Raw genomic sequence first — 57,671 nt, forward strand, 5'->3', positions numbered from 1 at the left:
TAACCGGCGCCTCGCCAAGGACTTCGAGAATACTCTCGAAAGCGCCACTGCCTGGATCTTCATGGCCTCCGTCCAGATGATCACCAGACGTGTCGCAACTCATTGAAAATGTTCAAGGGAATTTCGAGTCAGACTCTAAGGCGTAGCCGCCGACTTTGAGAAAGCCAGAACAGGGCGATTGAGCTGTTCCGCAAAATTCGGATGTACAGCGACCTGGAAGACCCGCTCGATCACTTCAGGCACCAGGACTTCATCAGGTTCACCGAAAGCGACCAGTTTCCCGCCATGCAACACCGCAACGCGATCACATGCAAACGCATGATTTAGATCGTGAACAGCCATTGCCACCGTCGATTTGTGGCGTATCACCCAGTCGATGATTGCTATCTGGTGGCGTATGTCCAGATGATTGGTTGGTTCATCCAGGAGGAAAATTTGCGGCGTTTGGGCCAGCACGCGCGCGATATGCACCCTCTGCTTTTCGCCGCCTGAGAGCGTGTTGAATTGCTTGTTGCGATAGGTGCTGATCGCCATCTCGGCCATGGCCGTCTCGACAATCCGGCGATCTTGCCGCCCAAAAGGTGACAAAAGCGACAGCCACGGAGTGCGACCAAGTTTGACCGCGTCTTCGACAGCAATTGCATCCGTTGTACTGGCCTCTTGAGAGACAAACCCCAACCGCTGAGCCAGGTTTCTGGGCGACAGATCAGTCAACCTCTCACGGCCTATCATCACCTGTCCCCTATCGGCGCGGATGTGTCCCGCCATCACGCGCAACAACGTCGACTTGCCAGAGCCGTTTGGTCCGATCAGCGCCAAGGACTGACCGGATGCGACATCAAGCGAGATGTCCTGCAGGATCGGCTTTCCCTGAATGGACACGGAGATATTTTCAACCTGAATGCGCACGGGAACTCCGAACCAGAATGACGGCAAAGGCCGGCGCACCGACCAGGGCAGTCACCACCCCGATCGGCAGCGTTTGACCGGGAATCAACACACGGGAAACGATGTCAGCCATGATGAGAAAGACGCCGCCCGCCAGAGCCGCCGCGGGGATCAAAAGTACATGACGCACGCCAACGAGAAACCGCACAGCATGAGGGATAACAAGGCCAACAAACCCGATCGCGCCGGAAAGTGAGACCATAATCGCGGTCAAAAGTGCAGTTGTACCAATGAGAACGGCCATCACCGCACCGGTTCGAATACCCATGGATTGGGCAGCTTCCCGGCCAAAAGTCATCGCGTCAAGGGCACGAAAGTGGCTGAAGATAATTCCCAAACCAAGCGCGGCGACCGGTACTGCGAGATAAACGTCTGGCCATCTGCTGCCGGACAAGTTTCCCATCATCCAGAAAATGATTGCGCGCGCCTGGTTGGCGTCGGCTGACTTGGCGATGATCAGGGCGGTCAATGCATGAAATAGTTGAGCACCCGCCACACCGGCAAGCAAAAGCGCAAGGCTTGATGTCGAGCTCGCGCCCTCACCTCGCGCCATGCGGGCAAGCCAGGCAACAAACCCGAACGCCAACAACGCGCCGATAAAGGCTCCGCCAGACAAGGACAGGACGCCTGCCCCAAAACCAAGGATCGCGACGCTGACTGCGCCCGTTGAGGCGCCGGCCGACAAACCCAAGATATATGGATCGCTCAACGGATTGCGCAAAAGCGCCTGCAGAACGACCCCGCTTAGCGCAAGTGATGCGCCACAGGCCATTGCCAGGATTGCGCGTGGGAGCCGGTAGCTCCAAAGTATGCCTTGGTCAATCGGATTGACCTGCGGCGCGGAGTAGCCGAACTCCAGTTTCAGCACATTCCAGATTGTCGACAATGGGATAACGGTTTCGCCAATCACAAGGGCAGAGCTAACCGCCGCGAGCAGAATTGCCATTGCTCCGACAAGCGAAACGGCGGGCGTGAGCCCGCCGAAGGTCATTCTGTTCACTGGGATGCGGCCTGCTTTTCCATGACTTCAGCAAGCAGTTCCAAGCCGGACACCGTGCGAACGGTCGCATCCATCGCATGGGCGTCGAGGATAAGGACACGGCCATTCTTCACGGCGTCCATCTGGCTGGCAACAGGATCGTTTTTGAGAAACTCCATCTTGGCCTCAATCGAGTCCGCAGGGAACTTCCGTCTCTGCAAATCGGCCAGAACGATGTAAGTCGGATTTGCCTTTGCCAACGTTTCCCACCCCACGGTTGGCCATTCTTCGTTTGAGGTCACGACGTTCTCAACCCCTAACTTCGCCATAATGTAAGCAGGAGCCCCTTTTGCGCCCGCGACATAGGGGTCTGCGTCCATTTTCGAACTCGAGAACCAGAACATCGCGGAGACGTCTTCAAGCTTCAAGGCGCTCGCGCGTTCAATGGCGGCCTGCTCTCTTGCCTTGAGGTTTGCAACGGCCTCAGCCCCGGCTTCTGGCACGCCGAAAATTTGCGACAGCTCCGTCAGCCCCCTATAGATGATTTCGGTCGAGATCAGCTCTTCGCGAGTCCCATCGACACCAACGGTGTTGTCTTTCCCAACGCAATCAGCTGGCCAGATGTAGGTCGGAACGCTGAGATCATGGAACTGCTCACGCGTTCCTACAGAGCCCTTCGGGCCGACATACCACTCATATTGAGACGCAACGAGCCCCGGACGCTTGTTCACAACAGCTTCGAAACTGGGTGTATTGTCTGCAAGCCGTTCAATCTTGGCGTTGGCGTCGGCAAACTCTGGCAACACGTCAGTGAACCAGACAGCGGTTCCCTTTACCTTCCCGGCGAGACCCAGCAGATACATCGCCTCTGTGGTCGCCTGCCCGATGGTGACAGCACTCTCCGGAGCGCTTTCAAATTTCACCTCATGCCCACAATTTTCCAGGGTAAGTGGAAAGCTCTGGGCGGCGGCACCGGTTGTGGTGATTGCGGCAAGCGCCAGGGCGACGGAAAAACACTTCATTTTTGGTGTTCCATTTGGCTTGAAATTGCGTTGGTGGCGACCGTTCAAACATATGAACCAGCCTTCCGTCGAAATATGTTATAACGTTACATTAATGTACAGTCGGAAAGATGCGCGTTTCGCATTTTTTTGATCAAAGTCGTGCCCCTCAATACCAAAAGGCCGATGCCTTCAATCAGAGCGTGAGATACCTGTCAGACACACTGAAGGCGACCAATTTCAGGACGGAACCGCGGATAGAAAGCAAGGTCTCTGACGTTTGTTTGCCAAGCAGGTCTTCTCAGATGTAAAAAACCGCTTCCGGGGATTTCGATGCGCCTCGCTCAAGCGCCGAGATGGCTTTGGAATTGTGTGCGAGCGTCGTCCATCAAACCTCGGCAACCCGGTCCTCAAGCCTGAACCGGAAAATGCGGGCAATTTGCGTGAGTGCAGCAGCAAACTCCTGTTCAGGCGCATTTTCGACCCTTTGCTCGAATGCGTGCAGGATCATGTGCTTGTCGGCGCCCTTAACCGCAAAGATGAAGGGAAAGCCAAAGCGTTGCTGGTAACGATCGTTGAGATCGGTGAAACGGGCAAATTCGTCGGGTGACAGGGTGTCCAGCCCTGCCCCGCTTTGCTCTCTCTTGGAGTCTTCTGCCATTTCTCCAGCAATAGCGGCCCTGCCGGCAAGGTCCGGATGGGCACGTACGAGCTCGAGCTGACCTTGCTTCGGAGCTTCGAGCATTGTCGCCTCAAATGCCGCAATCAGATCCTCGCGGGTTGCAAATCCGCCTTTCGAAAACGTTCCTGCGGCGACCCAAGGACTGTGTTCGGCGACATCGCCAAAGGCTGCGACGAATTCTGTCTGGCTCATTTCATTGATGGTACCGACGGATATCATCACCTGCCTCACTTCATCTGACTGATCCAGGTTCCGAGCCTAGCACGCTCCGTGTCCGTCATGCCGGTTTCATTCCCCAGCGGCATTGCATTTGATTGCACAGCCTGGGCCATAATCTGATCCGCGTAGCGCTGAAGGTCCCCGAGGGTTTCCAGATGGATTTCCTTGGGCGCCTCGTCAAATGCTTCATGGGTGGGCACCGCCGCGTGACAGCTCGCGCAATGGGTCCGTGCTAGGGCGACAGCCTCAGCATCGGCAACCGCTGCGCCCCCACTGTAGTCCTTCGGTGCAGTCATGATGATAGCTACGACAAGCCCCACCGCCGCAATGGGCAGCGACCACCAGAACTTAGCAAATGGATCGCCGGCGTCATGCCGGTTGAGGAAATGGCGCACCATGCCGCCGATCACCAGAATCAGAGCAACAAGGAGCCAGGACTGGGGATGGCCGGTCAACATGGGATAATGGTTGGACACCATCATCAGGAGCACAGGGATCGTGAGGTAATTGTTGTGAACAGAGCGCTGTTTGCCCATGGCGCCGAGGGCTGGATCAGGCGCTTCACCTGCAAGCAGACTTGCCGTGATCTTTTTCTGGTTCGGAATGATGATACCGAAAACATTCACGGCCATGATGGTTCCGACAAATGCGCCCACATGGATCAGCGCACCCCGGCCGGAAAACACATGGGTGAATAGGTATGATGCGGCCAGGATCAAAACGAATAAGCAGGCAGCAAGGAGCGGAACATTGCGTCCTATCGGCGACTTGCACAACCGGTCATAGATCAGCCAGCCTGCGACCAGTGACACCACCGAGATCAGGACCGCCTCTCCTGGCGTCATGGTGAGGACGTTCGGGTCAATCAGGTAGGACGTCGCGTTGAAATAGTACTGAACCACCAGCAGGGCGAAGCCCGTCACCCAGGTGAGATAGGCTTCCCACTTGTACCAGATCAGGTCCTCCGGCAGCTCCTTGGGAGCGACCAGATATTTCTCGACATGATAGAACCCCCCGCCATGCACCTCCCAGGCAGTGCCAGCAACGCCTTCTTTCATATCGGTCCGTTTGCGCAGGGAAAGATCGAGCGCGATGAAATAGAAGGACGTGCCGATCCAGCCGATCCCAACGATCAGGTGGGCCCACCGAAAAAGCAAGTTTAGCCAGTCCATTGCAAAGGCAAGGGTCATCGCAGCGCGTCCATTTTAACAAGATGAGGTCGCACCCGGGACATGCCCGGGTGCGGTTTTCGTGTTGGCGTTAAGCGCCTTACTGGGGCAGCTTGTCGTCGACGCCCTGCACGTACCAGTTCATTCCGAGAATGGCGCCGTCATCGAGACGCACACCGTCGGCGGCAGCTTCCGAGCCATCCTGCTTGGTCAGCGGGCCCGTGAAGGGTTCCCAGCCGCCAACGATCTTGGCTTCGGTTTCCTTGGCCATCGCAACGACATCATCCGGCAGGTTTGTGTAAGGAGCCATGACGACATGGCCTTCCTTCAGCCCGTGCCAGGTCTGTGCGCTTTCCCAATTTCCATCGAGCGCCGCCTGAACGCGTTCGATGTAGTAAGGGCCCCAGTCATCGATGATTGCCGTGTACTGGGCGTCCTTAGCGAAGGCGATCTGGTCGGAAGCCTGACCGAAACCATGCACGCCACGTTCTTGAGCAACCTGCAAGGGAGCGGTGGAATCGGTGTGCTGGGTGATGATATCGGCACCCTGATCGATGAGCGCCTTTGCTGCGTCGGCTTCCTTGCCCGGGTCAAACCATGTGTTGACCCAAACCACCTTCACCTTGAAGTCCGGATTGACCGACTGTGCACCAAGGAGGAAGGCATTGATGCCGGAAACAACTTCCGGGATCGGGAAGGACGCGATGTAGCCCGCAGTGCCGGTCTTGGACATTTTGCCGGCGATCTGGCCGATGATGTAGCGGCCCTCGTGGAACTTCGAGTTGTAGGTGGCAACGTTATCAGCGGTCTTGTAGCCAGTCGCATGCTCGAACATGACATTCGGGTACTTCTTCGCGACCTTGAGAGTCGGGTTCATGTAGCCGAAGGAGGTTGTGAAGATGATGTTGCAGCCATCACGGGCGAAACGTTCGATGGCACGCTCGGAATCGGGACCTTCCGGCACATTTTCAAGATATGCGGTTTCGACCCGGTCGCCGAACTTTTCGACGACGTCCAAACGGCCCTGGTCGTGCTGATAGGTCCAGCCGAAATCACCGACCGGACCGATGTAGACGAAACAGGCTTTGATGTCTGCGGCAGTCGCTGCCGAGGAGGCCGCTGCAAAGGCAACAGCTGCGACTGTCGCTTTCAAGATGTTTTTCATAATCCAAATCCCCTCAGGATTATTGGTTTCATGCGATGCTCTTGGAATTTGCCGGAACCGCATCGCAACGATCCCGGCCATTTTGGACCGACTGGCGCTGTGCCTATCGGTCCGGAACGAACGGCTTGCCGAGACAGGCCGGCGTATTGACAAGCGTCAGCCTGCGATTTGCCGAGATGAGCACGAGGACTGCAATCGTTGCAAGATATGGCAAGCTGGACAGCAATTGAGAGGGCACGCCGACGCCCTGAGCCTGGGCGTGGAACGTCAGCACGGTAACCGCGCCAAACAGGTAGGCCCCGGCAATGACACGGAACGGCAGCCAGGATGCAAAGACAACGAGCGCCAGCGCGATCCAGCCGCGCCCTGCCGTCATGTTCTCCACCCACTGTGGCGTGTAGGCAAGGGACATATAGGCACCAGCAAGTCCGGCGCATCCGCCGCCGAAAAGCACAGCCAGGTACCTTACCTTGATAACGGAATAGCCGAGCGCATGCGCAGACCCGTGATTGTCGCCGACCGCGCGCAGGATCAGCCCGGTGCGGGTTCGGAAGAGCACAAAGGCCACAAGCGCGACGAGAGCAAAGCCAAGATAGACGACTGCATCCTGCTGAAAGAACACCGGTCCGATAAACGGAAGCTCGGACAGACCCGGAATGTAGAGTTCAGGAAGGCGCAACCCGGGAACGCCGATGTAGGCTTCACCGATCATGCCGGACACGCCAAGACCCAGGATCGTCAGCGCGAGGCCTGTTGCCACCTGATTGGTGACGAGGCTGAGCACGAGAACGCCGAAGATCAGCGACATGCCCATGCCCGCGACAATGGCTGCAAGCACTCCCAGAGTGCCGGATCCGGTCTGGTTGGCGACGGCAAAGCCCACCACGGCGCCCATGATCATCATGCCTTCAACACCCAGGTTGAGGACGCCTGAACGCTCGACGACCAACTCGCCAATGGCAGCAATCAAGAGAGGCGTTGCGGCGGTGATCACGGTCAGGAGAACGGCTTCAAACATGATCAGATCTCCGAACCGGTTGCCGGGCGACCCGGTACTATCCGCGGTCGGTACAAAATGAAGGTGTCGCAGGCGAGCACAAAGAACAGCAGAAGGCCTTGAATCACGGCCGCAATCTTGTCGGAGACGCCCATCGAGGCTTGCACGCCTTCTCCGCCAATATAGGACAGAGCCAGAACCAGACCCGCGATGAGGATGGCAGCCGGATTCAAGCGGCCAAGGAAGGCAACGATGATGGCGGTGAAGCCATACCCGGGCGAGATCGTTGGCAGAAGCTGCCCGAGCGACCCGGAGACCTCCATGATTCCGGCCAGCCCTGCCAATCCGCCCGCCAGTGCAAAGGCAAAGAGTGTCAGACGCTTTTTGGAGAAGCCGGCAAAGCTGCCCGCCCTTGGACTTTCGCCCATGACCCGGATTTCGAAACCCTTGAGCGTTTTCGCGAGCACGATCGTCAGGACGATGACCACGAGGACAGCGATTGGCGCGGCGATGCTCATACGGCCATCACCGATCAAAGGAAGCGTCGCGGCGTCGGTGAACAGGCGTGATTCCGGGAAATTATAGCCGTCCGGATCGCGCCAGGGGCCACGAACCAGATAGTCAAGGATGAGGCTGGCCACATAGACCAGCATCAGGCTTGTCAGGATCTCGTTGGTGTTGAATCGGGTCTTCAATATTGCCGGGATCAGCCCCCAGGCGGCGCCGCCAAGCGCCCCCATAAGAAGCATCAGAGGCAAGGTCAGAACGGTCTCGAAATCGGGAAAGACGATCGGAATGAACGACCCGCAGAGGGCTCCGAAAACAAACTGCCCTTCAGCGCCAATGTTCCAGTTGTTGGAGAGATAGCAAACCGCCAGCCCGCAAGCGATCAGGACAAGCGGCGTTGCCTTGACGATCATCTCCTGCAAAGACCAGGTATCCGTCAAAGGCTCGATGAAGAAAGTGAAGAGGCCCAGGAGAGGATCTTTACCCGCAAGCTTGAAGAGAATCGCAGCGGCAATCAGTGTCAGAAAGACAGCGATGACGGGCGACAGAACGGCCATCAGACGGCTGTGTTCCTTGCGTTTGACCAGTTCGATCCGCATTAAACTGCCTTCCTGTCATTGCCTTTAGACCGCTCCGCGCTTCCGGCCATAAGCAAACCGACCCGTTCGCGTGTCATGCCGGAGGCAGCCTCCGCCTCGGACAGGAACCCTCTGGAAATTACCGCGATCCGGTCGGCTATTTCGAAAATCTCGTCAAGGTCCTGGCTGATCACCAGAACAGCAGATCCGGAGCGTGCCAGATCGATCAACGATTGCCTGATCAGCGCTGCAGCGCCCGCGTCGACGCCCCAGGTCGGCTGGTTGACCACCAGAACGCCGGGCTTTCGATCCAGTTCTCGCCCGACCACGAACTTCTGCAGATTGCCACCGGACAGCGAGCGCGCTTCGGGGTTGTCATGGGACATCCGGACGTCGAAATGCGTTTTGACCTTTTGCTCAAGCTCACCGGATTGCCCGTCGGACACAAAGCCTGCCGAAACAAGTCCGTCATTGGTTCCATGGCGTGTCAGGACGATATTGTTCGTCAAGGTCATGCCGGGAACGGCGCCATGGCCGAGGCGCTCCTCTGGCACAAAAGCCGCATTTTTCTGCCGACGCCAGTTGATGCTTTTCGCGCCGCACGCCTGGCCGTCGATTTGGATCATCCCGGGCGCAACCTGTATTTCGCCAGACAATGCATCAAAAAGTTCGCCCTGCCCGTTTCCGGCTACACCGGCGATGGCAACAACCTCACCTGCGTGAACAGCAAGATTGAGGTCATTCAAGGTGGTGGCAAATGGATTTTGAGCCGGCGCGCTCAAGTCGGTGACTTTCAAGCGAGCCGGGCCGAGTTCGGGAGCCTTTGCGCCATGGGACACACCAATCACTTCGGTTCCGACCATCATGTTGGCGAGGCTGGACGGCGTCTCCCTTGAAGGATCGCACTCAGCAACAACCTTTCCATGGCGCAGGATCGTCGCGTGGTGACAGATCCTCTTCACCTCCTCCAGGCGATGCGAAATGTAGAGGACAGCACAGCCTTCACTGGCGAGACGCTCCAGCGTCTTGAACAGACGGTCGGCTTCTTGCGGGGTAAGCACCGACGTCGGCTCATCCATGATGATCAGTGCCGGTTCCTGCAGCAGGCACCGCACGATCTCGATGCGCTGACGGATGCCGACAGGAAGGTCAGCGACAATGTCCTGGGGGTTGAGCGGCAGGCCATATTCGCTGGAGATGCTTTCGATGCGTTTGGCGAGCGCTTTCATGTTTCCCGGGTCAGGCAGGGCGAGCGCGATATTCTCGACAACCGTCAGGGCTTCAAAAAGGGAGAAATGCTGGAAAACCATGCCGATCCCGAGCGATCTGGCGGCGGCAGGGTTATCGATCTGCACTGGCCGGCCCTGCCAAATGATTTCGCCGGCGTCGGGCTCAAGTGCGCCGTAGAACATCTTCACAAGCGTCGACTTGCCGGCTCCGTTTTCGCCAAGAAGAGCGTGGATTTCACCCTTGTTGATACGCAGATCAACGCGGTCATTGGCAAGGATTTCACCGAAGCGCTTGGTCAGGCCCTTGCCGTCCAGAAGCACGTCGCCGCTCGCCCGCCGAACCGTTTGAGCGGTATCGCCACTCTTTTTTTTATTTTCCGCCAATGGCTTCATTCCCCCAACCATTTGCCGACTTATCGTCCAGAAGCTGATGCTTGTGCAAGTCTTGTTGAAACAAAGGTTCGCGCGGTCTCATCCGCGGCGAGAAGCTCCACAGTTACGCCCGCAGCAATCGCAGCAGGCAACTTTGACGCTACCAGGCTGGTGCCTATGGGGCAGACCAGCTCGGCTATGGCCGCCTGCGAAATGCCACGGGCACGCATTCTCTTTTCAAATCGTGCCCGTTTGGTCGCACTGCCGATGACGCCCACATATGGAAACCGTCCTTTCGCCAAGGCCGCGGCGACAATGGCTTCATCCATAGCATGCGAATGGGTCATGACGAGAATGAATGCATCATGCTCTGCGTCTTGAAGAAGGGTTTCCGGCGACGCGTCGCTAACCTTGGCGACATTGGACGGCACCGCAGCTGGAAAGGCGTCGGCGCGACTATCGATCCAGATGATGCGGAACGGCAGGTTCGCCAGTGCAAGGACAAGCGCACGGGCAACATGGCCTGCGCCAAACAGGTAAAGCGTTCTGCGATCCTGCCCAAATGTCTCGGTCAACAGGGTATTCGCCTCTAGGCGAAACGGCTCATCGGGCAAAATTGGCAAAACCTCGCGTGTGACAGCACAATCGTCCGAAATGGCTGCCTGGGTCGCAAACATGACGCCTGCCGACTCGAGAGTTGCAAGATGTCGAGCGTTCTGGGCCTGCGTCAACGAATGGACTTCCACGGCGACATCCACGCGTCCACCACAACATTGACCCAGGTCAGGACCGAGAGAGAATGTTCTGATCGACAGGCCTGTTGTACCGGCTTCGAGAGCAGCGACCGCCCATTTGATGGCTTGAAATTCCAGTGTTCCGCCGCCAATGGTGCCGTAAAAGCTGCCGTCCTGGCGAACCACCATGCGTGCACCCGCCTCGCGCGGCGTGGATCCGGCAGCACTCGCGATCGTTACCATCGCGCAGTTCTGCCCCGTCTGGAGAATATCGGAGATGTGCCTCCAGACACTCATTCAGCAGCACCTCTCGCCCCTGCCTGCGCCTGACGGATACTGCGCACCGCCTTCATGATTGCCTCTGGCGTGGTAGGCGCGTCTAGCTCCGGTACGACACCCGGATTGAGACTGGCGACTGCATCGGTGATTGCGCAGAACACGGCATTGGCCAGCATCACCGGCGGCTCACCGACCGCTTTGGAGCGATAGATCGTGTCCTGCGGGTTGCCCCTGGATTGGTAGAGCGCGACGTTGAAATCCTCTGGAATGTCGGAAGCAGCCGGGATCTTGTAGGTCGATGGTGCGTGGGTGCGTAGCCGCCCCTGTTCATCCCAGACCAGTTCTTCGGTCGTCAGCCAGCCCATTCCCTGGACGAAACCGCCTTCGATCTGGCCAATGTCGATCGCAGGATTCAAGGAGTGTCCGACATCGTGCAGCAGGTCCACGCGATCAACGGTCATCTCTCCGGTCATCGTATCGATCGTCACTTCGGCGCAGGCGGCGCCATAAGCGAAGTAGAAGAACGGTCGGCCGCTGGCACTGTCACGATCCCAGGTGATGTTTGGCGTGGCATAAAAGCCGGCATCTGAGAGATGAATCCGCGCAAGATGAGCCTGTTTTGCGACCTGTGCCAAAGAAAACTGTTGTTCTCCGACAAAGACCTTGTTGTCCTGAAAGGCAATCGCCTCCTCCCCGCACTGATGCGTCTTGCAGAGAAAACCGATCAACCTGTCTTTTATGGTCCTGGCTGCATTCTTGGCCGCCATGGCGTTGAGATCGGTTCCCGAGGACGCAGCTGTTGGAGCGGTATTGGGGACCTTTGACGTGTTGGTCGCAGTAATGCGCACCTTGTCGATGGTCATGCCGAATTCATCGGCCACAACCTGCGCAACCTTCTGATAGAGCCCCTGCCCCATTTCCGTGCCGCCATGGTTCAGATGAACCGAACCGTCAGTGTAAAGATGGACCAGGGCACCTGCCTGATTGAGATGCTTCAGCGTGAAGGAGATGCCAAATTTCACCGGCGTCAGGGCCAGACCTTTTTTCAAGACTGCATTGTGATTGTTGAAGTCACGGACATCATCCCGTCGCGCCCAATAGTCCGAACTTTCCACCAACTGCCCGAAAAGATCGTGCATGACTTCATGCTCTTCCACAGGCATCCCGTAAGGGGTCAGATTGTGCTCGGCGTCATAAAAATTCAATTGGCGGATTTCCAGTGGATCCTTGCCGACGGTGATGGCGATTGCATCAATCATCCGTTCCGCGGTCAGCATGCCCTGCGGCCCGCCAAATCCCCGAAACGCAGTATTGGAGCAGGTGTCAGTCTTCAAACGTCGGCTGCGTATGACTGCGTCGGGATAGAAGTAGCTGCTGTCCGCGTGGAACATCGTGCGGTCGTTAACGCCCAGAGACAGATCCGCCGAATAGCCGCAACGCGCGAGAAAATTGAGATCGACGGCGCGAATGCGACCCTCGCTGTCGTGCCCGATCTGCCATTCCACCCTAAAGTCATGCCGCTTTCCGGTCATAATCATGTCGTCGTCGCGGTCGAGACGGAGCTTGCAGGTTTCCCCGGTCGCGGCGGCAGCCAGAGCGGCAAGGCTCGCCCATTGATTGGCCTGGGATTCCTTGCCTCCGAAACCGCCGCCCATACGGCGCACTTCGGCCACAACGAGCGCATCAGGAACACCAAGAACCTTGGCAACCGTATGCTGCACTTCGGTCGGATGCTGTGTTGACGTGTAGACCATCACTCCGCCATCTTCCTGGGGACTGGCCATGGCGACCTGGCCTTCCAGATAGAAATGCTCCTGGCCACCAATCTGAAAGACGCCGGAGAGAACGTTTTCGGCTGCCGTCATGCCCGTTTCCGGCGACCCTCGCCGAAACTGGTAGTCCGGCAGCACCGTGATATCTGCCGCGACTGCGTCTTCAGCTGTGATGATCGGTGTGGTCGGCTGCGCTTCGATCCTGGCCAGAAGCGCGGCCTTGCGCCCGGCCTCACGCGAGGTCGCGACAACCGCAAAGACCACCTGACCGTAAAAGAGAACTTCGTCAGCAGCCAGGACCGGGTCATCGCCCATGGCGGCCGAGCAGTCATTGATGCCGGGAATATCGTCCGCTGTCAGAACCTTGACCACGCCCGGAGCCTTTCGGACGGCCTCCAGATCGACCGATGTGAGCTTGCCGCGCACGACCTGACGCGCCCAGCCCGGAACCACATGCAACGTTCCAATGGGCTCAGGCATGTCATCGATATACGTCGCAGTCCCCTGAACATGCTTGACCGCACTGTCGTGATTCAGCGGCTTGTGCACATGACGCATGCTCGCGGGCATTTCCTGGCGGGCGCTCTGGTCCGTCATTCGGCAGCCTCCATCACCGGCGCGCGCAGGCGCAGTTGTTCGGCTGCCGTACCGCTTGCCTCCATAAGGGCTTTGGCAAGGAGCGCTCTCGCAGTTTCCATCCGGTACTCTGCGCCAGCTCTCATGTCGCTCATCGGAGTGTAGTCACTCACAAGTGCCTTCATGGCCGCAGCCCAAGTGGAGGGATCCTCGAGCGACGCCCCAATGAGGGATGTTTCGGCGCCAGGTGCGCGCCTTGGCGTTGCTGCCATTCCGCCGAAGGCAATCCGCGCTTCGGTGATCTTCTGGTCCATCACCGTGAAGAGAAATGCCCCCATCACCGATGAAATGTCCTGGTCAAAGCGCTTGGAAATCTTGTAGCAGCGGAAGATCTGGTTGGCTGCAGGACGCGGGACAAAGAGCCCGGTCACAAACTCCCCGGCTCGCCGGTCTTGCTTTCCGTAATCGAGAAAATACTCCTCGAGTGGCAAGGTGCGCGATTCGTCCTTTGACTGAAGTTCGAGTGTCGTGCCGAGCACGATCAACGCTGGTGGCGTATCTCCGATCGGCGAACCGTTGGCGATGTTGCCTCCGACCGTTCCGGACGCACGCACCTGTTTGGATCCGATCCGCTTCCAGAGTTCGCCAAGGTCCGGCGAGAGCCTGCTCATCGCCGCCTCGGCTGTCTGATACGTCGCTGTTGCGCCCATCAGAACCCCTGACGGTGTTTCCTCCACCCGGTCCAGCCCCTCAATTCGCCCAAGCCAGATGACCTTCGGCAGATCCTTGAGGTGCTTCGTGATCCAGAGCCCGACATCGGTCGCTCCGGCCACAATCGTCGCGTCCGGGTTCTGCGCATAGAGCGCAGCCAGTCCATCAAGCGTTGCGGGAGACGCTACAAAACCATCGCCATTGCCAATGTAGATATCCCGGCTGTCGGCCAGTTCTCGCAGTTTTTCGCGGGTTTCGTTTGCGCGCCAGGCAAAGGCGTCGTCCGCGCTGTCGAAGCAGCTCTCGAGAGCTGCATCAACGATCGGCCGATATCCCGTGCATCGACAGAGATTTCCTGCGATCCATTCCGTGACGGCCTTGCGGCTCCGCGCCTGCCCTTCCGCGTGATAGAGCGTGAAAAGGCTCATCACAAAACCAGGCGTGCAGAAACCGCATTGCGATCCATTCAGTTCCGCCATCGCTTTTTGAACAGGATGCAAGCGGCCGTCAGAGGTCAGGTCCTCGACCGTGACGAGCTCGGCCCCATCGATCATGGCCAGAAGCTGAATGCAGCTGTTGACCGGCTGGTAGGTCAATTTGCCAGCAACCAGTCGCCCCACAGCGACCGTGCAAGCGCCGCAGTCGCCCTCGCCGCACCCTTCCTTGGTTCCGGTCTGTCTAGCTCTCAGCCGCAGATAGTCGAGCACCGTTTCCGTTGGGCGCACCTCGGACAGTTCGATGATTTCGCCATCCTTCAGGAAACGTATCGTGTCACGCATTCCTCAGCTCCCGCGATATGTCGAAAACCCGAAGGGCGAAAGCAGCAGAGGTACATGATAGTGACCGTCGGGCTCGGCAATGCCAAAGCGTATCGGGATGATGTCCAGAAACAAAGGGTCTGGCAGGTCTTTCCCGCAGGACTTGAGGTAGTCGCCGGCATGAAAACGCAGCTCATAAGTTCCGCATTTGAAGGCTGGGCCATCGAGTATGGGGCCATCGACACGACCATCGGCGTTCGTGGTATGGGTCGACACCATTTCTGGTGTCCCATCCATGGTCCACAGTTCAATCCTCAGACCACCGGCCGGACAGCCCAACGCTGTGTCCAGAACATGCGTCGTCAAACGCCCCATCGCTTATCTCTCCCAACTGCAGCGCCACAGCCACCACAGTCTCTTTCAATTGCAAATAAAAAGGGTGCCCTAAATCTGTCTCAATCCATAGCGCTCATTTTAGCACTTGTTGATGCCGTTTTGGCATCATTGTCTGGCAAACGGTCTTTTAGCGCGATCACAGCGTGATTGAAAAACATACCAGGCGACAGCGCAAGTGCTCGCCGGGCGCTTGTGACTATGCTCAATCGATCCGCCTGAAGTGGCAAGTCCGTCAGAGGCTTGAAGACCAATCGCCCGCTTTCGAGATCCTCCTCACAACCGATCTCCGTTTGAAATCCGATCACATTTTCTTCCCTTGCCAGCGCGCGCATGAACCGCAGTGAATTGGCCTCGATATAGGTCCGCAACGAACCCGGGATCTGTGCCATGGACGCATCAATCCGGCTTCGCAGAGAAAGACCGATGGCGGGAAGCGCCAGCGGAAAACGCAGGCACTCGGAAAGACTGAGGACTTCAGCCGTTGCAAGCGGGTGCTCGGAAGCCATCAACGCCCCGATCGGCAAGTCCTGATGATAGGAGACCGTCAATGCAGACGTTTCCGGCGGATCAAAGGTGAAACCGACGTCGGCTTCAGCCGCTTCGACAAGTTTGGCCGCTTCGAGTGCGCTGGTGACGGTGACGCTGACGTGGATGCCAGGATATTTCCGCCGGAAGGACGACACCAACTCTGGAAGGAGTGTCTCCGCGACGCTTTCCACGGAGGCAATGGCAACCGTTCCGCGGCGCAGCCCCTGAAGCGCGTCAAGTTCCGCAAGGGTGGCATCAAAATCCGAGTAAGTGCGCTTGACGTGAGCGAGCAGTATTTCGCCAGCCTGAGCGAGCCGCAGGCGGCGCCCGACCCTCTCAAAAAGTTGCAATCCAAAAGCTTCCTCTAGCCAGAGGATCTGACGGTTTATGGCCGAGGAGGCAACATTCAACTCACGTGACGCAGCACGGATGGAGCCGAGTTCGGCAACCTCCGCAAAATAACGCATGGCAGGGGCATAGAGATTGCGCGCCTTGTCGTTGCTCTTTGTACCAGACATCGCGTCACGTCCTTCAGGGAGTGAGAATTGTCGTCCCGATGGTCTCACGACCTGTCAGACCCTTATGAGTCTGTGGCGTCTCGGCCAAGTGATATTCCGGATGAATGCCGATTTTCACGATACCATTGCCAACGACGTCGAACAGATCGCCTGCCGTGATCTCCACGTCCCCGCGCGAAACGCAGTCGGAGACCGATACGAGACGGGCCGCGAACAGTGGTCCCTTGGCGCCGAGCAATTCGAGATTGAAATCAGCAATCGGGCCTGAGGATTGACTGCTATAGCCGAATACCAGTGCATGGCGTCAGAAGTAGCGATCGATCACTTGCTGCACGGCTGAGACCGAGAAAAGATAAACGCTCGCTCCGGTCAGGACCCACCCCGTAACCTCTGGCGTCTGCATGCCGTTCACGACCGCGTGGCCTGCTGCAATGAACCAGATTGCGGTGACAATCAGCGTCAGAACCCGCCAGCGCTGCACACGAACCGGATGCACGAATTTGACAGGCAGGAAGGTCAAGACGCAGCAAAAGAGAACAAAGCCGATGGTGAACCCCTGCGAAGGTGACAGGGCCATCAGACCAAAGACGACCATGTTCCAACCGGCCGGAAATCCCTTGAAGGATCCATCGGGCGTTTTCATCCCATTGTCGGCGAAATACAGAGCGCCGGTGAAAACAATAAGGCCGCCACAGATCCAGTTCCAGGGCTGTGAGAGCATCGTGCTTGCGGAGAGTGCGAAGGCCGGAAGGAACACATACGTAGCGTAGTCGATCACGAAATCGAGCGATGCCCCTGACCAGCGTGGCAAACGCTTAGCTATGTTGAAATGCCTAGCAAGCGGACCATCAACGCCATCCACCACAAGTGCCAACCCGAGCCAGGCAAACATCTCCGCCCAATTGCCACGTGCGCCGGCCAGCAACGCGACGAGAGCGATCGGTGCGCCGGAAGCCGTAAGGATATGGATCAGAAACAGCGCCGGCTCCGGAGCTTCCTTGTCTGGTGTAATTTCGGTCACGGCTGTCGGTGTCTCGCGGGGTTACAAAAAATACTGAATTTGCGGGGAAACCACCCGCCAATGCCCTGAACTCAGGTCAGCACCTATCGGTCAGACGATAAATGTATCGATTTGTATCGCATTATTCCAATTTTATGACGGAATGAACAGGCTTTTCGCGATGATTGACACGACTGTGCACCTCAAACTTGAGTTCAATGCATGAGGCCTGCTTGCATCAGTGCTATCAAAGCAAAACCCCAACCCAGAAAAACGATCCCAATCAACACGTGAAGCCAATTATTTGGGAGCGTTTTTTCAAGTGCCATGAGAACACCAAGGACAACGATCCAAATGACGTTCATCAGGCCGACGGCGAACATGACCGTCATGATGGCCCAGCAGCAACCAAGGCAGGCCAATCCCTGGACCAACCCTTCCTTGTAGGCGGCAACCACACCCGTACGATCAGCAAAAGCAAAGCGTGGGTACCAGCAGCGTATCAGGCAGGCTTTTTTTGCGCGGGTGAATTGATAGGCTCCAGCTGCGACAAGGATTGTTGCAGCGAACGCCATTGAGGCCGGCGCCATCATCGGCGTAACAGCAGAGGCAAGCGTCAGCAGCCATTGAGCACCTGTGGCGACAACCGCGTAGCCGGCCCAGATCGTCAGATAGCCGACCGCGGCCCAAAGCGTCTCAATTCCGTTCCGAGCGTTTCCTGACGGCTTGTCTACACGGCGGGTATAGGCATTCAACATGGGAAATGCGCTTGGCAGCATCATCGCCAAGGCCATCATCAACCACATGATAAAGACCTTTGCCAGATCGCTTGCCGCCCACGTTTCAGAAGGCATTCCAAAGGTCGCAACAGACGTTGGAAGGCAGAGCGCGGCGATGGCAGCGCGCGCCTCGGCAGGCAGACCCTGATAGATGTTGAAAGCGTTAAAAACACCCATTCCGGGCCCGGCCTCGGTCATGTCCATAACCTGGATCATGTCGGCGACCATCAGCGACAGATAGAGCCAACCGCCCAGTGTCAGTCCGACAAGACAGGCGAAAACCCATGGCCATCCGCGCACCATCGCGTGCGGTCGTGCTTCCTGACGCTCAACCACAGACGTCACTTGCATGTTTCCAAAGTCATGTTCCAACATCGGCATCTTGTCAAAGGACTGAAATCGCGTGATACGATAGCCGGTCTCGCAGAGATCGTCTTGATTTGGCGCAAAGACGCCGGTGAGATCCTTCACAAATAAGCCGGGATGGCCTATGCGGCATTGGACCGCGCCAGGTACTTCCGTTCTTTCTTGCTTTTCGGCTTCGGAACCCCATCCTTCCCTCCGAGCGGCAGCAATGGAGTCACGACGATGCCCGAGACCTCAGACAAGATCCACGATATCGTCGTTGTCGGCGCTGGTCCGTCCGGGATGACTGCAGCATTGCTGTTTGCCTCAGTCGGCTTTGAAACAGCCTTGGTTGCGCCCGCTGTGAACCAGGAGGACGGGCGCACGACAGCCTTGCTGCAGGACTCTGTCACGCTTTTTGAGCAGATTGGCGTTTGGGACAATCTGCGGAGCTTTGCGACGCCGCTCTCGAAGATGCGGATGATCGACGACACACGCAGGCTTGTCCGCGCGCCAGAGGTCACCTTCGACAGTGCAGAACTCAACCTTGAGGCCTTCGGATATAACCTGCGCAACAAGGATCTGAACCGTGTTCTGGCGGAGGCGGCTCAAGAGCAAGCCAATCTGACACTCTTCGAAGACCTTGCTGTTTCCTATGACTTTGGTGAAGAAAGCGTCTCGGTTTTCTGCCAGGATGGCGCCCCTCTCAAGACTCGCCTGCTTGTTGCCGCTGACGGCCGCAACTCCCAGGCCCGGGAAGCCGCCGGTATTGAGCTTCGCCGCTGGAGCTATCCGCAGGTGGCGGTGGTTCTCAATCTTGAGCACGACCGGCCTCACAATGAAACGTCCACAGAGTTTCACACGCCCACCGGGCCTTTCACTCTGGTTCCCCTGCCCGGCCGCACGTCGTCCCTGGTTTGCGTCGTGACATCAGAGCAGGCAGAAACGATCAAGACCATGTCGAAAGATGACCTGGCGCTAGAGCTTGAACATCGTGCTCATTCGATTCTCGGCAAATTCGGGATCGCAAGTAGTCCCCAGAGCTTTCCGCTGTCAGGCCTGTCAGCCAAGTCTCTCGTTGGCCCAAGGCTCGCTTTGATCGGCGAGACCGCGCATGTCTTCCCGCCGATCGGAGCACAGGGTCTCAATCTCGGCCTGCGCGATGTCGCGTCGCTGGGCAGACTGTTGACATCGGCACGCGATATGGGAGCGGACATTGGTGCCACTGAAGTGCTTTCCCGCTATGAAAGCGACCGACGAAGCGACATTTCCACGCGAACCTTTGCGGTCGATGCGCTGAACCGATCGCTTCTGACCGACTTTCTCCCGGTACAGATCGCTCGTAGCGCAGGGCTCTATCTGGCCGACAAGGTGCCTCCCCTTCGACGGCTGCTCATGCGCGAAGGTATTGCCCCTGGCACGAAACGGAAGACCCAGGCTGTTCGCGACAACGTCTACTAGCTGTTCTTGGCTTCGGCAGAGGACCTTTATCCGCCCAACGGAATGACGTTGTTGGTGATCGCCCAGATGAACCCGGTCACAGTCACGACGGATGCAAGCGTTCCAATCAGAACGAAACTCGCAGCCCGTTGGACATAGGTGTTGTACTGCTGTGCAATGACAAAAACGTTCGTCGCTGGCGGCAGGCAGGCCATGAGGATTGCCGTTGCGACCCAGATTGGGTCAAAACCACCGATCCAGGAGAGCATCAGGAAAACAAGCACCGGATGCACGATAAGCTTCACGACAAGAACTGCAGGCAGCTCGATTGGAACGCGGCCTGCGGGACGTAACGCCACGCCAACGCCCATGGCAAAAAGTGCGCAGGGAGCGGCTGCGCCACTGAGAATAGTCAGCATTGCGTCTATGGCTTCGGGCGGCCTGAAACCGATCGCCGCAGCTCCAACGCCGGCAATGGTCGCAAGAATGAAAGGGTGGGTGAAAACCCGCCAGAAGATCTTTGCAAGCGTCTTGCGCATCGGCTCCTTGTCGGTTCCACCCACGGCCATCATCAGGGGGGCGAGAATGAAAAGAAGCGTGTTGTCGAAACACAGAATCAGCGCAGTGGGGACGGTTGCAGCAGGCCCGAGAACAGCCAGGGTCAGGCCTGGCCCCATGTAGCCGATGTTGGAATAGGCTCCGGCGATCCCCAGAATGGTGGATTCTGGCACGCTGCCGCGTGTCGCCAATACGCCGATGCAAAAGGCGATGGCAAAGACTGTATAGGTCGTGAAGGTCGTTGCAGAAACGAAGGTAAGATCGGTGAGCTGTTCGATCGGCGTTTCGGACAGGAGCCTGAAGAACAGGGCCGGCAAGGCGATGTAGATGATGAAGAAATTCATCCAGGCAAGCCCGCTTTCCGGCAGCTTGCCGATCTTCCCCGATACGAAACCGAGGAAAATCAACCCGAAAAAGGGAAAGGCCAATGTGATGACGTCTTGCATTTTAGAGCTAACCGCAATCAATGATGGGCCATGACGGCAGGCGCCGCAGGCCGATAGGTCCCTGATGGCTTGCATCAGATGGACACCTTGGATAATCACCCCTGACAGGTTTGTTCTTCAACACTCCATATCAGGCTTAAACGTTAGAGACGGTCTTGTCGGCTCCTGCAAGTCTCGGTTTGTTACAAATGGTACTGTCGCCACGATGCCCTTCGCGAAAAGCTTGAAAAACCTTTGGTACCGGCTGGAAACAGTCGCTTTGCGCGTTGCAATCATTTTGTTTCGCATGATCCCTGTGGACATTGCTTCTGCTGTGATGGGTCGCCTATGGCGCGTCTTTGCGCCTTTGAATTCCAGGCATCAGCGGGCGCTTCGACATCTTGAAGCGGCATTGCCTCAAACGACAGCTGAAGAACGCGAAAAGATCGTGCGCGGCATGTGGGAGAACCTCGGGCGGGTTGCCGCCGAAACCTTCCATATTGCCGAGCTTCTCCCGCAGGACGACCGCTTCGTCGCCATTGCCGATGAAACGACAAAACGGGTTCTCGCAGGCGAACAGCAGGCAGTTTTTGTGTCATTCCATTCAGGGAACTGGGAAATGTGCGTTCAGCCTGCGGTGCGGGCAGGCCTTGATCTGGCGGGCGTCTACCAGGCCCTGAAGAACCCGTTTGCGGATGCCGCGCTGCGCGACATGCGAAAGGACCTCTATCGGCTGGGCTTGTTTTCAAAGAGCCACCAGACGGCCCGCAAACTCGTGAGAATTGTGCGCGAGGGCGGTGTTCTTGCAATCATGGGCGACCTGCGCGAGACCCGGGGTATAAAGGTACCGTTTTTTGGCCGTCCAGCCTATGCCAACCCGGTACCGGCGACACTTGCGCGTTCAGGCGGCGTGCCGATCATTCTTGGCCGTGTGGTCCGAACCAACGGTGTGCACTTCACCATTGAAGGCCGGGCGATCGAGGTGCCGGTCACCGACGATCGCAAGGCGGATATTCAAGCGGTTACCGAAGAGATCCATCGGGTTTTTGAGGAATGGATCCGGGAGCATCCTGAGCAGTGGATGTGGATCCACCGGAAGTGGGCCAACGCGTGACACCTCCAGAGCCGTTGCTCTCTGCCCCATGGCTTCTCCTTTCGGAGAATATGTGCAGCGCAACAAGACGGTTATAAACTTTCCGACATGCTGGTCGACCAGGGAGCGAGAGAGCCGTGAAAACACCCAAAGCCTTTTACCAGCCGCTGGCCATTGGTGCGCCTGCCCCTTTCCGTGACTTGCCGGTTGCCCTCGAGCGGATGATCCACTTCGTTCCGCCCCATGTCGAAAAGATGCGTGCCAAGGTGCCCGATCTCATCAGCAAGGTCGACGTGGTTCTCGGCAATCTTGAGGATGCAATTCCGGCGGACGCCAAAGTCGAGGCACGGCACGGTTTCATTCAGATGGCCAAGGACAATGATTTCGGCCAGACAGGTCTGTGGACGCGCGTCAACTGTCTGAACAGTCCCTGGTTTCTGGATGATCTCATGGAGATTGTGCCCGAGGTCGGCGACAAGCTTGATGTAATCATGCTGCCAAAAGTCGAAGGGCCATGGGACATCCACTACCTGGATCAGCTGTTGGCCCAGCTGGAGGCCAAATCCGGCATTTCGAAGCCAATCATGATCCATGCGATCCTGGAAACGGCAGAAGGCGTCAAGAACGTTGAGGCAATCGCCGCGGCCAGCCCACGAATGCATGGCATGAGCCTTGGTCCGGCCGATCTTGCGGCATCGCGAGGGATGAAGACAACACGTGTCGGTGGCGGACATCCGGACTATGCCGTCCTGTCCGATGACGGCAATGGCGCGGTGCGCACCGCATTTCAGCAGGACCTTTGGCACTATACCGTCGCCAAGATGGTTGATGCCTGCCTGTCCTATGGACTGAAGCCTTTCTATGGTCCCTTCGGTGACTTTTCCGACCAGGAGGCCTGCGAAAGCCAGTTCCGCAACGCCTTCCTGATGGGCTGCCTTGGCGCGTGGTCGCTTCACCCGAAGCAGATAGAGCTCGCAAAGCGTGTTTTCAGTCCCGATCCAGCCGAAGTTGCCTTTGCCATCAAGATCCTCGACGCAATGCCGGACGGCACCGGAGCGGTCATGATAGACGGCAAAATGCAGGATGACGCCACCTGGAAACAGGCCAAGGTGATCGTGGATCTGGCCAGACTGGTTGCCAGCAAAGACCCGGAGCTTGCTGAAGTTTACGGTCTTTAGAGACTTCGTGTACTATGTTTTGTCAGATGAGCGGCAGGGAAAGCGCTTGCCACACAATCACGCAAGCGCTATCCCGGCAAAATCCGTCTGATCAGGTTGACAAAATGCGTACGGCGAAATTCAGAATTGGTCAGGTCGTGCGGCACCGCATCTACCCCTTCCGCGGGGTGATATTTGATGTCGATCCGACCTTCAGCAATACCGAGGAATGGTGGGACTCCATTCCCGAAGACGTTCGGCCAAACCGCGACCAACCATTCTACCACTTGCTTGCTGAAAATGAGGAGACCGAATACGTCGCCTATGTCAGCGAACAGAACCTTATTCCCGATATCACAGGCGAGCCGGTCCGGCACCCTCAGGTCCATGAGATCTTCGAAGAACTGTCGGACGGCTCTTACGTGCCTTTGACTGTCGAGATCCACTAAAAACCCGCAGCTGAATAGCCATCAGAACTGTGCGAACGCTACGCCGCGCGGCGTGGGTGTGTTTTCTTACGGTACCCCGTTTCAAACAAAAACGCCGCCCCGAAGAGGAGCGGCGTTTGTGGTTTTGGTATTCAATTAAAACTTATTGAGCGCCCTTTTGAGCGTCGATCAGCTTCTGACGTGCTTCATCAGCGCGGCGCTGCAACTCGGACTGAAGCTCTTCCTGCTTTTTCTGCAGCTCAGCAACGTCCATTGGCTCGCCGTCGTAAACCTTGGTGAAGCCGATGAGTGTCAGCTCAAGCGGAATCGCCTTGGCCTGCTGGTTCAAGGTGGTGAGAACGAGCTTTCCGCCCTGCTTCATCGAGTTGACGAATGACTCGTCGATTACAAGCTCAGAGTAACAGGCGTTCGGGAAGCAAATGCCGTATTTGGCCTGGGTCTGCTTGCCGCTGTCGATCTGGACACGAAGGCCCGGTTGGATCAGCATGCCGGTTGGCACCGCAATAAGAAGGGTCTTGCGCGCTTCGCCGTCGATTTCACGGATGGCCACAGAACTCAGGAACTGGCCAGTATTTGTCCGCAGTTCCTGAGTGATCAGGCAGATTTCCTTGTTCACCTTGGGATCAACGTTGCACACCTTGACCCAGGGGGATTCTTCCTCGGCAGTCTGCGCGGAGACCGTACCTAAAGAAGAGGTCATTGACAGCGCAGCGAAGGCGCAGCCGATCAATCCTCTTTTGAAAACATCTTTCATTCGAACTATCCTCAATCGTACGTCCGCAAATCTTACGCCGTTCTGCGGCATTCGCGCGGCAACTTCAAGTGCCTCGCGCGCTGTTTAGCGTTCGGGGAAGCCTTGCGAGACGAATACGGCAAGAGGGTGACCGATATGCAACGCCCGGCAAAATCAAGAGAAACAGGAATATCTGGGGCTATTTGGCTGCGCATACATCGCAGTCTATTTACCATGTGATAGCATTCCGTTGAGAATCAAAATCTGCTCAGAGCCTTAAAGATGAATAAAGCCTCCGATTTGTGCATGCAGCGACTTTGCCGATCTGCGGCGGTAGTCTTGGTCTTCAGCCTGGCTTTCCTGCACCTTCAGGTTCGCGCAGAAGCTAGCGACAACAGCGTTCCCTCGGTCCACGCCATCTCCATGCACGGCGAGCCTGCGCTGCCACCGGATTTCGTCTCCCTGCCCTACGCCAACCCTGACGCGCCACAAGGCGGAACCCTGACGCTGGGCGTCCAGGGAACCTTCGACAGCCTGAATTCCTTTATTGTTCAGGGGGGCTGGACCAGCGCGCGCGGCATGAAAGAGCGCCAGTTCGGCAGCAACATCTTTGAAAGCCTCCTGATGCGCTCCTATGCGGAGCCCTTCACACTCTACGCACATCTTGCGGAAAGCGTGCGCATGCCGGACAGCCGGGAGTGGATCGAGTTCACGTTGAACCCAGACGCTAAGTTTTCTGACGGCTCGCCAGTAACCGTTGAGGACGTTGCATTTTCCTTCGACATCATTCGAGACAAGGGCCGTCCCCCCTATCGCAACTGGTACGCCAATATCGTCGCGAAGGAGTTTCCGGCCGAGCGAACCATTCGTCTGGTGTTTGAAAATGGCGACAACCGGGAGCTGCCGCTCCTGATCGCGCTCGCCCCGATCCTGTCAAAAGCCAATACAGACGCTGAAAACTTCGACAAGTCCACGCTGAAGGCTCCAATCGGGACCGGCCCCTACGTGTTTGCCGAGATCGATCCGGGAAAGCGCGTCGTCTACAAGAAAAACCCTGACTATTGGGCCCGGGACCTTCCGGTCAAAGCCGGTTTCGACAATTTCGACGAAATCCGGATCGAGTATTTTCGAGATGAAACGACGTTGCAGGAGGCCTTCAAGAAGGGCCTCATTGATGTCCTTCAGTTCCGCGATCCCGTCCGCTGGAAGACAGGATTTGATTTCCCCGCGGCCGAAGACGGACGCGTGATCCAGGAAGAGATCACGCTTGGAACCCCTGCCAACATGCAGGGAATCGCTTTCAACACCCGCCGTGCCGTGTTCTCGGACGTGCGTGTACGACGCGCGCTGGCGATGCTGTTTGACTTCGAGTGGGTCAACCGGAACATCTACTTCGGTCTTTACAAGAGAACAGGAGGGTATTGGGACAACTCCATTCTGTCCTCTCTGGGACGACCAGCCGACGAGCGTGAACGTGCGTTGCTTGCAGACTTTCCGGACGCAGTCACTCCGGAGGTTATGGAGGGAACATGGCGTCCTGCGGAAGCCGACGGATCAGGGCGTGATCGCAAGGTCATGCGGGCGGCGCTCGGTGAGTTCAAGAAAGCAGGGTTTGAGCTGAAAGACGGCAAGCTGGTCAACACAGGCAGCGGCGACGCGCTTGTATTTGAAATTCTCACCAAAAACGAGGATGAAGAGAAACTGGCGCTCGCCTACACGCGAAGCCTGAAGCTCCTCGGCATTGAAGTTACAGTGCGCACCGTTGATCCTTCCCAGTTCGAAGACCGTCGGATCAAGCGCGACTTCGACATGGTTTTCAACACCTGGTACGCCTCTTTGTCGCCCGGCGGCGAACAATACGGCCGATGGTCTCAAGCCGCAGCCGAAGCGGAAGGCTCTTTCAATATCGTCGGCGCGAGTGAACCCGTGATCGATGCGTTGATTGACGCAATGGTTGGCGCACGGAGCAAAGAGGACTTTGTTGCAGCGGTACGCGCATTTGACCGGGTGTTGATCTCGGGCGCCTATGCCGTGCCACTGTATCACGTCCCCGACATCTGGATGGCCCACTGGGACACGGTCGTCCCTCCAGAGCAGCATTCCCTCTACGGCGATGAAGTTGACACCTGGTGGTCAGCAGAAGCCGATAGAAACTGATCGGAAAAGCAAAGAACCATGAAAGCAATTTCCGAAACCCAGGCCGCTGAACACCACAAAGATGGCACTTGGTCCGATGCGACTCTCGACAGCCTGTTCAAGGCCACAGCATCGGCCCACCCGGACAGGTTGGCGATCGCCGACGCACCAGACCGCGCGGACTGGACCGGCGGCGATCCGCGACGCCTTACCTATGCCGAGGCGGACAAGGAAATTGACCGTCTGGCTGCCTTCTACGGCGCGGTTGGTCTGACGGCGGACCACGTCATTGGCATACAGTCGCCCAATACCGTCGATACGGTGATCGCGTTTTTGGCGGCCCTGCGTGCGGACCTGATTGTCTCTCCGCTGCCGCTTCACTGGCGCCAAAAGAATGTTCTTGAAGCTCTGAATTCTATCGGGGCAAAGGGTTTCATTGCTGCCGACCGTGTCGAAACACGCATGGTCGGGGCGGACGCGCGTGATGTCGCTGCGGACCTGTTTTCCCTCCGCTTTGTCTTTGGGCTGGGCAAGGATGTTCCGGACGGTCTGATCGAACTGGGCCCGATGCTCGCCGAAATGGGCGATGGCCTTACATTCACCGAAAGCGACAGAAGCGAGACTGCCGATCACACGGCGACTGTTTCCTGGAGCCGCAGCGGCGGCGAAACGGTGCCTGTCAGCCGTTGTCACAATCACTGGATTTCGGCAGCCAAGCTTGCTCTGGCCGAAACAGAGCTCGCTGATGGCGCCAAACTGCTCGTGCCTTATTCTCTTAGCGGACTGACCGGTCTCGGCGGAGGGCTCATGCCCTGGCTCCTGTGCGGCGGCAGTTTGCATCTGCATCACCCGACCTCTCTGGTACGCCTTGCCAAACATGCGAACGAGGTGGACGCCGACTATGTGCTGACACCAGGACCCTTGGCGCAAATGCTCGACAAGGGCGTTGCCAACAAGAGCACAACCATCGCTGCTGCCTGGAACATCGCGGCACCGCCGCCGTCAACCTTTGAGCCCATGCACCCCTTGGTGGATCTGCATATCGCGGACGAGTTTGCGCTTGTTGCGCGAAAGCGCAGCCACGCGACGAGCGTTGAGGCGGTGCCGCTGGGAAAGCAGACCGGGTCGAACGGGCGTGAAAGCGGACCAGCCCTTCTGGACATTGCCATAGACGCAGCGGCAGACGGCGAAACGCCCAAGTTGCTGGTCAAAGGCCCGGCAGTTCCTGGGACCGAGTGGCGGAACCTTTCCGACGACAAATGCCTATCCTGGACCAAAGAGGGCTATCTTGAGACGGGCATTCTGGTGGAACCGGTCGACGACGGCCTTGCCGGTTTTGGTATTCCCGGTGCATATGCACCAGGTGCGGGGCAGCTCGGCTCGATAGACGCGCTCTATATGACATATCCGGGTCTTCAGGAAGCAGCTGCATTTCTTGTTGAAGATGACATCATCGGCGCGCGGCTCTATGCGGCTCTCGTTCCTTCTCCTGGAAATGTGCCTGATGCCAAGGCCTTTTTTGCATTCCTGGACGCAGCCGGTGTTGACCTTGCGCAAATCCCATTCCGCGTTCTCATTCTTCAGGCGCTGCCAAGAGATCAGAACGGCGAGATTGACAGGAGCCGCTTGACCTTGCGCACGCAGCGGTTGGCGGCGCAAGTTGCGTGATCTTGAGCGACAGTTTGGTATTTTGGCGTAATGGACAGTGAAACTTCCCTGCTTTGGCATGGTCCGACCTGGTTCGCTGGGCGTCGTCTTCCCGGATCAGCCGGTCCCATACCCGGACTGACTTCCGACATTGACCTGATCACGGCTTGGCGGACGCAGCGCGTGTTCCCTGATACCCTTCCTTCGGTGATCCTTCTGGATACCGAGGCGTTTGATCAACTTGACCAGCGCGCCGAGTTCAACGCTTGGCTTTCGGCTGCTATTCAAGACCTTCGCACTGACGTTCCGATCCTTCTTCTTTGCAAGGCCGACGACGATCTGGCGGACCATGTTCGTGCGACGGCCATCGTCGATCGTGAGGTCCCGGACGATATTCTGTTTGCGACGGCTTGCGATCTCCAGCGTGCCTTGATGCGGTCAGAGGAAGCCCGGATCAGGCGCATGAGTTTCGGGCGCGTCCCAGGATATGGCTCCGCACCGCATCACAAGGGCACCAGCGGCCTGCTGATTGTTGGTATGGGGGGGCGCTTCCTGCAGGTACAGCAGGCAAGTCAACGCAACGTCGAGATCGTGGGTGCCTTCGACCAGCAAATGGGCGAGGAATACCTAGCACAACGCGCCTTCGATGCCGTGATCCTTGATGACACTTTCGACGAGAATCTCGAAAACCTGCGACGTATTCGCATGGACGCGCGGTTCGCGGCACTTCCTGTTCTTGCCGTTGCGGAGCAAGCCTCTGACGTCCCGACGCTGTTCCGCGCAGGCGCCAGCGATGTTCTCCGTTTGCCGTTGCAGGAAGCGAACCTGTCGATGCGGCTGGCAACGGCCATTCGGTTTGGCAAAAGACGTCGACTTGCAGACAAGGTCCTGGCAGAAAGCCACAAGTGGTTGACGGGTCACCTCAACACCGGCGGCGTTCCGCAGGCTTTTTATAGCCGATACAGCGACAAGGCAGGCGCGGCACTCGCCGAGCGCGGCCTTCAAATCTGGGAAATGAAGCTTCTCCCGGAGAATTTCAACACACCAGATGAAGCGACGCTTCTGGCCTCTGACCTTTATGGAACTGTTCTTTCGATCGCGGACGCAACCAGCCGCGAAGAGGACCTGGTTTGTTTTGTCCACGATATCGGCCCGATTGCAGTTCTCAAGAGCGAACGAGGCAAGGCCCGTTTACAGGCCCGCATTAACGCAATTCTCGGTCATACACGTCTTTGATCGCAGCAAGACTGGAATGTCGCCATCAAAATAACTAGGGTTGATGCAAAGCGGCATTAGAAGGAAAGCAATATGACGAGTGAGACTCCGATCTCTGTTGACGTGGTGTCCGATGTCATGTGCCCATGGTGCTATATCGGCAAACGCAGGCTCGAGAGTGCTCTCGCACAGATTCCGGATGTGAACGTCGCCGTGCGCTGGCATCCCTATCAGCTGGATGCGACCTTGCCGAAGGAAGGCAAGGACCGCCAAGCCTATCTCACCGACAAGTTCGGCGTCGAAAGAGCGAAATCCTTCTATGAGACAATCCGTCAGGCCGGACTGGAAGAAGGAATCCACTTTGCCTTCGATGATATCAAGCTCTCTCCCAATACGCTGGACTGTCACCGGCTGATTCTGTGGTCCCGGGCTGACGATCTGCAAGATGAGGTGGTTGAGCGTCTCTTTCAGGTATTCTTCCTGGAAGGCGGTGATCTGACCAAGTCGGAGACCCTTGTGAAGGTAGCTGAAGACGCTGGAATGCAGTCAGACCTGGTTGAACAGCTGCTCGAAACCGACAGTGATCTGGAAAAAACCAAACAACAGGTCGCCCGCGCTCAAGAGCTTGGTGTGACCGGTGTGCCCTGCTTCATCATCGACGGGCGGTTCGCGATAGCAGGCGCCGAAAAGTCCGAAACACTTGCCGCCGCAATTCGTCATGCAGAGGAAACGCGGACAAACGAACCGGAAGCTGCGGAAGGCTAAGGCGCCGGACAAGCTGATTTGAAAAAAGCCCCGCGAAGTTCGTCTCGCGGGGCTTTTCTATTGTCGGCAATTCGATTGCTACGTTCGCTTAGCTCTTCAGGATTGAAGAGCCTGCATAGAGTGCTTGCGGACCAAGCTCTTCCTCGATGCGTATGAGTTGGTTGTACTTCGCAAGTCTGTCCGAGCGCGCCAGTGAGCCGGTCTTGATCTGTCCGCAGTTGGTCGCGACCGCAAGATCAGCAATGGTGCTGTCCTCGGTCTCACCCGAACGGTGCGACATGACAGCTGTATAGGCGGCCTTGTGGGCCGTTTCGACGGCGTCAAGTGTCTCGGACAGAGTGCCGATCTGATTGACCTTGATCAGGATGGAGTTGGCAACACCCTGGTCGATGCCCTGGCGAAGACGGGTGGAGTTGGTGACAAAGAGATCATCACCAACCAGCTGACACTTGTCGCCAAACAGATCTGTTGCTGCTTTCCAACCGGCCCAGTCATCTTCCGCAAGTCCATCTTCGATCGAAATGATCGGATAGCGCGCAACCAGATCACCAAGGTATTTCGCCATTTCTTCGGGATCCAGCGAACGGCCCTCTCCTTCCAGAACGTATTTTCCGTCCTTGAAGAATTCCGTCGAAGCTGCGTCCAGAGCCAGGAACATGTCTTCGCCCGGCTTGTAGCCAGCCTTTTCAATGGCCTTCATCACGAAGCCGATCGCAGCGTCTGTCGATTCAAGATTCGGGGCAAAACCGCCTTCATCGCCGACGTTGGTGTTATGACCAGCGTCATTCAGCGCCTTTTTCAGCGTGTGAAAGACTTCAGCGCCCATCCGCACGGCTTCCTTCAGCGAGGATGCGCCGACCGGCATGATCATGAATTCCTGGAAGTCGATCGGATTGTCCGCATGAGCGCCACCGTTGATGATGTTCATCATCGGAACCGGAAGCGTGCGTGCAGAGGTGCCGCCAACGTAGCGATAGAGCGGAAGACCGGAAGACTGCGCGGCGGCGCGGGCAACGGCGAGCGAAACGCCCAGGATCGCGTTGGCACCCAGCCGTGCCTTGTTCTCGGTGCCGTCGAGAGCAATCATTGCTTCATCGATTTTCAGCTGATCTTCGGCATCAAGGCCGCCGACCGTATCGAAGATGTCGCCATTGACGGCGTCAACTGCCTGCAGAACGCCCTTGCCGAGGAAGCGGGAACCGCCATCGCGCAGTTCGACAGCTTCATGCGCACCAGTGGAAGCGCCTGAAGGAACTGCCGCGCGACCAAAAGATCCATCCTCAAGGAACACGTCTACCTCAACCGTCGGATTGCCACGGCTGTCGAGGATTTCACGCCCTATGATGTCGATAATTGCGGTCATGCTTCACTCCAGATGGTTGCCGCCGTACGGCAAGATTAGTTCCAAGAAATCACGCCAGATGGGAGGTTGGCGCGACGAAATTTACCCGGATTATACCGGCAGAAAAGAGCCGCATGCGATCAGCGGCCAGAATGCTCAGGCGTCAGCTTTAGGCTTGACCACTGCGTCGATCGCCTTCAACTCGGACAAGAGCGCTCCGAGATCTTTCAACGCAATCATGTTCGGTCCATCCGACGAGATCGTATTGTCAGGATCCGGATGGGTTTCGATGAAGACACCTCCGACCCCGACGGCGACGGCTGCACGGGCAAGATAGGCGACCATGCGCCGGTCGCCACCACTGGAACCGCCAAGACCGCCTGGTTGCTGAACAGAATGTGTTGCATCGAAGACAACAGGCGCACCGGTTTCGGCCATGATCGGCAGCGACCGCATGTCGGACACCAGGGTGTTATAGCCAAAACTGGCGCCCCGTTCTGTCAGAAGAACGTTCGGATTGCCGCTCTCAACAACCTTCGTCAGAACATTTTTCATGTCCCATGGGGCCAGAAACTGGCCCTTTTTGACATTGATGACAGCACCTGTCTTGGCGGCAGCGACGAGCAAATCCGTCTGGCGACAGAGAAAAGCAGGTATCTGCAATACGTCGATGACTTCAGCAACGGGAGCACATTGATCGGCAGAGTGGATATCGGTGATCGTCGGCAGGCCGTAGGTTTCCTTGATCTCGGCAAAGACAGGAAGCGCCTCCTTGAGGCCAACACCTCTGGAGGCAGAAAGCGAGGTGCGGTTTGCCTTGTCAAAGGACGATTTATAGACAACTGGGATGCCGAGGTTGCCAGCTATTTCCTTGACCGCTGCAGCGCATTCCAGTGCATGCGCCCTGCTTTCCATCTGGCAAGGACCTGCAATCAGGCTGAATGGCGCACTATTGTCGAAAACAACCGATCCGACATGAACGGACGTATTTGCCTGAGACATTGAGTTTCCTCGTCATCGGCTACCATCTTAACGGGGCAGCGCATCATATTTGCCCGTTGCATACCCCGTCTTTGCGCCCCTCGCAACACGGCAGGCGCGTTTGATAGGCGCAGTGTGCGGGTTTGATCCTGGCAATTGAATTTATATAATGGCGCGTGTCCAAACAGATGCCGATCACATCATGAGATTGTCATTTCTATTTCACAGACCGGAACCTATAGATTGCTTAGACGTTTCAGTTACGAGTTAGGCTGAGCTTCTCCAGATGCCTGGCGCACCGAAAAATCATTGATCAGGATCACAGGAAAAACAAAGAATGAGCAAACCGATCCGCAAAGCTGTTCTCCCCGTTGCCGGCTTGGGCACGCGCTTCCTTCCGGCTACCAAGGCCGTGCCAAAAGAAATGCTGACCATCGTCGATCGTCCAATCATTCAATACGTGGTCGATGAAGCGCGGGCTGCCGGTATTGAACATATTGTTTTTGTAACGGGCCGGAACAAGACCGTTATCGCCGACCATTTCGATCGGGCTTACGAGCTAGAAGAAACATTGAAGCGGCGCGATAAGGCCGAGGCTCTGAAACTCCTCGAGGCACTTCGACCGAGTGCTGGATCAACTAGTTTCACACGCCAGCAGGAACCGCTCGGCCTGGGTCATGCGATCTGGTGCGCACGCGATATCATCGGACCGGAACCATTTGCGATCCTGCTGCCCGACATGATCATGAAATCCAATCCCGGTTGTCTCAAGCAGATGGTTGACGTCTACAATCAGAACGGCGGCAATGTAATCTCCGTTGAGGCAGTGCCGGAAGATCAGACTCACAAGTACGGAATTGTGCAGGTCGAAGGTGACATGAACGCCGCCACCTTCGGGATCACCGGCATGGTGGAAAAACCCGCGCCTGGCACAGCTCCTTCCAACCTCTACATCAATGGCCGCTATATTCTTCAGCCGGAGATCTTTGACCTGCTTGCAACGCAGGATAAGGGTGCCGGTGACGAGATCCAGCTTACCGATGCGATGCTGAGCCTGATGAGCCAGCAGAGCTTTACCGGCCTGCGCTTTACCGGCAAGACCTATGACTGTGGTTCCAAAGCCGGCTTCCTGAGCGCAAATATCGCCTATGCATTGGAAGATGCGGCACTTGCAGCGGAACTTCTGCCGTTGTTGCAGGAGTTGGTGGAGCTGCCAGCGGCCGCCGAGTAAGAAACTCCAATCGCAGCCGCTTGCAAAAGGTTGCGTGTTGAGATTAGGACAGGACCGGATCGTTCTTCTGGAACGATCCGGTCTTTTTGGCTTTTGCTTCAGGCGTCCCCGCCCAGCTCAATCTCACCCATGAAGGTAGCTCTATGACGCAGTCCACCACGCAGTCACTTCGCATCGCAGTGGTCGGTCTGGGTTATGTCGGGCTTCCGGTGGCGGTCGCCTTTGCATCAGCTGGCTATGAAGTCATAGGCTTCGACGTCAAGGAATCGCGTCTCGAAGAGCTCGCACGCGGCGTAGACAGCACCGCCTCGGTCGCAGATGGTTGTCTGAACCACGCTAAACTGCGGTTTACGGCACAGTCGGAAGAGATTGCCGAGTGCGACGTCTTCATTGTTGCCGTTCCAACGCCGGTCGACATCGCAAAGAAACCGGATCTGACGCCCTTTGTGAGTGCCGCCAAGATTGTCGGCGGCGTGATGAAGAAGGGTGCCATCGTCGTTTTTGAATCGACCGTCTTCCCCGGCGCGACCGAAGACATCGCGATGCCGGCACTGGAACAAGCCTCTGGCCTTACGTTTGGTGGCGACTTTGGTGTCGGCTATTCCCCGGAGCGTATCAATCCAGGAGATCGCGATCGTGAGTTCAAGGACATCGTGAAGATTGTCTCCGGGAGCTCGGATGAGGTCACGACGACGCTATGTGACCTCTATGGCTCTGTGGTCACGGCAGGAATTCATCGCGCGCCGTCGATCAAGGTCGCAGAGGCAGCGAAGGTTATCGAGAACACACAACGGGATCTCAATATCGCTTTAATGAATGAGCTCTCCATGCTATTTCATGCGATGGGGATCGACACGCGAGACGTATTGGACGGATCGGCAACGAAGTGGAATTTCCTGCCCTTCCAGCCGGGACTCGTCGGCGGCCACTGCATTGGCGTCGACCCCTACTACCTGACCCACAAGGCGAATGAGATTGGCATGACGCCGCAGGTGATCCTAGCTGGTCGTGGAACGAATGAAGCCATGCCTGGCTATGTCGCAGGCAAGGTTATTCAAGGGTGTGTGCGCCTGGGCCGCCAGATGCCGGCAAAGATCGCGGTCCTCGGGATCACTTACAAGGCGAATGTCCCAGACACACGCAATTCCAAAGTTGTCGATCTCATCCGCGAGCTCAAGGACTTCGGAGCGGATGTTGTGATCCACGACCCGCTCGCCGATGCGAATGACGTCATGGCGGAATACGGGCTTTCGCTTTCACGTGCCGATGAATTGGCGGGAGCGGATGCAGTCGTTCTGGCGGTTCCCCACGAGCAATTCTTCGAGGACGGCGATGCGTGGCCAATGATATCAGGACTTGTGGGGCAAGGGCGTTGCCTCGTTGCCGATATACCCGCACGGCTTGACCGCAACCAATGTCCTCAGAGCATCGAACTCTGGCGGCTTTGACCACCTAGGGTACGACCCCCTTTTCGCGTTGCGCAATTCCTGGCCCTGCCAGTTCTTACAGCAATCCAGTTTTCCGAATCTCCCGTATACTGACCACATTCCAATGACAGGGAGCGGTCCGTATGCGGTTCATTTTCTTTGTGTGTCTTTGGGTTCTGGGAAGCGCATCTCTTGCGCCAACAGCTGGGCATGCGCAGCCTTCTGCCGATGCTTCAGCCTTTCAGTCCATCATCAAAAACCAGATGAATGCCTTTGCTGCAGGTGACTCCAAGAAAGCGTTTTCCTTCGCTACTCGCGATTTACAGCGCCGGTTTCAAACGCCCGATGTCTTCATGCAGATGGTCAAGCAGGGCTATCAGCCCGTTTACCGCCCAAAGGACGTCAAGTTCGGAGCCTTGAAGGACACCGCCAGCGGTCCAGTGCAAGAGGTCTATGTGGTGGGGCCCAAAGGTGCTAATTGGCTTGCACTCTATAGCTTTGAGGCACAGCAGGACGGCACTTGGCGGATCTCCGGATGTGTCCTTACACGATCACCAGGCTTGTCTGCCTGATGACGTCATTGAGGTATTGGCTGAGGATCATGCTGATACTTCGTTCGTCTCTCAACAACCGTCATAGTGTGGCGATATCGCCGCGTGCCCAGTCAGCCTTGGTCTTTTGATAGAAATCCTCGAAGGTGCCTGCCTCTATGGCGTTGCGCATGCCCTTCATAAGGGTCTGATAGTAGGAAAGATTGTTCCAGGTCAGAAGCATCGCAGCGAGCCCCTCTCCGGCACGTACCAAGTGGTGCAGGTAGGCGCGGGAATAGTCACTGCTGGCCGGACAATCTGTTTCCTCGTCCAGCGGTCGAGGATCGTCCATATGGCGGGCGTTCTTGAGGTTGACCTTGCCAAAACGGGTATAGGCAAGACCATGGCGCCCTGCCCGCGTTGGCATCACGCAGTCGAATTGATCGATGCCACGCTTTACACTTTCCAGAAGATCATCCGGAGTGCCCACACCCATCAGGTACCGTGGCTTGTCTACCGGCATCACGGGCGTGGTGATTTCCAACATGCGCAGCATGACGTCCTGAGGCTCGCCGACCGCGAGGCCACCAACGGAATATCCCTCAAATGGCATTTTTGAGAGTTCTTCGGCCGAACGGACACGCAGGTCCGGAACATCTCCACCCTGGACGATTCCATAGAGCCCCTGCCCCTTCGACGGTCCGCCCATGGTTTCGAATTGGGTGCGTGAGCGTTCGGCCCAACGCAGGGACAGTTCCATCGCTCGCTCGACCTCTTCGCGTGGCGAAGGCAGCTTGATGCATTCATCCAGCTGCATCTGAATATCCGATCCCAGAAGTCCCTGTATCTCCACAGAGCGCTCCGGTGTCAGATGGTATTTTGCGCCATCGATATGGCTTTGAAAGCGGACCCCGTCCTCGTCAAGCTTGCGCAGTTGCGCCAGCGACATGACCTGAAATCCGCCGCTGTCGGTGAGGATCGTATGCGGCCAGTTCATGAATGTGTGCAAGCCGCCAAGGCGCGCAACACGTTCCGCCGTCGGGCGCAGCATCAAGTGATAGGTGTTGCCAAGCACGACATCGGCGCCGGTTTCGCGCACCTGCCCGGGATACATGGCCTTGACCGTCGCCTGGGTCCCGACGGGCATGAAGGCAGGGGTATTGACGATGCCGTGTGGCGTCTTGATTTCGCCGCGGCGTGCCATGCCGTCGGTTTTCAACAACTTGAAGGAAAAAGGTTCTGCGGACATGGTCTTTATCTTTCGTCACCGGCGTTCGCCGGAAAGAGAAGCGAGCCGTCTCCGTAGCTGTAAAACCGGTAGTTCGTCTCGATGGCATGGGCGTAGGCCCGTTGCATCGTGTCAAGTCCTGCGAAGGCAGACACAAGCATGAAGAGGGTTGAACGTGGAAGATGGAAATTGGTCATCAACGCGCCGATTGTGCGGAACCTGTAACCCGGCGTGATAAAAATCGAGGTTTCACCGGAAAATGGCTGCAGACCATCAGGTCCCTGTGAGGCACTTTCCAGGATCCTCAGGGACGTTGTGCCAACGGAGACGACCTTGTTGCCACGGGCCCTGACGGCTTTCAATGCCTCAACCGTTTCAGCGCTGACCTCGCCCCATTCGGCATGCATTTTGTGCGCGTCGGTTTCCTCGGCCTTTACCGGCAAAAACGTGCCCGCCCCGACGTGAAGGGTCACACGGTGCTGTTCTATGCCGCAATCTTCAAGACTTTTGAGAAGCGCAGGCGTGAAATGCAATCCTGCCGTCGGTGCTGCAACCGCCCCGTCCCGTTCCGCGAAGATTGTCTGATAGTCCGACTTGTCCTGCTCATCCTCGCCTCGCTTTTGCGCGATGTAGGGTGGAAGGGGAATATTCCCGACCGCGATGATTGCATCATCAAGCGCCGGACCGCTCAGGTCAAAGGCGAGAAGAACCTCGCCTGCATCGCCCTTGTCCGACACAGTCGCGTCGAGTGTTCCTGAAAGACAGGTCTCGTTGGTGCCGCCAAAGCGTACCCGATCACCAATGACGAGCTTCTTCGCCGGTCGGACAAACGCCCACCAGCGATCCTGTCCGGCTCGCAAGTGCAAGGTGGCACTGATCTTCGCGACAGCATCGCCGCGCTTGCGTGTTCCCTCAAGCTGCGCAGGAATGACTTTGGTGTCATTGAAAACCAAAGCGTCGCCAGGGTCCAGGTAGCTCGCCAAATCTGCGACCCCAGCATCCGTCAACTCGGGACGGCCACCCGGTGCCACGACCAGCATGCGTGCCGAATCTCGCGGACGGGCCGGCCGCAAGGCAATCCGTTCGTTGGGAAGATCGAAATCGAACAGGTCTACGCGCATGAGGCAGTTGGTCTTTGGCCGTATCGGTGTTGGAGGTACTCGTCCGGCGGTTTTTGGCCGAAAACGCTGGATGGCTATTAGACGGTGACCAGCAATGGGTCAACCATTACAGCCAACGTCTTCTCATCCAAAAACGAACAGCGCAGAACCATTGGCTCCGCGCTGTTCAATTCTAGTGCGGGTCGCGCAGATTACGCGTCTGCAGCGACTTTAAGCGAAACGATGTTGTCCGGGTTCTGAACAGGCTCGCCGCGCTTGATCTTGTCGACATTGTCCATGCCTTCGATCACTTCGCCCCAAACCGTGTACTGGCCGTCAAGGAAACCGGCGTCGCCGAAGCAGATGAAGAACTGGCTGTCACCGGAATCCGGGTTCTGCGCACGGGCCATGGAACATGTTCCACGGCCGTGGTGAGCCTTGTTGAACTCGGCCTTGAGCTTCTGGCCGGAACCGCCCGTGCCTGTGCCCTGTGGACAGCCGGTCTGAGCCATGAAGCCGTCAATCACGCGATGAAAAACGATGCCGTCATAGAACCCTTCACGCACCAATTCCTTGATTCGTGCGACATGGTTGGGGGCAAGGTCGGGCTTCATCTCGATGACGACCGGTCCGACGGTGGTTTCCATCAAAAGCGTGTTTTCGGCGTCTTTGATCTCGGCCATTGTATTCTCCGTAGTCTGCGCGGTCAGTGCGACCCCGTTTCAATTGATTGTTTAAGTGATCAGCCCGCGTCTGCTGCGACCTGCATTTTTACGATCTTGTCCGGGTTTGCCGGGGGCTCGCCCTTCGTAATGTTGTCAACCAGACCCATGCCGTCCACGACCTCACCCCAGACGGTATATTGGCCGTTCAGGAAATCACCGCTTTCGAACATAATGAAGAACTGGGAGTTTGCGCTATCTGGGCTGGATGCCCGCGCCATGCCAAGCGTTCCACGGCGGAAGGGCTCGCTTGAAAATTCGGCCTTGATGTCCGGCTCCTCGGAGCCGCCCATGCCCGTACCGGTGGGATCGCCCGTCTGGGCCATGAAGCCATCGATCACGCGGTGAAAGACGATACCGTCATAAAAGCCTTCTCGGGTCAGCTTCTTGATCCGGGCAACATGATTGGGCGCCAGGTCCGGGCGCAATTTGATTGTGACACGGCCGTCCTTGAGATCAAGGTACAGCGTGTTCTCCGGATCGAGCGTTTGTGCGGATGCGACGACCGGCACGACAAGGATCGAAGCGATCAGCATGAATATGGAAATCAGGCGAGACACATGGAACTCCATTTGGTCGTGAAAGCGAGCTGGCCGGTAGTGAAACCCGGGCCAGTCAGTTGCGCGTCTTTTCGGCCAGAGGCCTGGCAACGGATGGCGGAACAAATGCCCCGGCATCGCCACCCATCTTGGCGATCTGGCGTACAAGCGTGGCGGTGATGTGGCGGCTTGTCGGAGATGCGGGCAAAAAAACCGTTCTGATTTCGGGAGCAAGTGTGGCGTTCATTCCGGCCATCTGCATCTCGTAGTCAAGGTCAGTGCCATCCCTGAGGCCGCGCACAAGGTAATTCGCGCCCAGCGAACGAGCGGTTTCGATTACCAAATTCGAAAATGAAACCACCCGTATCTTGGCAGCATCCTCGGGACCGAAAGCCGCTTCCGCCGACTCGTGAATCATCTTCACGCGCTCATCAAAGCTGAAGAGCGGCGCTTTGCCCGGATGAACCCCAATGGCAACGACGACTTCATCGGCCAGTGCCAGTGCCTGACGGAGGATGTCGAGATGACCGTTTGTGACGGGGTCAAACGATCCTGGATATAGCGCGGTCCGTTTCATGGCGCTTTCCATAGCTTGCCCCGACGCTTCCCACAAGCGTCAAAGCCATGACAAGCTTTTCGCGCGATCCGAAAAAGCTTCCAGAATGTGATGGGTATCACGACCCCATGGAACGAATTGCGTCATCTTGTGTTTACTAGCCAAAGGGCAACACGCCCCAAGGGAGATCAAGATGACCGCCTATGATGACTTTCAGAACGATACGTTCCTGCAGAAGTTTGGCAGGGATGTTTTTGAATCCAGAAAACGTGCAGCCAGTCCGCGGAATGCGATGCAGGTTGCCGGTGTGATGGCAGCAAGTGTTGCTGCCGTTGCCCTGGCTGCATTCTTCACTCTCCAGCCGATTGGCGGCGGCGACAGCGCAATCGCACAAGGCGTCGCACTGACCAAGTCGGACCGCATGGACGGCACACTGCCAGCCAACTGCCAGGGACAGGCGTGGGGCGCGTGGTCCCGCTGATTGCGCAGCTGCAATCAGCGGGACCGGGTCTGTCCGGCAGATCAATTTCGTCACCGTGAAACAACAGGCGCCAACAGAAAACACGACCGTTCTGGAACGCGTGCCGACCAACAGCTAAACGCAGGAACCACCCCTGAAGTCTCCCCGCCTTCAGGATCCGAGCGCTTGGCCTTCAAACAAAAGCAGCGGCTCTGACTTCGTGTCAGGCCGCTGCTTTTGTTTGGATTATCCCTTCCCCGGGCGTTTCCGCCCGGGATCAGGAACCCTCTTTAGCCGAACTTATTCGCCATCCGGCTTGGTCGACCCGTCAGACGTGTCGGCAGAGCTGTCGCCTTGGTCCTCAGACCCAGCGGCACCTTCGCTGGTTTCCTCGTCGACGACCTCATCGTCCTCGTCGACCTCGCTGATACGCTCTACTGCGACCACGTTTTCATCTGTAGCCGTCTTGAAAACGATCACGCCTTGAGTCGCGCGTCCGGCGATGCGGATGCCTTCGACTGGGCATCGGATCAGCTGACCTCCGTCGGTCACCAGCATGATCTGGTCGCTGTCCTCAACCGGGAAGGACGATACGAGCGGGCCGTTGCGGTCATTCACTGCCATCGCCGTGATACCCTTACCGCCACGTCCGGTGACGCGGTACTCGAACGAAGACGTGCGCTTGCCGTAGCCGTTCTGCGACAGGGTCAGAATGATCTGCTCGGCAGCACTCATCTCAGCATAGCGTTCCTGAGGCAAAGCTCCGGCTACAACATCGGCTTCATCATCACTCGATGCTTCTTCGGATTCACCGCGCAATGCCCGCGACATCTTCAGATAGGCCGCGCGCTCCTCCGCATCGACGTCGATGTGATGGAGAATTTGCATTGAGATGACGTGGTCATCATCGGCCAACCGAATGCCCCTGACACCGACCGAGTTGCGGCCCGCGAAGACGCGAACGTCGGTGACCGGAAAACGAATGCATTGCCCTGATGCCGTTGTCAGCATCACGTCAGAATGCTCGGAGCAGGTGTCAACATCCACGATGCCATCGCCTTCCTCGAGCTTCATCGCAATCTTGCCATTGCGGTTGATCTGCACGAAGTCGGACAATTTGTTCCGGCGCACTGTTCCGCGCACCGTTGAGAACATCACATCGAGGTTTGCCCAGCTCTCCTCGTCCTCCGGCAATGGCATGATCGAGGAGATCTGTTCCCCCTGTTCGAGCGGAAGCATGTTGATCAGGGCCTTGCCCTTGCCCGTCGGGCCGCCAAGCGGCAGACGCCAGACCTTCATCTTGTAGGCAATGCCACGCGATGAGAAGAACAGCACCGGCGTGTGGGTGTTGGCGACAAACAACCGCGTGACGAAATCCTCGTCCTTGGTCGCCATGCCGGAACGACCCTTGCCGCCGCGACGCTGCGCCCGGTAAGTGGCGAGAGGAACGCGCTTGATATAGCCGCCATGGGACACGGTCACGACCATGTCCTCGCGCTGGATCAGATCCTCTTCATCGAAATCTGCGCCGCCATCAATGATTTCCGTGCGACGGGGCGTCGCAAATTCGTTCTTGATGTCGAGCATTTCGGTGCGGACGATATCCTGAATGCGCTTGCGCGACCGCAGGATCTCGAGGTACTCGGCGATTTCCGCGCCGATCTTGTTCAGCTCTTCCTCGATCTCGTCCCGACCCATCGCGGTCAAACGCTGCAGGCGCAGTTCCAAAATCGCACGCGCCTGTTCTTCCGACAGCTTGTAGGTGCCGTCCTCCTGAACCATATGACGCGGATCGTCGATCAGGAGGATAAGCGAACGCACATCCTGAGCAGGCCAATTGCGCTCCATCAACTGCTGTCTCGCAGTTGCGGGGTCCGGAGCCGCACGGATCAGTTTGATCACTTCATCGATGTTCGCCACGGCAATGCCGAGACCCACCAAGATGTGTGCCCGGTCGCGGCACTTTCTCAACAGGTAGCGGGTCCGGCGACCGATGACTTCCTCGCGGAAGGCGACGAAGGCCTTCAGCATGTCGGACAGGTTCATCAGTTCCGGCTTGCCGCCGTTCAACGCGACCATGTTGCAGCCAAAGGAGCTCTGCAACTGCGAGAAACGGTAAAGCTGGTTCAGTACAACATCGGCGACCGCATCACGCTTCAACTCGATCACGACGCGCATTCCGGAACGGTCGCTTTCGTCGCGAATGTCAGAAATGCCCTCGATCCGCTTGTCGCGAACAGCCTCTGCGATCTTTTCGATCATGGAGGACTTGTTCACCTGGTATGGGATTTCCGAAACGATCAGGGCAAAGCGGTCCTTGCGGATCTCTTCGACTTCCACCTTGCCGCGCATCACGACAGAGCCGCGGCCACTCTCGAACGCGGAGCGGATGCCGGAACGGCCTAGAATAATGCCGCCGGTCGGAAAATCCGGGCCAGGGACAATTTCCATCAGCTCTTCAAGCGTCATCGCCGGATTTTCCATCATCGCGATGGAGGCATCGATCACTTCGCCAAGATTGTGCGGCGGAATATTGGTCGCCATCCCGACGGCGATACCGCCGGCGCCATTGACGAGCAGATTCGGGAACTTTGCAGGAAGGACGACAGGTTCGCTTTCGGAGTTGTCGTAGTTCTCCTGAAAGTCGACCGTCTCCTTGTCGATGTCGTCGAGAAGCTTGTGGGCGACCTTCTGCAAACGACACTCGGTGTAGCGCATGGCTGCCGCCGGGTCGCCGTCAATCGAACCAAAGTTTCCCTGGCCGTCAATCAAAGGCAGACGCAATGAAAAGGTCTGCGCCATACGCACAAGCGCGTCGTAAATGGCACTGTCACCGTGCGGATGGTATTTACCCATCACATCCCCGACCACGCGGGCAGACTTGCGATAGGGCTTGTTCCACTCGTAGCCGTTCTCATGCATCGAATACAAAATGCGACGATGCACCGGTTTCAGACCGTCTCGAACGTCGGGCAGCGCGCGGCTCACGATCACGCTCATGGCGTAATCGAGGTAGCTTCGCTTCATTTCGTCGACGATGGAAATCGGCTTGATATCGGACGGCGAAGCGCCGCCTGACGTGCTGTTATCCTGATCAGCCAAGGATTGAACTCATATCGTTGTTATTGCTTTTTCTTTTATATCCGATTCATCAATTTGAACCAAATGTGACGACCATTTCCAGATCGCGTTTACGTTATTGTATTCAATAGGTTACAAGCGTCATGCACAGGCTGGAAAATAGATTTGGTTTCCTTCGGTGATCAAAGGCGCCTCAAAGCTGTAAGATGCGCGGCAAAAGCCCCCGTTCCGGAGCGCAAGTGAGCCATGTTCGACTATTTAATCAACGCGTTTGCCACGCTTTTCGTTACCATCGATCCGGTCGGACTGGCCCCGATGTTCCTTGCAGTCACGTCCGGGCTTTCCGCCCATGATCGCCGCCGGGTTGCCATTCGGGCGACGGTGACCGCAGCTGGCATCCTGATGCTGTTTTTCGTGGCAGGTCAGACGGTTCTCAACGTGCTTGGGATCTCGGTCTCGGCATTCCGCGTGGCGGGTGGCGTCCTGCTGTTCCTGATCGCAATCGAGATGGTTTTCGGCAAGCGCGCCGCACGGAAATCCGAAACTGCAGAAAAGGCGGTAGAGGACAATCCACCGGGCGATGTTCACGAGGTCGCTATTTTCCCGCTTGCGATCCCCTTGATCGCGGGGCCAGCAGCCATTTCGGCCATCATCCTGTTGTCCGGTCAGGCTCCTGATACCCTCACCTATGCCGGGCTTGGGGCCGTCATTGCGACCATCCTCGGGCTCTGCCTGATCGCCTTCCTTCTGGCGGATAAGCTTGAGCGCCTGATGGGCGACACGGCTCAGCTGGTGATCACCCGATTGCTCGGGGTGCTTCTGGCAGCTCTCTCAATCCAGTTCATTGCCGACGGGGTTCTCGTGCTTGCGTCCGGCTGACATGCGCCTATCGCGCCAAAGTGACTTCAAACGTTTCCTCGGCGAAGCCGTGTACGGTGTCACGCGCACGAATTATCACCCTTGAGACGTCATCGGGTATCATGACACCGCCCAGACTGCGCGTGAATGGCTGCTCGTTGACATGCGGATGTGCCAGTACCCGTTCTCCCAGAATGTCTCCATCCGGTGTCATGACCTGCCATAAATCCGCGTAGTGATCCCAGCCTTCATCCTCATGACCAAGGGTGACGCTGAAGCGCCACAGACCGCCGCTCTCGATAGCGTCTACAGCCACGATCTTGACCTCCCCGGAAAGGGCTGTTCCGGCAAGGAACACGGACACAAGAAAAGCGTAGAGACATGCAGTCAAGCGGCGGCTCATGGGGACACTCCGGATCAGTTATCACGCTGGAACAAGGCAGTGGATCCTCGCCGATCCCCGTGCCCGGACAAAATCACAAGCACGTCATAGCGTCTAGCCAATCCGGCCATGACGGCCAGATTTAATCCCGATTGACGTACAGGGACCGCTCTCCGACATCCCGGAAGCAAACCGGAAGTGTCCGCAAACCTAAGTTCAGGGTTCAGCGAACCGTCTTCTGGCTGCCGTATTCCTCCGGCCAGAGTTCCTTGTTGGCGTCGCCCCAGTCCTTGAGAGCCTTGATAACCGGTTCAAGGCTGCGGCCGCGTGGTGTGAGAGAGTATTCGACCTTTGGCGGTATCACCGGATAGACCTTGCGCTCAATGAGGCCATCTGCTTCAAGCGAGCGCAACTGGTTGGTCAGCATGCGCTGTGTGACGCTTGGCAGCTTCTTTCGAATTTCGTTGAACCGCAAAGTACTCTCAAGAAGGTGGTACAGCACGACACCTTTCCACTTGCCGTCAACAAGGCTTAGAGTTGCCTCCACCGCACAGCCTGGACTGCACTCGAAACTCGTGTGTCTGGCACGCGCCATCACAGTATCCTTTTATATACCCAGTATCCAAAATGTTGGTTAGCGTCTTTTATGTGCGTTCTTGCCTTGCTAGACGATATGCCCCAAATCAATTAGCAGCAATTCAGGAGCTTTGATATGCGTGCAATTGGTTATGAAAAATCCCTACCGATCACTGATGACAATGCGCTCATCGATATAGATCTGCCACGTCCTGAGCCGCACGGGTCAGATCTTCTCGTGGAAGTTCGAGCCGTATCGGTCAATCCTGTCGACACCAAGGTTCGCATGCGGGCGGAACCGGAAGCTGGCGACTACAAGGTTCTCGGCTGGGACGCCGCCGGTGTGGTGGTCGCCAAAGGTTCGGATGTGACCGGTTTCGAGGTCGGCGACGAAGTCTTTTATGCCGGCGACCTCACCCGCCCGGGCACCAACGCAGAATTTCACATTGTTGATGAGCGGATCGTGGGCCGAAAGCCGGAAAGACTTTCCTGGGCAGAGGCAGCAGCTCTGCCGCTAACCGCCATCACGGCGTGGGAAGCGCTTTTTGATCGCCTGAACATCAACTCGGCGATTCCCGGGGTGGCGCCAGTGCTTCTCATCATTGGCGGCGCTGGCGGGGTTGGCTCAATCGCAGTTCAACTGGCCAGCAAACTTACGGACGTCACGGTGATCGCGACAGCCTCACGACCGGAGACCCGAGACTGGGTGCTGAACCTTGGCGCAGATCATGTCGTCGATCATTCCAAGCCGCTTGCGAAACAAGTTGCCGACCTCGGCGTCGGCGCGCCGGCCTATGTGTTTTCGACGACAAACACGGACGATCACTTGGCAGAGATTGCAGAACTGATTGCGCCGCAAGGCCGCTTTTCACTGATCGACGACCCGGCAGGCCTCGACATCAGTCCTTTCAAACCCAAGAGCGTGTCGACCCACTGGGAGTTCATGTTCACCCGCTCCATGTTCGGAACGGCGGATATCGCGGCGCAGGGCAAGTTGCTCAACGAGATCTCGAAGCACGTTGATATCGGCACCCTCAAAACCACGCTCGGCGAAAATTTCGGCGTGATCAACGCCGCGAATCTGAGGCGCGCGCATCAATTCATCGAAAGCGGCAAGGCCAAGGGCAAGGTGGTCCTGGAAGGCTTCGACGCGCCATAAAAAAGAACCGGCGAGAGCCTTGAAAGCTCTCGCCGGTCAAAATCAATCTACCAGTACCTAGACAGACGCATCACTCCCACTCGATCGTTCCGGGTGGTTTGGAGGTAATATCGTAGGTACAGCGGTTGATGCCCTGCACTTCATTGATAATCCGCGTGGCTGTTTCGCCAAGGAACTCGTGGGTAAAGGGATAGTAGTCCGCCGTCATGCCATCGACCGAAGTCACGGCCCGAAGCGCACAGGCGTAATCATAGGTGCGACCGTCGCCCATGACGCCGACGGTGCGAACCGGCAGGATCGCGACAAAGGCCTGCCAGATCTCATCGTAAAGACCGTGCTTGCGGATCTGGTCAATATAGACCGCATCAGCCTTGCGGAGAATGTCCAGCTTTTCGCCCGTGATTTCTCCCGGGCAGCGGATCGCAAGACCTGGCCCCGGGAACGGATGGCGTCCAATGAAACTGTCGGGCAGACCAAGTTCACGGCCAAGAGCACGAACTTCATCCTTGAAGAGTTCGCGCAAGGGCTCAACAAGCTTGAGGCCCATCTTTTCCGGCAGCCCGCCCACATTGTGGTGGGACTTGATCGTTACAGACGGACCACCTGAAAAACTGACGCTTTCGATCACATCCGGATAGAGCGTGCCCTGAGCCAGGAACTCCGCACCGTCAATTTCGTTGGCGTATTTCTGGAAGACATCGATAAAGAGCTTGCCGATGATCTTGCGCTTGGTTTCCGGATCCGACACGCCTTCAAGGTTGGACAGAAACAACCTGCTCTCATCGGCATGGATCAACGGAATATTATAGTGGTCGCGGAACATGGTGACCACTTCATCGGCTTCGTTCTGGCGCAAAAGGCCGTGGTCAACAAAAACGCACGTCAGCTGATCACCAATTGCCTCGTGGATCAAAACGGCTGCGACCGAGCTGTCAACGCCGCCCGACAATCCGCAAATGACCTTCTTGTCACCAACCTGTTCGCGGATCTTCGCAATGGCTTCTTCGCGATAGGCGCCCATGGTCCAGTCGCCCTTGAAGCCTGCTGCACGGACGAAGTTCTCATACAGCATCTTGCCGTTTGGCGTATGATGCACTTCTGGATGAAATTGCACCGCATAGAAGTGCCGCTTGACGTCTGCCGTGACTGCGTAGGGCGCATTTGGCGACGTGCCGAACACTTCAAAACCGGGGGCAATCTTGCTGACGTGGTCGCCGTGGCTCATCCACACCTGCTCTTTGCCTTCGGCAAACCAACCTTGCAGAATTGAAAGTGGCTCCCCCGCAGGCGTCACGAATGCACGGCCAAATTCGGCAGTGCCACCACCGCCAGAAATCTTGCCGCCATCCACCTGACCGCCCAGATCCTGCATCATCACCTGCTGTCCATAGCAGATGCCCAGGATCGGCACGCCGAGCTCATAGACCGTTTTCGGCGGCCGGGGAGATCCTTCGCGCACGACAGAATCGGGTCCGCCTGAGAAGATCACTGCCTTCGGCTTAAACTCCGCAAGGAAGGCGTCCGTGACCTTCTGATAGGGATGAATTTCACAAAAGACGTTCAGTTCGCGCAAGCGACGCGCTATGAGCTGCGTAACCTGAGAGCCGAAATCGATGATGAGAAGGCGATCATGCTGGGTCATGGCAAGCTTCTAAACGGATCACGTCTCAAATTGAAGCTGAAAAACGCACCAATTGCGTGGCTTTCCACCTCTCCTGAATGCACTGGGGCCCGGCTCTGTGCAGTTTGCAGCAGCCGACCACCAGAAGTTTGCACAAGCAAATCGGCCTGTTCTGCCGTGACCTTTGCCCAGGAGGATCTTTCGCCTCAAAGGCAGGTTAGAGTGAAACGAGACGATTCGCTTGGATTTCGCGGGCAGAGTTCCGGTTCGCCAACTCCAACGCTGATCCCGGCGCAAGGACTGTCAGAGGATTTTGGAACGGCAAATGACGACACCGGCCCGTGAAGCCTTTGACGAGGCATTGAAACATGAGAGGCAGGGAAATCAGGAAGCGGCTCTTTCTGCTTATCTCAACGCACTTGAAGCCGATCCGGATGACATTGAAATTGCCTATCGGACCGCGACGGCGTTGCTGAGGGCCGGCTACCTTGAAGAAGCGGCCTCCCAGCTTCGCCGGATTGTCTTTGTCGAACCAGACCACCTGCAGGCGCGCGCAAATCTTGGCAACTGCCAGCTCCTGCTGGACGACCTGGGAAATGCAGAAAGCAATTTCGAAGAGGTTCTGGCAGCTTCGCCTGACAACCACAACGCGCTCTACGGGCTGGCGACGGTTCGTTTGCGGCAGGACAAAACGCAAAGCGCCCTCGCCCCCGCAGAACGTTTGATGGCGCTTCTTCCCGAAAATGCGCCAACGTTGACGCTCTATGCCCAGATTACCGCGAAAGACCCGCAAGCCTCTCGTGCCGCGGCGGCCTATCACAAGGCGCTAGGGCTCGATCCATCCTACGTTCCTGCACTTACCGGCCTGTCTGAACTGCTGATCCGGCGCAAGCGATTTGATGAAGCGCTGACCTATGCGGACAAAGCTCTGAAACTGTCGCCTGACTCTGCTGACCTTCACAAGTTGGTCGCCGATGCACATTTTGCCGCGGGTAATCTGGACTTTGCCAAGAGCGCCTATTGGGCCGCTCTGACACGTGCGACAGACGACAAGACCACCATCTTGACGTCCCTCAGCGTTGTGTGCCGGAAGCTGGGTGACGGCGAAGCGGCCCTTGTTCATGCGCATCGCGCTTTCGAAAAGGCGCCTGACAGAAAAGATGCAGGAAATGCTCTGGGTGCTGCCTTGAAGGCGCTCGGTCACCCCAAAGACGCCAGGGCCGTCCTGACGGCGATCGCGCAGAACACCCAGCTGGATGACCTTTTAAAAACGCGCATTGCTCGTTTGGCCGCGGATATACGTTTGGCTGCGAGTTCTGCGCCGGGTCAAGACGCGCGGGTCAACGCGGCAGAACAGATCGAAAATCCACCTGCTTCTCCCGAAGGTCCCGACAACAGCTAGCGCCGGGACCGTGCAAGGGACTTATGCTTCACGTTTCAAAAGCGCGAAGAAGAACCCGTCAGTATCCGTCGACGCGGGCGTAAGCGTTAACTCGCCCCGGTCGGAAATATAGGCAGGCAGGTGATCCGGACCGAACATCTTCGTCCAGTCGTCGATCACTGGAACCAGCTTGAAATCTTCATTTTCGGCGAGAAAGCGCGTGACCTGATCTGCGTTTTCTTCCGGCAGAAGCGAGCAGGTTGCGTAGGCGATCCGGCCGCCCGGCTTGACGAACATGCACGCGTTTTCGAGAACCTTGCGCTGCTCGATCAGGCGATCTTCAAGGGCCTTTTCCGTCAGCTTCCACTTGGAATCCGGACGACGTCTCCAGACGCCTGTTCCCGTACACGGAGCATCGATAAACACGAGATCCATCTGCCCTTTCAGGGCCTCCAGATCCGAGCTTGCCGGATCCTTGACCTGGACATTGCGAACCCCAGATCGTTGCAGGCGCTCATGGATCGGCGCCAGACGAAGGCGGTCGGCGTCATAGGCATAGATCTGCCCCTTGTTCTCCATGGCAGCTGCCAGCGCGAGCGTCTTGCCGCCGCCGCCGGCGCACAGATCGAGAACCTGTTCGCCTGGTTTAGCTCCTGCAAGGGCTGCCGCGATCTGGCTGGCCTCATCCTGCAATTCGAACCAGCCTTTGCGATAGCCTTCCTCGGCCTGGACGTGCGGCATTCGGCCTGCCCCTGGCTTCGGAGCAATTCGAAGAGCCGTCGGCGTGATCGAGGTCGCCTCGGCGCCAGCATGCGCCAGGCGCTTTTGCAATTTTTCCCGATCGGACTTCAGGGTATTGACCCGCAAATCGATCGGAGCGCGTTGCGCAAGCGCCCTGCCCTCGGCCACGGCCTTGTCGCCAAACTGCTTTTCAAACGAAGGCCAGAGCCAATCGGGCACATCAGCTGCGTCATGTGGGAGCGTATCATCAGACACGTCCGATTTGAGCGAAGTTTCTTCCGCTTCGCTCAAGGCATCAGGAGCATGGTGATCTTCGGAAAGGACCGTCTGCAGACGGTCAAGACCATTTTCCCAAGTCAGCACATAGGTTGCCAGAACCAGCAGACGCGGATCGCGGCTGCCGACACGGGCACCGATGCTCGCCTTGTGACGAAGTGCATCAAAGACCAGGTTCCCGATGACCGTACGGTCGCCGGATCCGGCAAAGCGATGGGAAGCGCCCCAATCACGAAGAGCAAGCTGCACTGGCCGATGGCGCTCGAACACCTCGGAAAGCACTTCAATTGCAGCAGACAGACGGCCGCCATCTTTCATGGACTGAACTCCAAAGCGCCGGCCTGCATTGCTCGCAGGCCGGGCCAATTTCTCTAAAGGCTTGACGGGTAGTTCGGGCTTTCGCGCGTGATGGTCACGTCATGTGCATGACTCTCACGCAGGCCAGCGCCTGAAATCCGCACGAACCGGGCTTTTTCCTGATAGTCGGCAATCGTCTTGCCGCCAACATACCCCATTGCAGCTCTCAGACCGCCGGCAAGCTGGTGCAGGACGCTCGACAGCGATCCCTTGTAGGGAACCTGACCCTCGATGCCTTCCGGTACAAGCTTCAGGCTGTCGCGAACCTCCGCCTGGAAATAACGGTCTGCAGATCCCCGCGCCATTGCGCCAACAGATCCCATACCCCGATAGGACTTGTAAGAGCGCCCCTGATGCAAATAGACCTCGCCCGGACTTTCCTCGGTGCCAGCCAGCAATGATCCGACCATGACGGAGGACGCGCCCGCTGCAATGGCCTTGGCCAGGTCGCCGGAAAATTTGATCCCGCCGTCGGCCATCACCGGAACATTGTGCTTGTCGGCTTCGTTCACGGCTTCCATGATCGCAGTAAGCTGCGGCACACCAACACCGGCGACAATTCGGGTGGTGCAAATCGAGCCCGGGCCGATACCCACCTTCACGCCATCGGCGCCTGAATCAATCAGCGCCTTCGTCGCTTCCGCGGTTGCAACATTGCCGGCCAGAACCTGCACAGAATTCGAGAGCGCCTTCACCTTGGAAACCATATCAAGGACGCGCGCGGAATGACCGTGTGCCGTATCAACGACGACCATGTCGACACCGGCATCAATCAAGCGCTCTGCGCGGTCCATGCCCTCTTCACCGACGCTTGTCGCTGCGGCTACAAGCAAGCGGCCCTGGGCGTCCTTGGATGCGTTCGGATTGAGCTTGGCCTTTTCCATATCCTTGACGGTAATCAGGCCGATACAGTTGTGTTCCTTGTCAGTCACCAGAAGTTTCTCGATCCGGTGCTGATGCAGGAGCCGCTTTGCCTCTTCCTGGCTGACGCCATCACTGACCGTGATAAGGCCGTCGCGGGTCATCAGCTCGGAAACAAGTTGGCCCGGGTTTGACGCAAAGCGGACATCGCGGTTGGTCAGAATCCCGACAAGGCGGCCGGTAACCTGGCCGCCGACACCGCCATTTTCAACAACCGGAACGCCTGAAATTCCGAAACGCTCCATGAGGTCCAGCGCGTCTTTCAGTGTCGCATCCGGTCCTATGACAAGCGGATTGACCACCATGCCGGATTCGAACTTCTTGACCATTCGGACCTCTTCGGCCTGGCGATCAAGCGACAGGTTCCGGTGAATAACACCGATGCCACCGGCCTGCGCCATGGCAATCGCCAGGCGGCCTTCAGTCACTGTGTCCATCGCGGACGAGATGATCGGCAGATTAAGCTCCAGATCGCGGGTCACACGGGACCTAAGTTCCGTCTGTGCCGGCATAACCTCGGAGTGACCGGGGATCAGCAGGACGTCATCGAATGTCAGCGCTTCGGCGCCGGTCGATGGAACAAAGAATGAAGCCATGGCCAATTCCCCTTGAAAAAATGCATGGGAAGGACGCGAGACATTGGCTGTCTTGCATCCGTCGAGTCGCTTCGGCAATGCCGGAGAAGTTGGCGCGGGTCAATAACATGCAGGTGACAGGATGGAAAGCCTGTCTGCTTGAAAAACCAAAATTGCAGCCGTTTGAGTGCTCAGTCTCGCCAGAAACCGGTCACGTTCTGTCGTCCTCCGACCCACGGAAGCCCTTGGCGATCACGTAAAGCTCCGGGCTTTCCTTGCGGCTCGCTGGCGGTTTAACATGAGCAACTGTCTTGAAATCGCGCTTCAGATCATTGAGCAGCGCGCTTTCCGTGCCCCCGCGGAAAACCTTGGCGAGAAACGTACCGCCCGGCACCAGATTGCGCTGTGCAAAATCAATGGCCACCTCAAACAGATGGGTCGTGCGCAAGTGATCCGTCTGCCGGTGACCCGTGGTCGGCGCGGCCATATCAGACAACACGACATCTGGCCGGTGTCCACCCAGCGCCTCCATAAGCGCATCCGGCGCATCGTCGTCCAGAAAGTCCTTTTGAAGAAATATCGCGCCGCGCACGTGGTCCATTTCAAGGTAGTCGATGCCGACAACCTTGGGCGCGTCAATCGAAGATTGAACCTTCGCAGCAGCCACCTGGCACCATCCCCCTGGTGCAGCGCCCAAGTCGACCACGCGATAGCCTGGCTTCAGAATGTTGTGTTTCTCGTCAATCTCAAGCAGCTTGTAGGCCGCCCGGGAACGGTAGCCATCAGCCTTGGCCCGGCGCACATACGGATCGTTCAGCTGACGGTGGAGCCAGCGCGTCGAGGACTCCCTCCGGCCCGCGGCGGTTTTCACCCGCACTTTCAGCCCGCGATCTCCGGTACCCTTGCTCCTGCGTGTCATTGTCTGCCTCTTTGGCGCCCGTTCCGACGGCCATGTGTTTTTCTTGACCACACGCCATCTGCAGCCATCAACTCTGTAAGAATACCTTCGCGAAGTCCACGGTCCGCAACTCTCAGCCTCGAACAACTCCAGCGCCGCCGAATTGCCTCAAGGATCGCACAACCAGCGAGCACAAGATCCGCGCGGTCCGCGCCGATGCAAGGGTTTTCAACCCGCTCCTCGTAAGGCATTTCCCTCAGTCGATCAATCATTGCACCGACCTGGTCGTTCTCGAGCCAGGCGCCGTCGACCCGGCGCCGGTCATAGCGTTTCAGGCCCAGGTGCACGCCAGCCAGCGTCGTGACGGTTCCGGACGTGCCGAGCATATGCACCTTTCCAGTTGCAATTGCATGGGAAAGATCGTCGCCCAGGTTGAAATCCTCAAGATGGCCCGCCGCATCCGCGACCATGGCCTCAAACACCTCATAGGTGACATCGACACCGCCATGACGCTCTGCAAGGTTCACGACACCGACCGGCAGTGACGTCCACGACCGAATGAAACGGGTCAGGGCAAAACCGCGAGCGCCGCACCGGTTGCGCAGGTCCAGCCAGACGATTTCCGACGAGCCGCCACCAATATCAAACAAGATGACACCATCTGCCTGTTGGTCGACCAGCGAAACACAGCCCGCGACTGCAAGGCGCGCTTCGGTTTCCCGATTGACCACCTCAAGTGCCAGACCCGTTTCCTTTTGCACCTGGGAGATAAATTCATCTCCATTTTCCGCCGCCCGGCACGCCTCGGTCGCAATCAGCCGCGAGCGCAGCACGCCGCGCTCCGCAAGCTTGCGATGGCAATTTGCCAAGGCATCGATCGCGCGCTCCATCGCTGCATCGCCAAGACGCTTGTTGGCGCCCACCCCTTCTCCAAGCCGGACGATCCGAGAATAAGCATCGACCACCCGAAATCCACGTTCTTCCGGGCGGGCGATCAACAGACGGCAATTATTGGTGCCAAGGTCAAGCGCGGCATAGAGCGTTTGTTCGCCCTGATCGGAGGCTCTGCGGTTGTATCGTGCGCCGCGTCCAGCTCTATGACCTTGCGCCTCGGTGGGTGCAGTCCCTCTAGAGGACTCAGGCCTCTGCTCGATATGGGGCTGTGGCCCGAGACCTGGCACGGCAGCAGCGTTGACTGTCTCGGTGGCCTTTTCGGCGGGCTGGGACCTTCCTGAAGCCGCGGCCGCAGAACCGTTTTCGCGTAGGCCCACCTCAGCACGGGTGAAGACGGACCGCTTGCCGCCGCGGCGGCGCTTTCGACGTTTCGGTTGAGCGCTCGAGCCTGTATCTCCGAGCGCCTTTTGAGGCTCAGAAATCTGGGGCCCCGAAGCTGATGACGGCATCCGCCCACCACTTGGCGACGCGCCATCGACGGCGGCGGAGGAAGCGCCCCGATTCTGAGCGTCTGCCTGGGAGGCCGCTAGCCGCGCATCATTCCGCGACCGGTTCGCTTGCGCCCCGCGTTTGCGCCTTCGCTTGCGCGCCGCTGGGCCGGTCGCAGGCCGACCGGCACCCCGGTCTTGCTCTTGCCCCTGGCCCTTTGAGTGTCCACCTGTTGGTCCGCCTTCTGCGCGCCCTGCCCCGTTGTTACCGGCGGCCCCCTCAATCTGGGAAGAGACCTGTGGCGCCGGTTGCCCCTGCGGGGCCCTGGATGCACCGCCGCCGCGCTTCCGGCGACGTCTGGACGCAGCCCGTTTTCCACGGACTGAAGAAACTGCGGACGTTTCAGGGGAACCTTGCCCGGTTTCGGGCGGTTCCTGACCTGAATCTGTCACGTTTTAGCCTTTCGAGGCGCAGTCGACGCTGGCAAAGCATGCCGTCAACGCGCTGATTTGTATCGTTAGGCTAACAGTAACAGGTTGTTCTTTGGCCGCCTAGCGGCAGATCGCATTTCTGACGGGGCTAATTTTCCGCGCTGAAAAACAGCCGTTCAAACCACCTTCAAAAAAGTTCAAACACGCTGTTGCATCCCGGCCCGTAATGGATGTATACCCTCGCCACCGTCGGAGGAACGTCACTGCGTTCCAAGACCGGATGAGACCTGCCGTCGGCAGCATCCGCTTCTGGCCAATCGATCGGCCCGGCATTGGGGAATAGGTTAACGGTAGACCCGCAGACTCTGACTCTGTTAGTCCTGGTTCGAATCCAGGTTCCCCAGCCAACCATTTCATAAGTTATTGATATTATAGAGAAAGATGGATCTTACGATCGTTGTTTTTCGTCGATTCGACCAAGTGATGCCCAAAACTGGTCCCCGGAACTTGTGGCGCGCAACTTCGTTTGGCAAAACGCGCAAGTTCACTTGGCATCTATTTTGAAAGCCAATTTGCCTCCCCTCGTTGCGAGCTCCCCACATTTTACGCAACTCTTTGCTGCTTCGCACCGTCACGTCGGTCGTTCGACGAACTGAGACCGTGTTGCGATGGCTGACGTTCAATGCAGACCCACTAAATTCACAGTTAGGGCAGAAATCAGGCTTTTGCTGCGGTCGGAACGGATGACCGAAAAGGGGCCTGCAGGGAACTGGCGGGTTCAAATGGGGAGATGCAGAAGCTCACGATCGAGAACACGCGGACCAAGCTTTTGACTTTTCGACGCATCTCAACTTTACGTCATGACCGACATTGATGAGGAAGAGAAGGCAAGTCACTCAACACGAATGCGAGCTATTCTGGCAAACGTCAAGCCATGACGAATCGTAGGGAATTGAATGAGCACCGCACGAGCGCATGCCAAATCACTGATCTTGACCTGGTTCGATAAGGGCGAGCCGACAGTGTTACAACGCCGGCGATTTGCGGCCGATGTTGATCGCTTCTTTGATGAGCTTGCGAAACGGTCAAACTGGTGTGAGTGCCTCTCGACACTCCTAGGTTCTGTTGACAAAGTCGCGTAACCAGATGCGTGCGGCTGCGAGATTTAGGAAGGAAGGTGTTTACAAATCTAGAGCCTATTCAATCCAACGTTTACTGGTGATGAAGGGGCAAACAGCCTCCACAAGAGGACTCTCAAGAATTTAAGTTCGGAAAGCTTTCTCGCATTCAGCAGGGCTATCAATTGTTAGCGAGACAGCGCACCAAAATACAAGTCACGATCGGTGTTAGATGCGCTCATCAGATACCGCTTCTCAAACTGTGCTTCAAAAATGTCTTGCGAAGACAGTTGCTCAAAAAAGTCAAAGTCGCCGCCAATTTCTGACTTTGTTGTAGCCAAGAAAGGCAGCCCGTCCTCAGGAGAGATTAATGGTTCGAGTACTGGAGAAGTGGGGGCGAAACTGGACACTCGATTATAAACCCCGTTGATCGGACCGTTTCCTACGATGGACATCGTTGAAGCGCTTTCTAGCTTTAGATGCCCTTCGCCATCCACGGCCTGCCACCCGCCAGTGATGCCACATGCAACCGGACGATTTTGCGTCCCGTTGCGTGACGTCACACCAAGTGTTCCATTGAGCTCATGAGCCACAACATTTAGGTCCCAGCCAAAATGAAAAACCCATGTGCACCCTTGTGCGGAGGCCTTTACAGTTGCGCGGGCGAAGCCTGCCCTTCCTTTTGTCAACGAGTTTTGAATTACAAGGGTATTATCATATTCGACATATAATGGGCCCTGCTGTTGGGCGTACTGATTACGCCACTGACCTCGAAAGGCATCTGGCGTTGGATATTTTTCCGGATCAACAAAAAAGCGGTCCTTCCAACAGCTAGGTCCGGTGCCGCTTGTTTCTACATGTAGATGCAGATGTATTCCTGTAATCCCAGTGTTGGGTGGGGCAGTGTCCCCCGTTGTTCCGAGAACGCTCCACGGGACCACTCTTTGCCCTGGCGAAACCGCGATAGAGCTACAGTGTAAATACTGAATTCGATCGCTCGGTGCATGCAATGGATGCACCGTTATTGTTCCCCAATCACCGGTCCCAGTTGGACGCCCGACCGTACCGAATACACCTGCGGTAAAAATCTTTTTCTGCTTTGAGCTTGTGATATCGATGCCTTTATGGGGGCAGCCATCACGCATCTCACCAAACTTGGATGAAATTCGCTCGCCTCTCAAATCCACAGATACAGGTGAAAAGGGCATGACAAATCTTCCTTGTTTACAAAGCAAAAACAAACAATCAATAATTGCAATTAAATTGGCTTCTGCAATTTTTTCAATCAAATCTTGTTAGAAATTTCGCCCCGCCCCCGAACGCACTGAATTGCCCCTAGATTTATAGACGCTTTCTTTCCTCATTTTGAGGCATGTAGACCGAGCCCGATTTAGGATACGTGGCTTACGGAACGTCTGGACCCTCCGGTTCCCACCTTAGCTGCCACGAAGCCGTCTGCTTTTCTTCGGCAAACCGCAGAAAATCGGCAAAAACCCGTGGCGGGAACAGGCCGCAGCAAGGGTTCTTCAAGTTCCCACCTGGGACTTGCGCAAACACTGATTTCATTCGGCATTTTTAGATCGCGGTTTTGAGAGTGCCTTCGACCCCTCCCACCTTGCGCCAAATGAAGTTGCGCACTGACTTCCGCTGGCTTCTATCAGTTCCCAAACAAAACGCCTGAAACCGCCAATTATCGGATTTTCCCGTTTATTCCCGGAAATGCCTTTAGTGCCATCCGTTCTTGCGCGTTACAGAACTGGTGCCCATCGGCGCCTTCCGGCAAAAGAAATATGGGCAATGGCTCGTCGTCGCGACGTTCAGAATCTCCTGCGCCGCGGAAACATCTGGTACTGGCGCCCTCGCCTCCCAGTCTCACTTTCTCAATCTGACCTTAACCGAAAGCTGTCATTCAGCCTGAGACAATCGGATCACCACCG

51 protein-coding genes, 1 tRNA gene and 1 pseudogene (1 of these 53 running past the window's edge) are annotated in these 57,671 nt (G+C 57.2%); 18 read left to right on the plus strand and 35 right to left on the minus strand.

Annotated elements, in window-relative coordinates:
- Positions 1–106 (plus strand): annotated as a pseudogene (locus tag ABJZ52_RS02370) (IS5/IS1182 family transposase); the annotation flags it as partial.
- Between the two features lie 29 nt (positions 107–135).
- On the opposite strand, the gene ABJZ52_RS02375 reads toward ABJZ52_RS02370, so the two are convergent.
- From ABJZ52_RS02375 to ABJZ52_RS02455, 17 genes are all read right to left on the minus strand, one after another.
- The gene (locus ABJZ52_RS02375; protein ID WP_348185219.1) at positions 136–909 is read right to left on the minus strand and encodes an ABC transporter ATP-binding protein; all 774 of its coding nucleotides are present in this window, start codon (positions 907–909) and stop codon (positions 136–138) included.
- A complete protein-coding gene (locus tag ABJZ52_RS02380; protein ID WP_348185326.1) occupies positions 893–1,939 on the minus strand; it encodes an iron ABC transporter permease in 1,047 nt (348 codons plus the stop codon). Before ABJZ52_RS02380 ends, ABJZ52_RS02375 begins: the two co-directional genes overlap by 17 nt.
- 5 nt (positions 1,940–1,944) lie before the next feature.
- Positions 1,945–2,949, minus strand: coding sequence for an ABC transporter substrate-binding protein (locus ABJZ52_RS02385; RefSeq protein ID WP_348185221.1), 1,005 nt, complete (start codon positions 2,947–2,949; stop codon positions 1,945–1,947).
- 367 nt (positions 2,950–3,316) lie between these two features.
- Positions 3,317–3,802, minus strand: a complete 486-nt coding sequence (gene uraD / locus ABJZ52_RS02390) for a 2-oxo-4-hydroxy-4-carboxy-5-ureidoimidazoline decarboxylase (RefSeq protein ID WP_348185223.1) — start codon at positions 3,800–3,802, stop codon at positions 3,317–3,319.
- Between the two features lie 35 nt (positions 3,803–3,837).
- Positions 3,838–5,019, minus strand: coding sequence for a urate hydroxylase PuuD (locus ABJZ52_RS02395; protein ID WP_348185225.1), 1,182 nt, complete (start codon positions 5,017–5,019; stop codon positions 3,838–3,840).
- Between the two features lie 79 nt (positions 5,020–5,098).
- Complete coding sequence (locus tag ABJZ52_RS02400; protein WP_348185227.1) at positions 5,099–6,163, minus strand: BMP family ABC transporter substrate-binding protein; 1,065 nt, start codon at positions 6,161–6,163, stop codon at positions 5,099–5,101.
- A 103-nt stretch (positions 6,164–6,266) separates the two neighbouring features.
- Entirely contained in the window at positions 6,267–7,181 is a 915-nt protein-coding gene (locus ABJZ52_RS02405; RefSeq protein WP_348185229.1) for an ABC transporter permease, read from the minus strand.
- A gap of 2 nt (positions 7,182–7,183) precedes the next feature.
- A complete protein-coding gene (locus ABJZ52_RS02410; RefSeq protein ID WP_348185231.1) occupies positions 7,184–8,266 on the minus strand; it encodes an ABC transporter permease in 1,083 nt (360 codons plus the stop codon).
- Positions 8,266–9,795: an ABC transporter ATP-binding protein gene (locus ABJZ52_RS02415; protein ID WP_348185329.1), complete on the minus strand. Its 1,530-nt coding sequence runs from the start codon at positions 9,793–9,795 to the stop codon at positions 8,266–8,268. Before ABJZ52_RS02415 ends, ABJZ52_RS02410 begins: the two co-directional genes overlap by 1 nt.
- 92 nt (positions 9,796–9,887) lie before the next feature.
- The gene (gene xdhC / locus ABJZ52_RS02420) at positions 9,888–10,877 is read right to left on the minus strand and encodes a xanthine dehydrogenase accessory protein XdhC (protein ID WP_348185233.1); all 990 of its coding nucleotides are present in this window, start codon (positions 10,875–10,877) and stop codon (positions 9,888–9,890) included.
- Positions 10,874–13,228 carry a xanthine dehydrogenase molybdopterin binding subunit gene (xdhB, locus tag ABJZ52_RS02425; protein WP_348185235.1) on the minus strand — a complete coding sequence of 785 codons (2,355 nt, stop codon included), beginning with the start codon at positions 13,226–13,228 and terminating at the stop codon, positions 10,874–10,876. Before xdhB ends, xdhC begins: the two co-directional genes overlap by 4 nt.
- A complete protein-coding gene (gene xdhA / locus ABJZ52_RS02430) occupies positions 13,225–14,697 on the minus strand; it encodes a xanthine dehydrogenase small subunit (RefSeq protein ID WP_348185237.1) in 1,473 nt (490 codons plus the stop codon). Before xdhA ends, xdhB begins: the two co-directional genes overlap by 4 nt.
- A gap of 3 nt (positions 14,698–14,700) precedes the next feature.
- Positions 14,701–15,051, minus strand: a complete 351-nt coding sequence (gene uraH / locus ABJZ52_RS02435; RefSeq protein ID WP_348185239.1) for a hydroxyisourate hydrolase — start codon at positions 15,049–15,051, stop codon at positions 14,701–14,703.
- 80 nt (positions 15,052–15,131) lie between these two features.
- Entirely contained in the window at positions 15,132–16,118 is a 987-nt protein-coding gene (locus ABJZ52_RS02440) for a LysR substrate-binding domain-containing protein (RefSeq protein WP_348185241.1), read from the minus strand.
- Positions 16,119–16,131: 13 nt separating this feature from the next.
- The gene (locus tag ABJZ52_RS02445) at positions 16,132–16,356 is read right to left on the minus strand and encodes a hypothetical protein (RefSeq protein ID WP_348185243.1); all 225 of its coding nucleotides are present in this window, start codon (positions 16,354–16,356) and stop codon (positions 16,132–16,134) included.
- 66 nt (positions 16,357–16,422) lie between these two features.
- The gene (locus tag ABJZ52_RS02450) at positions 16,423–17,139 is read right to left on the minus strand and encodes a CDP-alcohol phosphatidyltransferase family protein (RefSeq protein WP_348185245.1); all 717 of its coding nucleotides are present in this window, start codon (positions 17,137–17,139) and stop codon (positions 16,423–16,425) included.
- Between the two features lie 194 nt (positions 17,140–17,333).
- A complete protein-coding gene (locus ABJZ52_RS02455) occupies positions 17,334–18,368 on the minus strand; it encodes a DUF2182 domain-containing protein (protein ID WP_348185247.1) in 1,035 nt (344 codons plus the stop codon).
- Positions 18,369–18,485: 117 nt separating this feature from the next.
- Between ABJZ52_RS02455 and ABJZ52_RS02460 the strand changes: the two genes are divergently transcribed.
- Positions 18,486–19,703 (plus strand): UbiH/UbiF family hydroxylase, encoded by a 1,218-nt coding sequence (locus ABJZ52_RS02460; RefSeq protein WP_348185249.1) that lies wholly within the window; start codon positions 18,486–18,488, stop codon positions 19,701–19,703.
- Positions 19,704–19,729: 26 nt separating this feature from the next.
- On the opposite strand, the gene ABJZ52_RS02465 is transcribed toward ABJZ52_RS02460, so the two are convergent.
- Entirely contained in the window at positions 19,730–20,686 is a 957-nt protein-coding gene (locus ABJZ52_RS02465) for an AEC family transporter (RefSeq protein WP_348185251.1), read from the minus strand.
- Positions 20,687–20,891: 205 nt separating this feature from the next.
- Between ABJZ52_RS02465 and ABJZ52_RS02470 the strand changes: the two genes are divergently transcribed.
- The 3 genes from ABJZ52_RS02470 (at position 20,892) to hspQ (ending at position 23,364) form a co-directional block, all read left to right on the plus strand.
- Positions 20,892–21,779 (plus strand): lysophospholipid acyltransferase family protein, encoded by an 888-nt coding sequence (locus ABJZ52_RS02470; RefSeq protein ID WP_348185253.1) that lies wholly within the window; start codon positions 20,892–20,894, stop codon positions 21,777–21,779.
- A 116-nt stretch (positions 21,780–21,895) separates the two neighbouring features.
- Complete coding sequence (locus tag ABJZ52_RS02475) at positions 21,896–22,936, plus strand: CoA ester lyase (RefSeq protein ID WP_348185255.1); 1,041 nt, start codon at positions 21,896–21,898, stop codon at positions 22,934–22,936.
- 104 nt (positions 22,937–23,040) lie between these two features.
- Complete coding sequence (gene hspQ / locus ABJZ52_RS02480; RefSeq protein ID WP_192108446.1) at positions 23,041–23,364, plus strand: heat shock protein HspQ; 324 nt, start codon at positions 23,041–23,043, stop codon at positions 23,362–23,364.
- Between the two features lie 142 nt (positions 23,365–23,506).
- Here hspQ and ABJZ52_RS02485 read toward each other — a convergent pair whose 3' ends face one another.
- Positions 23,507–24,118, minus strand: coding sequence for an invasion associated locus B family protein (locus tag ABJZ52_RS02485; protein WP_348185258.1), 612 nt, complete (start codon positions 24,116–24,118; stop codon positions 23,507–23,509).
- Positions 24,119–24,379: 261 nt separating this feature from the next.
- On the opposite strand from ABJZ52_RS02485, the gene ABJZ52_RS02490 reads away from it, so the two are divergent.
- The 4 genes from ABJZ52_RS02490 (at position 24,380) to ABJZ52_RS02505 (ending at position 29,860) form a co-directional block, all read left to right on the plus strand.
- Positions 24,380–26,254 (plus strand): extracellular solute-binding protein, encoded by a 1,875-nt coding sequence (locus ABJZ52_RS02490; RefSeq protein WP_348185260.1) that lies wholly within the window; start codon positions 24,380–24,382, stop codon positions 26,252–26,254.
- An 18-nt stretch (positions 26,255–26,272) separates the two neighbouring features.
- Positions 26,273–27,901 (plus strand): class I adenylate-forming enzyme family protein, encoded by a 1,629-nt coding sequence (locus ABJZ52_RS02495; protein WP_348185262.1) that lies wholly within the window; start codon positions 26,273–26,275, stop codon positions 27,899–27,901.
- A gap of 30 nt (positions 27,902–27,931) precedes the next feature.
- Complete coding sequence (locus tag ABJZ52_RS02500) at positions 27,932–29,116, plus strand: hypothetical protein (RefSeq protein WP_348185264.1); 1,185 nt, start codon at positions 27,932–27,934, stop codon at positions 29,114–29,116.
- A 72-nt stretch (positions 29,117–29,188) separates the two neighbouring features.
- Positions 29,189–29,860, plus strand: coding sequence for a DsbA family oxidoreductase (locus tag ABJZ52_RS02505; protein ID WP_348185266.1), 672 nt, complete (start codon positions 29,189–29,191; stop codon positions 29,858–29,860).
- An 88-nt stretch (positions 29,861–29,948) separates the two neighbouring features.
- On the opposite strand, the gene eno is transcribed toward ABJZ52_RS02505, so the two are convergent.
- Both eno and kdsA read right to left on the minus strand, forming a co-directional pair.
- Positions 29,949–31,223 (minus strand): phosphopyruvate hydratase, encoded by a 1,275-nt coding sequence (eno, locus tag ABJZ52_RS02510; protein WP_348185268.1) that lies wholly within the window; start codon positions 31,221–31,223, stop codon positions 29,949–29,951.
- 135 nt (positions 31,224–31,358) lie between these two features.
- On the minus strand, positions 31,359–32,204 hold the full coding sequence (gene kdsA / locus ABJZ52_RS02515) for a 3-deoxy-8-phosphooctulonate synthase (protein WP_348185270.1): 846 nt from the start codon (positions 32,202–32,204) through the stop codon (positions 31,359–31,361).
- A 316-nt stretch (positions 32,205–32,520) separates the two neighbouring features.
- Between kdsA and galU the strand changes: the two genes are divergently transcribed.
- The 3 genes from galU (at position 32,521) to ABJZ52_RS02530 (ending at position 35,413) form a co-directional block, all read left to right on the plus strand.
- A complete protein-coding gene (gene galU / locus ABJZ52_RS02520) occupies positions 32,521–33,414 on the plus strand; it encodes a UTP--glucose-1-phosphate uridylyltransferase GalU (protein WP_348185272.1) in 894 nt (297 codons plus the stop codon).
- A 143-nt stretch (positions 33,415–33,557) separates the two neighbouring features.
- Positions 33,558–34,862: a nucleotide sugar dehydrogenase gene (locus ABJZ52_RS02525; protein ID WP_348185274.1), complete on the plus strand. Its 1,305-nt coding sequence runs from the start codon at positions 33,558–33,560 to the stop codon at positions 34,860–34,862.
- 122 nt (positions 34,863–34,984) lie between these two features.
- Complete coding sequence (locus tag ABJZ52_RS02530; protein WP_348185276.1) at positions 34,985–35,413, plus strand: DUF4864 domain-containing protein; 429 nt, start codon at positions 34,985–34,987, stop codon at positions 35,411–35,413.
- A gap of 61 nt (positions 35,414–35,474) precedes the next feature.
- Here ABJZ52_RS02530 and tgt read toward each other — a convergent pair whose 3' ends face one another.
- The 5 genes from tgt to coaD all read right to left on the minus strand — a co-directional run bounded on the left by tgt (position 35,475) and on the right by coaD (position 39,537).
- Entirely contained in the window at positions 35,475–36,620 is a 1,146-nt protein-coding gene (gene tgt / locus ABJZ52_RS02535; RefSeq protein ID WP_348185278.1) for a tRNA guanosine(34) transglycosylase Tgt, read from the minus strand.
- Between the two features lie 5 nt (positions 36,621–36,625).
- A complete protein-coding gene (queA, locus tag ABJZ52_RS02540; protein WP_348185280.1) occupies positions 36,626–37,720 on the minus strand; it encodes a tRNA preQ1(34) S-adenosylmethionine ribosyltransferase-isomerase QueA in 1,095 nt (364 codons plus the stop codon).
- A gap of 191 nt (positions 37,721–37,911) precedes the next feature.
- Positions 37,912–38,382 (minus strand): peptidylprolyl isomerase, encoded by a 471-nt coding sequence (locus tag ABJZ52_RS02545; protein ID WP_162009380.1) that lies wholly within the window; start codon positions 38,380–38,382, stop codon positions 37,912–37,914.
- Between the two features lie 59 nt (positions 38,383–38,441).
- Entirely contained in the window at positions 38,442–38,957 is a 516-nt protein-coding gene (locus ABJZ52_RS02550; RefSeq protein WP_348185332.1) for a peptidylprolyl isomerase, read from the minus strand.
- 79 nt (positions 38,958–39,036) lie between these two features.
- Positions 39,037–39,537 carry a pantetheine-phosphate adenylyltransferase gene (gene coaD, locus ABJZ52_RS02555; protein ID WP_348185283.1) on the minus strand — a complete coding sequence of 167 codons (501 nt, stop codon included), beginning with the start codon at positions 39,535–39,537 and terminating at the stop codon, positions 39,037–39,039.
- Between the two features lie 172 nt (positions 39,538–39,709).
- Between coaD and ABJZ52_RS02560 the strand changes: the two genes are divergently transcribed.
- Complete coding sequence (locus ABJZ52_RS02560; protein WP_348185285.1) at positions 39,710–39,997, plus strand: hypothetical protein; 288 nt, start codon at positions 39,710–39,712, stop codon at positions 39,995–39,997.
- A gap of 279 nt (positions 39,998–40,276) precedes the next feature.
- Here ABJZ52_RS02560 and gyrA read toward each other — a convergent pair whose 3' ends face one another.
- Positions 40,277–43,078, minus strand: a complete 2,802-nt coding sequence (gene gyrA / locus ABJZ52_RS02565) for a DNA gyrase subunit A (protein WP_348185287.1) — start codon at positions 43,076–43,078, stop codon at positions 40,277–40,279.
- A gap of 225 nt (positions 43,079–43,303) precedes the next feature.
- Between gyrA and ABJZ52_RS02570 the strand changes: the two genes are divergently transcribed.
- Positions 43,304–43,936, plus strand: coding sequence for a MarC family protein (locus tag ABJZ52_RS02570; protein ID WP_348185289.1), 633 nt, complete (start codon positions 43,304–43,306; stop codon positions 43,934–43,936).
- Positions 43,937–43,943: 7 nt separating this feature from the next.
- On the opposite strand, the gene ABJZ52_RS02575 is transcribed toward ABJZ52_RS02570, so the two are convergent.
- Together ABJZ52_RS02575 and ABJZ52_RS02580 are read right to left on the minus strand one after the other, a co-directional pair.
- Positions 43,944–44,318, minus strand: coding sequence for a hypothetical protein (locus tag ABJZ52_RS02575; protein WP_348185291.1), 375 nt, complete (start codon positions 44,316–44,318; stop codon positions 43,944–43,946).
- A gap of 202 nt (positions 44,319–44,520) precedes the next feature.
- Positions 44,521–44,892, minus strand: coding sequence for a helix-turn-helix domain-containing protein (locus tag ABJZ52_RS02580; RefSeq protein WP_348185293.1), 372 nt, complete (start codon positions 44,890–44,892; stop codon positions 44,521–44,523).
- A 117-nt stretch (positions 44,893–45,009) separates the two neighbouring features.
- On the opposite strand from ABJZ52_RS02580, the gene ABJZ52_RS02585 reads away from it, so the two are divergent.
- Positions 45,010–46,032 carry a zinc-binding alcohol dehydrogenase family protein gene (locus tag ABJZ52_RS02585; protein WP_348185295.1) on the plus strand — a complete coding sequence of 341 codons (1,023 nt, stop codon included), beginning with the start codon at positions 45,010–45,012 and terminating at the stop codon, positions 46,030–46,032.
- A 70-nt stretch (positions 46,033–46,102) separates the two neighbouring features.
- Here the strand turns inward: ABJZ52_RS02585 and guaA are convergent, their stop codons facing one another.
- On the minus strand, positions 46,103–47,674 hold the full coding sequence (gene guaA / locus ABJZ52_RS02590; protein WP_348185297.1) for a glutamine-hydrolyzing GMP synthase: 1,572 nt from the start codon (positions 47,672–47,674) through the stop codon (positions 46,103–46,105).
- 304 nt (positions 47,675–47,978) lie between these two features.
- On the opposite strand from guaA, the gene ABJZ52_RS02595 reads away from it, so the two are divergent.
- Positions 47,979–49,055 (plus strand): tetratricopeptide repeat protein, encoded by a 1,077-nt coding sequence (locus ABJZ52_RS02595; RefSeq protein WP_348185299.1) that lies wholly within the window; start codon positions 47,979–47,981, stop codon positions 49,053–49,055.
- A 21-nt stretch (positions 49,056–49,076) separates the two neighbouring features.
- On the opposite strand, the gene ABJZ52_RS02600 is transcribed toward ABJZ52_RS02595, so the two are convergent.
- From ABJZ52_RS02600 to ABJZ52_RS02615, 4 genes are all read right to left on the minus strand, one after another.
- Positions 49,077–50,369, minus strand: coding sequence for an RsmB/NOP family class I SAM-dependent RNA methyltransferase (locus ABJZ52_RS02600; RefSeq protein ID WP_348185301.1), 1,293 nt, complete (start codon positions 50,367–50,369; stop codon positions 49,077–49,079).
- A 53-nt stretch (positions 50,370–50,422) separates the two neighbouring features.
- Positions 50,423–51,925 carry an IMP dehydrogenase gene (gene guaB, locus ABJZ52_RS02605; RefSeq protein ID WP_348185303.1) on the minus strand — a complete coding sequence of 501 codons (1,503 nt, stop codon included), beginning with the start codon at positions 51,923–51,925 and terminating at the stop codon, positions 50,423–50,425.
- Positions 51,926–52,115: 190 nt separating this feature from the next.
- Positions 52,116–52,823, minus strand: coding sequence for an RlmE family RNA methyltransferase (locus ABJZ52_RS02610; protein ID WP_348185305.1), 708 nt, complete (start codon positions 52,821–52,823; stop codon positions 52,116–52,118).
- Positions 52,820–54,205, minus strand: a complete 1,386-nt coding sequence (locus tag ABJZ52_RS02615) for a Ppx/GppA phosphatase family protein (protein WP_348185307.1) — start codon at positions 54,203–54,205, stop codon at positions 52,820–52,822. The genes ABJZ52_RS02610 and ABJZ52_RS02615 overlap by 4 nt, the downstream gene beginning before the upstream one ends.
- 744 nt (positions 54,206–54,949) lie before the next feature.
- Here ABJZ52_RS02615 and ABJZ52_RS02620 point away from each other — a divergent pair.
- Positions 54,950–55,023, plus strand: a tRNA-Gln gene (locus ABJZ52_RS02620).
- A gap of 899 nt (positions 55,024–55,922) precedes the next feature.
- Here ABJZ52_RS02620 and ABJZ52_RS02625 read toward each other — a convergent pair.
- The gene (locus ABJZ52_RS02625) at positions 55,923–57,023 is read right to left on the minus strand and encodes a peptidoglycan DD-metalloendopeptidase family protein (RefSeq protein ID WP_348185309.1); all 1,101 of its coding nucleotides are present in this window, start codon (positions 57,021–57,023) and stop codon (positions 55,923–55,925) included.
- A 508-nt stretch (positions 57,024–57,531) separates the two neighbouring features.
- On the opposite strand from ABJZ52_RS02625, the gene ABJZ52_RS02630 reads away from it, so the two are divergent.
- Positions 57,532–57,671 carry the start of a DUF6538 domain-containing protein gene (locus ABJZ52_RS02630; RefSeq protein ID WP_348185311.1) on the plus strand. 202 nt of this gene lie beyond the right edge of the window, so the window shows 140 of its 342 coding nt (coding positions 1–140); its start codon is at positions 57,532–57,534; its stop codon lies beyond the right edge, outside the window.

This window comes from Roseibium sp. (genome assembly GCF_039982295.1).
In the GTDB taxonomy this organism is placed as follows: domain Bacteria; phylum Pseudomonadota; class Alphaproteobacteria; order Rhizobiales; family Stappiaceae; genus Roseibium.

Coding starts and splice junctions, on each gene's coding strand:
- ABJZ52_RS02380 (WP_348185326.1), bottom strand. CDS start 1,939: ATGACCTTCGGCGGGCTCACGCCCGCCGTTTCGCTTGTCGGAGCAATG.
- ABJZ52_RS02385 (WP_348185221.1), bottom strand. CDS start 2,949: ATGAAGTGTTTTTCCGTCGCCCTGGCGCTTGCCGCAATCACCACAACC.
- uraD (WP_348185223.1), bottom strand. CDS start 3,802: ATGAGCCAGACAGAATTCGTCGCAGCCTTTGGCGATGTCGCCGAACAC.
- ABJZ52_RS02395 (WP_348185225.1), bottom strand. CDS start 5,019: ATGACCCTTGCCTTTGCAATGGACTGGCTAAACTTGCTTTTTCGGTGG.
- ABJZ52_RS02400 (WP_348185227.1), bottom strand. CDS start 6,163: ATGAAAAACATCTTGAAAGCGACAGTCGCAGCTGTTGCCTTTGCAGCG.
- ABJZ52_RS02405 (WP_348185229.1), bottom strand. CDS start 7,181: ATGTTTGAAGCCGTTCTCCTGACCGTGATCACCGCCGCAACGCCTCTC.
- ABJZ52_RS02410 (WP_348185231.1), bottom strand. CDS start 8,266: ATGCGGATCGAACTGGTCAAACGCAAGGAACACAGCCGTCTGATGGCC.
- xdhC (WP_348185233.1), bottom strand. CDS start 10,877: ATGAGTGTCTGGAGGCACATCTCCGATATTCTCCAGACGGGGCAGAAC.
- xdhB (WP_348185235.1), bottom strand. CDS start 13,228: ATGACGGACCAGAGCGCCCGCCAGGAAATGCCCGCGAGCATGCGTCAT.
- xdhA (WP_348185237.1), bottom strand. CDS start 14,697: ATGCGTGACACGATACGTTTCCTGAAGGATGGCGAAATCATCGAACTG.
- uraH (WP_348185239.1), bottom strand. CDS start 15,051: ATGGGGCGTTTGACGACGCATGTTCTGGACACAGCGTTGGGCTGTCCG.
- ABJZ52_RS02440 (WP_348185241.1), bottom strand. CDS start 16,118: ATGTCTGGTACAAAGAGCAACGACAAGGCGCGCAATCTCTATGCCCCT.
- ABJZ52_RS02460 (WP_348185249.1), top strand. CDS start 18,486: ATGCCCGAGACCTCAGACAAGATCCACGATATCGTCGTTGTCGGCGCT.
- ABJZ52_RS02465 (WP_348185251.1), bottom strand. CDS start 20,686: ATGCAAGACGTCATCACATTGGCCTTTCCCTTTTTCGGGTTGATTTTC.
- ABJZ52_RS02470 (WP_348185253.1), top strand. CDS start 20,892: ATGCCCTTCGCGAAAAGCTTGAAAAACCTTTGGTACCGGCTGGAAACA.
- hspQ (WP_192108446.1), top strand. CDS start 23,041: ATGCGTACGGCGAAATTCAGAATTGGTCAGGTCGTGCGGCACCGCATC.
- ABJZ52_RS02485 (WP_348185258.1), bottom strand. CDS start 24,118: ATGAAAGATGTTTTCAAAAGAGGATTGATCGGCTGCGCCTTCGCTGCG.
- ABJZ52_RS02490 (WP_348185260.1), top strand. CDS start 24,380: ATGAATAAAGCCTCCGATTTGTGCATGCAGCGACTTTGCCGATCTGCG.
- ABJZ52_RS02495 (WP_348185262.1), top strand. CDS start 26,273: ATGAAAGCAATTTCCGAAACCCAGGCCGCTGAACACCACAAAGATGGC.
- ABJZ52_RS02500 (WP_348185264.1), top strand. CDS start 27,932: ATGGACAGTGAAACTTCCCTGCTTTGGCATGGTCCGACCTGGTTCGCT.
- ABJZ52_RS02505 (WP_348185266.1), top strand. CDS start 29,189: ATGACGAGTGAGACTCCGATCTCTGTTGACGTGGTGTCCGATGTCATG.
- eno (WP_348185268.1), bottom strand. CDS start 31,223: ATGACCGCAATTATCGACATCATAGGGCGTGAAATCCTCGACAGCCGT.
- kdsA (WP_348185270.1), bottom strand. CDS start 32,204: ATGTCTCAGGCAAATACGTCCGTTCATGTCGGATCGGTTGTTTTCGAC.
- galU (WP_348185272.1), top strand. CDS start 32,521: ATGAGCAAACCGATCCGCAAAGCTGTTCTCCCCGTTGCCGGCTTGGGC.
- ABJZ52_RS02525 (WP_348185274.1), top strand. CDS start 33,558: ATGACGCAGTCCACCACGCAGTCACTTCGCATCGCAGTGGTCGGTCTG.
- ABJZ52_RS02530 (WP_348185276.1), top strand. CDS start 34,985: ATGCGGTTCATTTTCTTTGTGTGTCTTTGGGTTCTGGGAAGCGCATCT.
- tgt (WP_348185278.1), bottom strand. CDS start 36,620: ATGTCCGCAGAACCTTTTTCCTTCAAGTTGTTGAAAACCGACGGCATG.
- queA (WP_348185280.1), bottom strand. CDS start 37,720: ATGCGCGTAGACCTGTTCGATTTCGATCTTCCCAACGAACGGATTGCC.
- ABJZ52_RS02545 (WP_162009380.1), bottom strand. CDS start 38,382: ATGGCCGAGATCAAAGACGCCGAAAACACGCTTTTGATGGAAACCACC.
- ABJZ52_RS02550 (WP_348185332.1), bottom strand. CDS start 38,957: ATGCTGATCGCTTCGATCCTTGTCGTGCCGGTCGTCGCATCCGCACAA.
- coaD (WP_348185283.1), bottom strand. CDS start 39,537: ATGAAACGGACCGCGCTATATCCAGGATCGTTTGACCCCGTCACAAAC.
- ABJZ52_RS02560 (WP_348185285.1), top strand. CDS start 39,710: ATGACCGCCTATGATGACTTTCAGAACGATACGTTCCTGCAGAAGTTT.
- ABJZ52_RS02570 (WP_348185289.1), top strand. CDS start 43,304: ATGTTCGACTATTTAATCAACGCGTTTGCCACGCTTTTCGTTACCATC.
- ABJZ52_RS02575 (WP_348185291.1), bottom strand. CDS start 44,318: ATGAGCCGCCGCTTGACTGCATGTCTCTACGCTTTTCTTGTGTCCGTG.
- ABJZ52_RS02580 (WP_348185293.1), bottom strand. CDS start 44,892: ATGGCGCGTGCCAGACACACGAGTTTCGAGTGCAGTCCAGGCTGTGCG.
- ABJZ52_RS02585 (WP_348185295.1), top strand. CDS start 45,010: ATGCGTGCAATTGGTTATGAAAAATCCCTACCGATCACTGATGACAAT.
- guaA (WP_348185297.1), bottom strand. CDS start 47,674: ATGACCCAGCATGATCGCCTTCTCATCATCGATTTCGGCTCTCAGGTT.
- ABJZ52_RS02595 (WP_348185299.1), top strand. CDS start 47,979: ATGACGACACCGGCCCGTGAAGCCTTTGACGAGGCATTGAAACATGAG.
- ABJZ52_RS02600 (WP_348185301.1), bottom strand. CDS start 50,369: ATGAAAGATGGCGGCCGTCTGTCTGCTGCAATTGAAGTGCTTTCCGAG.
- guaB (WP_348185303.1), bottom strand. CDS start 51,925: ATGGCTTCATTCTTTGTTCCATCGACCGGCGCCGAAGCGCTGACATTC.
- ABJZ52_RS02610 (WP_348185305.1), bottom strand. CDS start 52,823: ATGACACGCAGGAGCAAGGGTACCGGAGATCGCGGGCTGAAAGTGCGG.
- ABJZ52_RS02615 (WP_348185307.1), bottom strand. CDS start 54,205: ATGCCGTCATCAGCTTCGGGGCCCCAGATTTCTGAGCCTCAAAAGGCG.